This is a genomic window from Sphingobium sp. TB-6, from assembly GCF_012927365.1.
Taxonomy (GTDB): Bacteria; Pseudomonadota; Alphaproteobacteria; order Sphingomonadales; family Sphingomonadaceae; genus Sphingobium.
Window position 1 is genome coordinate 113,845 of the sequence record NZ_JABBGL010000010.1, and the last position, 57,267, is coordinate 171,111.

General features: G+C 59.2%; 55 protein-coding genes and 1 pseudogene (2 of these 56 cut by a window edge). 13 read left to right on the top strand and 43 right to left on the bottom strand.

Going from position 1 to position 57,267, the window contains the following annotated elements; translation table 11 throughout:
- Positions 1-504 carry the final stretch of a chaperonin GroEL gene (gene groL / locus HHL26_RS15150; RefSeq protein ID WP_066561921.1) on the top strand. 1,122 nt of this gene lie to the left of the window's left edge, so 504 of the gene's 1,626 nt are visible here — the last part of the coding sequence; its start codon lies beyond the left edge, outside the window; its stop codon occupies positions 502-504.
- Positions 505-850: 346 nt separating this feature from the next.
- Here the strand turns inward: groL and HHL26_RS15155 are convergent, their stop codons facing one another.
- Positions 851-1,066 carry a hypothetical protein gene (locus HHL26_RS15155; protein WP_145907359.1) on the bottom strand — a complete coding sequence of 72 codons (216 nt, stop codon included), beginning with the start codon at positions 1,064-1,066 and terminating at the stop codon, positions 851-853.
- Positions 1,067-1,196: 130 nt separating this feature from the next.
- Between HHL26_RS15155 and HHL26_RS15160 the strand changes: the two genes are divergently transcribed.
- The 3 genes from HHL26_RS15160 (at position 1,197) to HHL26_RS15165 (ending at position 2,846) form a co-directional block, all read left to right on the top strand.
- Complete coding sequence (locus tag HHL26_RS15160) at positions 1,197-1,496, top strand: hypothetical protein (protein ID WP_197672723.1); 300 nt, start codon at positions 1,197-1,199, stop codon at positions 1,494-1,496.
- A 270-nt stretch (positions 1,497-1,766) separates the two neighbouring features.
- Complete coding sequence (locus HHL26_RS24515) at positions 1,767-1,895, top strand: hypothetical protein (RefSeq protein WP_257721798.1); 129 nt, start codon at positions 1,767-1,769, stop codon at positions 1,893-1,895.
- Positions 1,896-2,096: 201 nt separating this feature from the next.
- The gene (locus HHL26_RS15165; protein ID WP_066559533.1) at positions 2,097-2,846 is read left to right on the top strand and encodes a spermidine synthase; all 750 of its coding nucleotides are present in this window, start codon (positions 2,097-2,099) and stop codon (positions 2,844-2,846) included.
- Here the strand turns inward: HHL26_RS15165 and HHL26_RS15170 are convergent.
- Genes HHL26_RS15170 through HHL26_RS15180 form a run of 3 tightly spaced genes read right to left on the bottom strand, consistent with a single transcriptional unit; the run spans position 2,829 to position 3,450 of the window.
- Positions 2,829-2,993: a hypothetical protein gene (locus tag HHL26_RS15170; protein WP_162492912.1), complete on the bottom strand. Its 165-nt coding sequence runs from the start codon at positions 2,991-2,993 to the stop codon at positions 2,829-2,831. The genes HHL26_RS15165 and HHL26_RS15170 overlap by 18 nt on opposite strands.
- 2 nt (positions 2,994-2,995) lie before the next feature.
- Complete coding sequence (locus HHL26_RS15175; RefSeq protein ID WP_066559540.1) at positions 2,996-3,238, bottom strand: hypothetical protein; 243 nt, start codon at positions 3,236-3,238, stop codon at positions 2,996-2,998.
- A complete protein-coding gene (locus HHL26_RS15180) occupies positions 3,235-3,450 on the bottom strand; it encodes a hypothetical protein (RefSeq protein ID WP_066559543.1) in 216 nt (71 codons plus the stop codon). Before HHL26_RS15180 ends, HHL26_RS15175 begins: the two co-directional genes overlap by 4 nt.
- A 401-nt stretch (positions 3,451-3,851) precedes the next feature.
- On the opposite strand from HHL26_RS15180, the gene HHL26_RS15185 reads away from it, so the two are divergent.
- Positions 3,852-4,544 carry a CDP-alcohol phosphatidyltransferase family protein gene (locus HHL26_RS15185; protein ID WP_066559550.1) on the top strand — a complete coding sequence of 231 codons (693 nt, stop codon included), beginning with the start codon at positions 3,852-3,854 and terminating at the stop codon, positions 4,542-4,544.
- A gap of 73 nt (positions 4,545-4,617) precedes the next feature.
- Here HHL26_RS15185 and HHL26_RS15190 read toward each other — a convergent pair whose 3' ends face one another.
- The 6 genes from HHL26_RS15190 to HHL26_RS15215 form a co-directional block, all read right to left on the bottom strand.
- On the bottom strand, positions 4,618-4,851 hold the full coding sequence (locus HHL26_RS15190; RefSeq protein WP_206377484.1) for a hypothetical protein: 234 nt from the start codon (positions 4,849-4,851) through the stop codon (positions 4,618-4,620).
- Positions 4,844-5,050, bottom strand: coding sequence for a hypothetical protein (locus HHL26_RS15195; RefSeq protein ID WP_066559551.1), 207 nt, complete (start codon positions 5,048-5,050; stop codon positions 4,844-4,846). Before HHL26_RS15195 ends, HHL26_RS15190 begins: the two co-directional genes overlap by 8 nt.
- Before the next feature lie 491 nt (positions 5,051-5,541).
- Positions 5,542-5,748 (bottom strand): cold-shock protein, encoded by a 207-nt coding sequence (locus HHL26_RS15200; RefSeq protein ID WP_066559552.1) that lies wholly within the window; start codon positions 5,746-5,748, stop codon positions 5,542-5,544.
- Positions 5,749-6,235: 487 nt separating this feature from the next.
- Positions 6,236-6,721 (bottom strand): hypothetical protein, encoded by a 486-nt coding sequence (locus tag HHL26_RS15205; protein ID WP_145907362.1) that lies wholly within the window; start codon positions 6,719-6,721, stop codon positions 6,236-6,238.
- A gap of 78 nt (positions 6,722-6,799) precedes the next feature.
- A complete protein-coding gene (locus HHL26_RS15210; RefSeq protein ID WP_082748654.1) occupies positions 6,800-7,549 on the bottom strand; it encodes an SDR family NAD(P)-dependent oxidoreductase in 750 nt (249 codons plus the stop codon).
- A gap of 177 nt (positions 7,550-7,726) precedes the next feature.
- Positions 7,727-8,230 (bottom strand): Lrp/AsnC family transcriptional regulator, encoded by a 504-nt coding sequence (locus HHL26_RS15215; RefSeq protein ID WP_066559560.1) that lies wholly within the window; start codon positions 8,228-8,230, stop codon positions 7,727-7,729.
- Positions 8,231-8,514: 284 nt separating this feature from the next.
- Between HHL26_RS15215 and HHL26_RS15220 the strand changes: the two genes are divergently transcribed.
- Complete coding sequence (locus HHL26_RS15220; protein ID WP_066559562.1) at positions 8,515-9,345, top strand: helix-turn-helix transcriptional regulator; 831 nt, start codon at positions 8,515-8,517, stop codon at positions 9,343-9,345.
- 105 nt (positions 9,346-9,450) lie between these two features.
- On the opposite strand, the gene HHL26_RS15225 is transcribed toward HHL26_RS15220, so the two are convergent.
- The 12 genes and pseudogenes from HHL26_RS15225 to HHL26_RS15275 all read right to left on the bottom strand — a co-directional run bounded on the left by HHL26_RS15225 (position 9,451) and on the right by HHL26_RS15275 (position 22,573).
- A complete protein-coding gene (locus HHL26_RS15225; RefSeq protein ID WP_237229823.1) occupies positions 9,451-9,861 on the bottom strand; it encodes an MFS transporter in 411 nt (136 codons plus the stop codon).
- A complete protein-coding gene (locus HHL26_RS24270) occupies positions 9,834-10,193 on the bottom strand; it encodes a hypothetical protein (RefSeq protein ID WP_237229824.1) in 360 nt (119 codons plus the stop codon). The genes HHL26_RS15225 and HHL26_RS24270 overlap by 28 nt, the downstream gene beginning before the upstream one ends.
- Positions 10,194-10,274: 81 nt before the next feature.
- A complete protein-coding gene (locus HHL26_RS15230; protein WP_082748658.1) occupies positions 10,275-12,398 on the bottom strand; it encodes a TonB-dependent receptor in 2,124 nt (707 codons plus the stop codon).
- A 296-nt stretch (positions 12,399-12,694) separates the two neighbouring features.
- Entirely contained in the window at positions 12,695-13,030 is a 336-nt protein-coding gene (locus HHL26_RS15235; RefSeq protein ID WP_066559571.1) for a flavin reductase, read from the bottom strand.
- Between the two features lie 371 nt (positions 13,031-13,401).
- Positions 13,402-14,514, bottom strand: a complete 1,113-nt coding sequence (ribB, locus tag HHL26_RS15240; protein WP_066559573.1) for a 3,4-dihydroxy-2-butanone-4-phosphate synthase — start codon at positions 14,512-14,514, stop codon at positions 13,402-13,404.
- Between the two features lie 187 nt (positions 14,515-14,701).
- Positions 14,702-16,558: an AMP-binding protein gene (locus HHL26_RS15245; RefSeq protein ID WP_346765588.1), complete on the bottom strand. Its 1,857-nt coding sequence runs from the start codon at positions 16,556-16,558 to the stop codon at positions 14,702-14,704.
- Position 16,559: 1 nt separating this feature from the next.
- Positions 16,560-17,348 carry an enoyl-CoA hydratase-related protein gene (locus HHL26_RS15250; RefSeq protein WP_066559580.1) on the bottom strand — a complete coding sequence of 263 codons (789 nt, stop codon included), beginning with the start codon at positions 17,346-17,348 and terminating at the stop codon, positions 16,560-16,562.
- 24 nt (positions 17,349-17,372) lie between these two features.
- Complete coding sequence (locus HHL26_RS15255; protein ID WP_066559586.1) at positions 17,373-18,512, bottom strand: LLM class flavin-dependent oxidoreductase; 1,140 nt, start codon at positions 18,510-18,512, stop codon at positions 17,373-17,375.
- Positions 18,513-18,743: 231 nt separating this feature from the next.
- Positions 18,744-19,145, bottom strand: a pseudogene (locus tag HHL26_RS15260) (adenylate kinase); the annotation flags it as partial.
- A 53-nt stretch (positions 19,146-19,198) separates the two neighbouring features.
- Complete coding sequence (locus HHL26_RS15265) at positions 19,199-19,990, bottom strand: creatininase family protein (protein ID WP_066559588.1); 792 nt, start codon at positions 19,988-19,990, stop codon at positions 19,199-19,201.
- Position 19,991: 1 nt separating this feature from the next.
- Positions 19,992-20,744 (bottom strand): enoyl-CoA hydratase/isomerase family protein, encoded by a 753-nt coding sequence (locus HHL26_RS15270; protein WP_066559589.1) that lies wholly within the window; start codon positions 20,742-20,744, stop codon positions 19,992-19,994.
- Between the two features lie 128 nt (positions 20,745-20,872).
- On the bottom strand, positions 20,873-22,573 hold the full coding sequence (locus HHL26_RS15275) for a long-chain-fatty-acid--CoA ligase (RefSeq protein WP_066561924.1): 1,701 nt from the start codon (positions 22,571-22,573) through the stop codon (positions 20,873-20,875).
- Positions 22,574-23,656: 1,083 nt separating this feature from the next.
- Here HHL26_RS15275 and HHL26_RS15280 point away from each other — a divergent pair.
- Positions 23,657-25,852, top strand: coding sequence for a TonB-dependent receptor (locus tag HHL26_RS15280; protein WP_066559593.1), 2,196 nt, complete (start codon positions 23,657-23,659; stop codon positions 25,850-25,852).
- A gap of 136 nt (positions 25,853-25,988) precedes the next feature.
- Here HHL26_RS15280 and HHL26_RS15285 read toward each other — a convergent pair whose 3' ends face one another.
- Positions 25,989-27,641 (bottom strand): acyl-CoA synthetase, encoded by a 1,653-nt coding sequence (locus HHL26_RS15285; protein ID WP_066559595.1) that lies wholly within the window; start codon positions 27,639-27,641, stop codon positions 25,989-25,991.
- A 258-nt stretch (positions 27,642-27,899) separates the two neighbouring features.
- Between HHL26_RS15285 and HHL26_RS15290 the strand changes: the two genes are divergently transcribed.
- Positions 27,900-28,679 carry a glucose 1-dehydrogenase gene (locus tag HHL26_RS15290; RefSeq protein WP_066559597.1) on the top strand — a complete coding sequence of 260 codons (780 nt, stop codon included), beginning with the start codon at positions 27,900-27,902 and terminating at the stop codon, positions 28,677-28,679.
- A 46-nt stretch (positions 28,680-28,725) separates the two neighbouring features.
- Here HHL26_RS15290 and HHL26_RS15295 read toward each other — a convergent pair whose 3' ends face one another.
- The 17 genes from HHL26_RS15295 to HHL26_RS24600 form a co-directional block, all read right to left on the bottom strand.
- The gene (locus tag HHL26_RS15295) at positions 28,726-29,784 is read right to left on the bottom strand and encodes a LacI family DNA-binding transcriptional regulator (protein ID WP_066559599.1); all 1,059 of its coding nucleotides are present in this window, start codon (positions 29,782-29,784) and stop codon (positions 28,726-28,728) included.
- 37 nt (positions 29,785-29,821) lie between these two features.
- Entirely contained in the window at positions 29,822-30,787 is a 966-nt protein-coding gene (locus HHL26_RS15300; RefSeq protein WP_197672724.1) for an MBL fold metallo-hydrolase, read from the bottom strand.
- A 71-nt stretch (positions 30,788-30,858) separates the two neighbouring features.
- The gene (locus HHL26_RS15305; protein WP_066559601.1) at positions 30,859-31,776 is read right to left on the bottom strand and encodes a hydroxymethylglutaryl-CoA lyase; all 918 of its coding nucleotides are present in this window, start codon (positions 31,774-31,776) and stop codon (positions 30,859-30,861) included.
- 15 nt (positions 31,777-31,791) lie between these two features.
- Entirely contained in the window at positions 31,792-32,583 is a 792-nt protein-coding gene (locus HHL26_RS15310) for an enoyl-CoA hydratase-related protein (protein WP_066559605.1), read from the bottom strand.
- Positions 32,580-33,734 (bottom strand): CoA transferase, encoded by a 1,155-nt coding sequence (locus tag HHL26_RS15315; protein ID WP_066559609.1) that lies wholly within the window; start codon positions 33,732-33,734, stop codon positions 32,580-32,582. Before HHL26_RS15315 ends, HHL26_RS15310 begins: the two co-directional genes overlap by 4 nt.
- A 293-nt stretch (positions 33,735-34,027) precedes the next feature.
- The gene (locus tag HHL26_RS15320) at positions 34,028-34,885 is read right to left on the bottom strand and encodes a fumarylacetoacetate hydrolase family protein (RefSeq protein ID WP_066559612.1); all 858 of its coding nucleotides are present in this window, start codon (positions 34,883-34,885) and stop codon (positions 34,028-34,030) included.
- A 30-nt stretch (positions 34,886-34,915) separates the two neighbouring features.
- Positions 34,916-35,341: a hypothetical protein gene (locus HHL26_RS15325; protein WP_066559615.1), complete on the bottom strand. Its 426-nt coding sequence runs from the start codon at positions 35,339-35,341 to the stop codon at positions 34,916-34,918.
- A 107-nt stretch (positions 35,342-35,448) separates the two neighbouring features.
- A complete protein-coding gene (locus HHL26_RS15330; RefSeq protein ID WP_066559618.1) occupies positions 35,449-36,075 on the bottom strand; it encodes a VOC family protein in 627 nt (208 codons plus the stop codon).
- Between the two features lie 5 nt (positions 36,076-36,080).
- Positions 36,081-37,616, bottom strand: a complete 1,536-nt coding sequence (locus tag HHL26_RS15335) for a class I adenylate-forming enzyme family protein (RefSeq protein WP_066559620.1) — start codon at positions 37,614-37,616, stop codon at positions 36,081-36,083.
- Entirely contained in the window at positions 37,613-39,238 is a 1,626-nt protein-coding gene (locus HHL26_RS15340; RefSeq protein WP_082748662.1) for an MFS transporter, read from the bottom strand. The genes HHL26_RS15335 and HHL26_RS15340 overlap by 4 nt, the downstream gene beginning before the upstream one ends.
- Before the next feature lie 145 nt (positions 39,239-39,383).
- The gene (locus tag HHL26_RS15345) at positions 39,384-41,726 is read right to left on the bottom strand and encodes a TonB-dependent receptor (protein ID WP_145907368.1); all 2,343 of its coding nucleotides are present in this window, start codon (positions 41,724-41,726) and stop codon (positions 39,384-39,386) included.
- Positions 41,727-41,890: 164 nt separating this feature from the next.
- Entirely contained in the window at positions 41,891-42,340 is a 450-nt protein-coding gene (locus HHL26_RS15350) for a hypothetical protein (RefSeq protein ID WP_066559625.1), read from the bottom strand.
- Positions 42,341-42,413: 73 nt separating this feature from the next.
- Complete coding sequence (locus tag HHL26_RS15355) at positions 42,414-42,845, bottom strand: hypothetical protein (RefSeq protein ID WP_066559627.1); 432 nt, start codon at positions 42,843-42,845, stop codon at positions 42,414-42,416.
- A 40-nt stretch (positions 42,846-42,885) separates the two neighbouring features.
- Positions 42,886-43,476 (bottom strand): hypothetical protein, encoded by a 591-nt coding sequence (locus tag HHL26_RS15360; RefSeq protein ID WP_066559631.1) that lies wholly within the window; start codon positions 43,474-43,476, stop codon positions 42,886-42,888.
- 80 nt (positions 43,477-43,556) lie between these two features.
- Complete coding sequence (locus tag HHL26_RS15365; RefSeq protein WP_066561929.1) at positions 43,557-44,249, bottom strand: nitroreductase; 693 nt, start codon at positions 44,247-44,249, stop codon at positions 43,557-43,559.
- A 138-nt stretch (positions 44,250-44,387) separates the two neighbouring features.
- Positions 44,388-44,762, bottom strand: a complete 375-nt coding sequence (locus tag HHL26_RS15370) for a DUF1330 domain-containing protein (RefSeq protein ID WP_066559633.1) — start codon at positions 44,760-44,762, stop codon at positions 44,388-44,390.
- 657 nt (positions 44,763-45,419) lie between these two features.
- Positions 45,420-45,812 (bottom strand): nitronate monooxygenase, encoded by a 393-nt coding sequence (locus HHL26_RS24600; RefSeq protein WP_066559641.1) that lies wholly within the window; start codon positions 45,810-45,812, stop codon positions 45,420-45,422.
- Positions 45,813-46,758: 946 nt separating this feature from the next.
- On the opposite strand from HHL26_RS24600, the gene HHL26_RS15380 reads away from it, so the two are divergent.
- The 4 genes from HHL26_RS15380 to HHL26_RS15395 are packed head-to-tail and all read left to right on the top strand — an operon-like array spanning position 46,759 to position 53,778.
- A complete protein-coding gene (locus HHL26_RS15380) occupies positions 46,759-48,300 on the top strand; it encodes a class I SAM-dependent DNA methyltransferase (protein ID WP_169576149.1) in 1,542 nt (513 codons plus the stop codon).
- Positions 48,297-49,433 carry a restriction endonuclease subunit S gene (locus tag HHL26_RS15385; RefSeq protein WP_169576150.1) on the top strand — a complete coding sequence of 379 codons (1,137 nt, stop codon included), beginning with the start codon at positions 48,297-48,299 and terminating at the stop codon, positions 49,431-49,433. Before HHL26_RS15380 ends, HHL26_RS15385 begins: the two co-directional genes overlap by 4 nt.
- Positions 49,434-49,435: 2 nt before the next feature.
- Positions 49,436-50,377 carry a hypothetical protein gene (locus tag HHL26_RS15390; RefSeq protein ID WP_169576151.1) on the top strand — a complete coding sequence of 314 codons (942 nt, stop codon included), beginning with the start codon at positions 49,436-49,438 and terminating at the stop codon, positions 50,375-50,377.
- Positions 50,374-53,778, top strand: a complete 3,405-nt coding sequence (locus HHL26_RS15395) for a DEAD/DEAH box helicase family protein (protein ID WP_169576152.1) — start codon at positions 50,374-50,376, stop codon at positions 53,776-53,778. The genes HHL26_RS15390 and HHL26_RS15395 overlap by 4 nt, the downstream gene beginning before the upstream one ends.
- Before the next feature lie 232 nt (positions 53,779-54,010).
- On the opposite strand, the gene HHL26_RS15400 is transcribed toward HHL26_RS15395, so the two are convergent.
- Genes HHL26_RS15400 through HHL26_RS15410 form a run of 3 tightly spaced genes read right to left on the bottom strand, consistent with a single transcriptional unit; the run spans position 54,011 to position 56,559 of the window.
- The gene (locus HHL26_RS15400; protein ID WP_346765589.1) at positions 54,011-54,259 is read right to left on the bottom strand and encodes a helix-turn-helix domain-containing protein; all 249 of its coding nucleotides are present in this window, start codon (positions 54,257-54,259) and stop codon (positions 54,011-54,013) included.
- Positions 54,260-54,292: 33 nt separating this feature from the next.
- Positions 54,293-56,215, bottom strand: a complete 1,923-nt coding sequence (locus HHL26_RS15405; protein WP_169576153.1) for a type IV secretion system DNA-binding domain-containing protein — start codon at positions 56,213-56,215, stop codon at positions 54,293-54,295.
- Positions 56,212-56,559 (bottom strand): CopG family transcriptional regulator, encoded by a 348-nt coding sequence (locus HHL26_RS15410; protein ID WP_169576154.1) that lies wholly within the window; start codon positions 56,557-56,559, stop codon positions 56,212-56,214. Before HHL26_RS15410 ends, HHL26_RS15405 begins: the two co-directional genes overlap by 4 nt.
- A 524-nt stretch (positions 56,560-57,083) precedes the next feature.
- Between HHL26_RS15410 and HHL26_RS15415 the strand changes: the two genes are divergently transcribed.
- A protein-coding gene (locus tag HHL26_RS15415) for a polyketide cyclase (RefSeq protein ID WP_169576155.1) crosses the window boundary here: on the top strand, positions 57,084-57,267 show its start. 212 nt of this gene lie beyond the right edge of the window; 184 of the gene's 396 nt are visible here — the first part of the coding sequence; its start codon is at positions 57,084-57,086; its stop codon lies beyond the right edge, outside the window.

A 57,267-nucleotide genomic window follows, 5' to 3' on the forward strand; every position in this document is an offset into this window, starting at 1 on the left:
GGCGTCGCCGTCATCAAGGTCGGCGGGTCATCCGAACTGGAGGTCAAGGAACGCAAGGATCGAGTGGAGGACGCTCTGCACGCGACCCGCGCAGCGGTGGAGGAAGGCATATTGCCCGGCGGCGGCACCGCGCTCCTTTATGCGTCGAAAGCGCTGGACGGCCTTGTCCCCGTCAATGACGACCAGCGGCGCGGCATCGACATCATCCGCAGGGCACTGCAGGCGCCGCTCCGCCAGATCGCGGAGAATGCCGGACATGATGGCGGCGTGGTTGTAGGTCGATTGCTGGACGGGAAAGACGAAAATCTGGGCTTCAACGCGCAGAGCGAGCAATATGAGAATCTCTTCCAGTCCGGCGTCATCGATCCCACCAAGGTTGTCCGCACCGCCTTGCAGGATGCGGCCTCCATTGCCGGGTTGCTGATCACCACCGAAGCGGCGGTTGCCGAACTGGGAACCGACAGCCGCGGCCCGCAAGCCATGGCTTCCGGCGCGGGATTCTAGAGCATCGTGTGCAAAAGTGGGAACCGGTTTTGCGCGAAAAACGATGCGACAACAAAGAACTAGAGCGCGTGCCCTGCGTCCAATTTAACGCAGCGCGCTCTAGCGGCTTCGATCCCGTGGGCTGCATCGATCCGGCACCCTGACGAATAGATGCACGCCGACCGGAAGTTTCGTGTTAGAATTCGTCATCACGCCGATCATGCCGCAGGCATGTTGTGACAGAGAGACCATCGCGCTCCCGCCTGCAAACGGGAGATAGAGCAATGTCTGATGATCCGACCCCTAGCCGCCCTGCCGATGCGACGGCGTCATGACGATCCGCACGACACGCAAAGCGATGACATTTTCAGCGCCCTTTCGCCTGCCGGAATTCGAAGCGCTTTTGCCCGCCGGCACTTATGTCGTGGAAACCGATGAAGAACCATTTGAGGGCAATGTCCACACAGGCTTTCGCCGGGTCGCGACCACCCTGCGTATCCGGAAAGGCGCGACCATCGAACATCACCAGGTCGCCCCTCAGGATCTGGAGGCAGCGTTGCAAAAAGATCGCGATACCGCGCATGGCGGGTTGGTTCCAGCCGGTCCGCCGACAGAGCAGACCCGGCCTTCTGATGGCCCGCCGCCGGCAAACTGGCGCTGGGTTCCTTTGTGGGTCCGAAACACGCCCTCCGATGGCGGACGGTAGGCCAGTCATGTTCAACAGTTCAGCGATGTGCAGGCAGCAGGCAGCGCATCATCGGCAGGTTGCCGCCGCCACGCTGCTTGAGAAGGTACGGACGATCGCGCTGGCGGCCGCAAGCGCCTGGGACATCCAGGCCGGGGAGGCTGAGGCACGCGAAGCCGGAAAGCAGGATATGCTCAGCGCGGAAGATGCGGCGATCGCTCTGGAATTTCAGCGGGAGGATGAAGAAGAGGCGGCGATCCGCGCCAACGACAAGCTGGACGAAGCGATTTCAATCCCCTGCGACAGCCATGATAGGACCAGCATGTGAACGTTCAGATCGAGCAATTCGGTACCTGGTTGATAGGACAGCACAGCCGTCCTGGTTGGATAGGAGACCTGGCACGGGCGGCGGCGGGCGACCGGACATTTCCTCGGTCGGGAGACCCCGATACGATACGCGGTCATCTTAATCGAACGCACGCGGACGCGGACATGTTCGAGGCGCTCGACGATGCTGAAGCGCTCTGGTTCGGATTCGGACGGCACTGATCGCAGCTCCCCGCAACAATCCAAAAACACTTTTTGAAGGAATGCCCAAATGGCCAAAAGTCAGAAAAAATCAAATCGCGAGGTTCGCAAACCCAAGGCCGAAAAGCCCAAGAAGCACAATGCATCCAACCCGTCGCAAAAGCCGGGCGGATTGAATATTATAACCTTGAAAAGCTGAAACCCTTCCGCTGGTCAAATAAGCAACCCCTAAAGGGTATGCCGCGAACCTATGAACCGGCCTTGCAAAGGGGGTGCAAGCCGGGCATTGGACGGCGTCACCGCGCAATGGACGCCATGCTGGTTTACGTCGCGATTGATCTGAGAATGCGACAGGAACAGCATGAATCGTAACGACGCTTCATCAAAGCGGTCTTCTGACATGCGGGCCTACATCGCCGATGAACGGCAAGCCAAGACCGCCAAGGCAAGCCACCCGCCCATAGAGACGGTGGATGTCGCGGACATTCCGGGCGGTGGCCAATTGCATTTGCTCAAATGCGGCAGGGAATTTTCCATCCAGTTCGGCAGCGACGAGTTGATGGGAAGTCAGGACCATGTTTCGGAAATGGCGCTGGCCACGATGACGAGCCAACGCCTGACCAGGAAAGACGGGCATGTCCTTGTAGGCGGGCTTGGCATGGGCTTCACTCTGGACGCGGTCCTTGCGGCCTGGACTGCCGAGGCCTTTGTGACCGTCGCGGAACTGGTTCCTCAGATCGTCGTCTGGGCCAAGGGGCCGCTGGCGCATCTGTTCAAGAATAATCTCGCGGACCCCCGCGTCAGCCTCCGCCTGCACGACGTCTACGATGTCATCGCGGAAACGTCGGAGCATTTCGACGCCATCCTGCTGGATGTCGATAACGGGCCGGACGGCTTCATCACCCCCGGCAACGACCGGCTATATTCGCATGCCGGTCTTGCCGCTGCCTACGCCGCATTGCGGCCGGGGGGGCTCTTGTCCATCTGGTCGTCCTATACGGACGATTGCTTTGCCGGGAGGCTGGAAGAGTCGGGTTTCGAAGTCGATGAAATCATCTTGCCAGCCTATATCGGCAGTTCGGAGCGTTGGCATAATATCTGGTTCGCGGCCAAGCCGGGCAACCCCGCCAACCTATCTCCCCCGCAGTGATGCCCCCTTCCGGAGCAGAACGGAAATGATCTTGGAATAGGCCCGCGCCTGTTCCTCATGCTTCCTCCTCTCGACAGGGCAGATGGCGAGATCGGCATGGTTCAGTTCCGCCTGTCTGCGGCGATCGAGATAATCGAAGCGGTCCATGGTTATTTCCGATGGAGCGAGGGGGACCATTGCCGGGCCATGTGCGATGCCGAGCGGGTTACGGCGCCCTCGATCAGCTTGTCCTTCATCAATATGCGAAAGGCGTCGGCATCCCTGGGATCGAGCATCACGACCCTTGCGCCACCGGAAACCAACGCTTCCACGGCGGATATCCGGAATGCGTGCTTCGTGCATGCCGCCTCGATGACATCGGTCGTGGCCCACACGTTGACGACCCTGCTCATGCCGCACCGCCTTCCACGTTGAACGGAAAGGGGTTGAAGGAAGCCGAACCATCCGATCGCTGGGTGCGGTAAGGATGGGGATGGTGGCGGATGCGGGTCGCATATCCCTGTGCGAGCCGTTGATGAACGCGGCGCGCCACGGAGCTATGCGCGATCCGTGCGCGCAGCAGCTCCTCCTGCTCGCGTTTCAACAGGTAATTCAGGTCTTCCATGACTGGGCTCCTCTGCTGGCAAGCGGGAGCACGATGGTCTCTCTGTCACGGCGAATGCTTGCAGCAAATTTCGCGCAATAATGACTTGATAGCATGGAAGGCCATTCCCGTCCCCCGGGAAAGGCGCGCGGATGTAAAAAATTCTGTTCCGGTCGCCTGGGGGCTGCTACGGAAGATCATCGGGTCTTTCTTCCGCACGATCCGACAGAGAGACTTGGGTGCTCCCGCGCATAGGGAAGCATGTGATGCAGGAAGATCATCTCTCTTTCCAAGTGGCACTGATCGCATCGGTCATCGTGCTGATCTTTCTTGGCTGGCGCATTTTCGGACGCGGCGGCTGATACTTGCCTTATAACGGCGCCGCAGGTGCCCCGGTTGTTCCAGACTATTATCGAAGGCCTATGACGATCCAGCCCCAATCCCCCCCATCGCTTTCCAGGATTCAACAGAACTGGCTTGCCGCCAATGAGCGGCGGCTGCTCAACTGGCTGTGCCACCGGATGCCGTCCTGGATAACGCCGGATCGCCTGACGGCGACCGGCATGGCAGGCGCGGTCATGATTTTTGCGGGATATGCCGCCAGCAACCTCGCTTCATCCTGGCTGCTGCTCGCCATTGCGGGCTATGCCGTGCAATGGTTTGGCGATTCCATGGATGGCAGCCTGGCGCGATACCGGCGTATCGAGCGTCCATCCTACGGATATTTCATCGATCATAGCTGCGATGGGCTGGCGACGCTGCTCATCCTTGCTGGGATCGGCCTCAGTCCATTCGTCACCATGGATGTCGCCCTGATCGCGCTGGCGGGCTATCTGCTGCTGTCGATCCATGCCTTTCTGTCGGCGCGGGTGTTGGGCGAATTGAAGCTTTCCTATCTTTCCGCCGGACCGACCGAACTGCGGCTGATGCTCATCGGGCTGACCATCATGATGATGGTGCTGGGAACGGAGCCTGGTCTCTTCGGGCGCTGGTCGGGCTTCGATATATTCGTGGGAGCGGCGGGATCGATCCTGATCGTCCTCTTCATCGCCCAGACGCTGATCACGGGGAAAAGGCTCGCCCTGGCGGAAACGGAACGCCGGATTTCGAGGTGAGGGACAGACCGCCGCCTGGACGGCGATCAGGATTTTCCGCCGCCCGAATTCTGAAAAGCGCGCCTGAAGGAATTCAGGCGTCCGCCCGTTCTTCCAGCCGCTGCTCCGCAGCGCGCAGGCCTTCGGCGCTCTCTATCGCCAGATCGAGCGGCCTTCCGCCCAATTGCTCGTCATTGCCGTTGAGAAAAGCGATGGCGTCCTGCGCGCCCAGTCGGGCGATGGCCAATTGGGAAATGCGGCCTTGCCGCGCCGCCTGTTCCGGAGAAAGACGGGGGCCATTGAAATGTCTGCCTGAATGTCTAGCCAAAGAGCCGCTCCTGATGGGCCGCCTTGTCGGCGGCCTGTTTTTTTCGGTCAGCCTCACCCATCAGGACACGGTCGGCCATCGCCTGCCACGCCGCCTTCGCGCGCAGGCAGCGATCGCGGACATTGGCCAGATCGGTTTCGCCCGCCTCGCGAGCGCATTGGGCAACCCGCGCCAGGTAGAAATCACTGGTGACGGACATGGGCAATCTCCCGAATGGAATCGAGCCGCGGCGTTTCAGCCGAGCATTTCAGCCACGACACGGCGCAGATCCGGGGCCGACAATACGCCCGCGGACGCGGGCCGATGGTCCGGACGGCGCATCTTGCGCAAAGCGGAAGGCCCATTGGAAAGGCCGGAGATGTTCGGAAATTTGAAATTCATGATATTCCTGATGAGCGCCTATGGGCGCACAATGATTGTAAAGTGGCGCGCAAACTCGGCGCTGCCTATGCCGCCGCGATATGGGCGGTCCGGCTGTGTGCGGACGACTTGCATCGTCCGACGCTTGGAAGTCGCCGGACCGGAATCCGGCCGGGCGGCAGGAGACCGACTACAGCCTCCCATGTCCTTGAACATTTCCTGCACTCCCGCCAGCCGAACAAACGGAAAGGCGGGGAATGCCGCCCCGGCACCGCCAAAGGCCGTGCCGGGAAAGCTTGCTTCAAAGCGGATTGTCCGCTTGACCGTCTGTCAGGCGGCTTCGAGATTGATGGCGGACTGCTTGCCGCGACGGTCGATCTCGATCTCGTAGCTCAGCCGCTGGTCCTTGTTCAGCGTGGCCATGCCTGCGCGTTCGACGGCGGAAATATGTACGAAGCTGTCGTTGCCGCCATCCTCGGGCGCAATGAAGCCATAGCCTTTGTCAGCGTTGAAGAATTTGACGGTGCCGATGGGCATGGGATGTTTCCTTTCACGAAAACAGGATACCCGCCCGCAAAAGCACGAGCGGAGCCGATAGCGCGAGAAGGGAAGGAGCACCCATTGGGGCAAATTCCGTCGCAGGCGACGTTTAGCGCCTTCCATATGGCGGGCGACGGGGCAAAAGTCAATCTGCCTTCCTCAGACGCTTACGGAATAGTTTAAATCTCGGCTTGAGCCACGACAGGATTATCGTGGGACAACATAAAATGACGCCCTTCCTGATCGAAAGACAGAAGCGAAATAGGCTCAGTGAATTTGCCGCCAGCCTCGTTATTGTGTCAGCTTATCCAATGCTTCGTTAAGTCGGCGAGCTTCCTCTGCTGAAAGATCAAAATCACGTTCCACTTTTTCTTTCGCGATGCTCAAAAGATGGGCCAGATGGTCGAATTTTATGAGTGAGCCAAAATCGTCTGGCTCCGACCCCGACTACCGGGTCGCCCCAACCAGCATAATGGCCATCGTTTCAACCGTCGGTTATTTGCCTGACCCGCGCGCGCCCGGCAGTGCGGCGCAGGGCATCGATGGCATCCCGACAGTCCTTCGCATTGGTGAAGCTGCCGCCGGAGGCCCGAACATGACCATCGGCCGTGCAGAAGCGCCACCGCCAATCCTCAGGCCCAGCGCGCTTGGCCAGCATATGCGCGGGCATGACCCGATAGATTTCGAAATAGGGTTCAGCATGATCATTGGAAACCCATAAGGGCACTGAGCGCCAAGGAGCCAATCCCAACGGGCCAGCCTCATTTTGAGCATTTGAAGCGTCGCCAGACTGCAACTGCTGGTTGGCCGAATATTGTTCAACATGCTTCTCAGCACCAATCTCAAGCGCATCGAAAAACGGATGGTCCAGAGAACCGGACATCGTCATCCTCCTGCTGTGCAAGCGGGAGTGCATGAGTCTCTCTGTCACAGGAAGCTTGCGGCGGAAAATCGCGTGATCATGCTCCATAGCATATCCTGCCATGAACCCTGCATCGATTCTCAATGTGCCCGGTCGACCGCTGGCTTCATGCCTTCCGGTCCTGTATCATTCGTCGATCGTTCGCGCGTTTCTGCAAGATGCGACCGGCTGAGAGACCAGATTGTGCTCCCACTTGCTGACGGGAGAATGAAAATCGACGAACTTCTTTCCCATCGGAATATCATAAGAAGCTGGCATGAGTGGGAGATTGATGGACGAGAACGGCATCTCATCCTGGTGATTGAAACCGATGTCGAGATGCAACCAGAAGCCGAGAATTATGACGCCGCCTTGATGGAGGAGGTGCGAACGGCAGCAGTTGCGCTGTTGCGCGCCACACCCAGCGCGATCGACCGCATTCGGATCGTTCCCGCGCGCTATTGATTGCTCTCCACTGCACCATGGCTTGTGCCCTGGCCGATCAAGCGGCCAAAGTCGGGCAAATATCTTGACGCTGCCCACCGCACGCAACGCGCAAGCATCCTTGAGGGCGCCTGCGACTTCTTCCAGCATGACCCTCCCAGCCTCAAACTTCCTCTCCTTATGCGTGTCGGTCGTATCGAATTGCGATACGGCGCCAGTTTCAAGATGGCCCAACAGCCGTTCAATGACATTGCTGCGTCGATAGATCCGCCGTTCAAAAGCGGCTTTCTCTGAAATGCTGGCGGCGACTTCTTCGCACGCGGGCCGTTTACGACTGGAGATCACCACCCGCGTGCCCGCCTCTGCGAGGGCTTTTACGATGGCGCAGCCGATGCCGCGTGACGAGCCGGTGATAAGCGCGACTTTCCGGTCAAGTCGGACTGTTTCATAGATCCTCTCCGGTCCGAAGTAACCTCATGGTTGATTGGCTGGAGGCATCGACGCAGAGCTTTCCTGCACCTGCAAGCACGGCAGCCGCAAAGTCCGCGTCTACATCCCGCACGCTGAGCCCCCTCTCCGCGTCCACGTCACCACGGGGGTGCCGGCGCGCTGTTCAGGGCGTCATGAAGTTCAAGCATCGAGCCGCAGGTTCAACGTCCGCGAGGCGTCTATCGGAAGCGCTGTCTTGTAGGTGACCTGTTTCAACACGAGGTTTGACCGGATACTCGCCACCCCTTCGATCTTGGACAACTTCTTGGCGATCAGCCATTCAAGCTCTTCGACGTCCCGAACGATGACGCGAAGGAGAAAGTCACACTCGCCCGTCATCCAGTTGCATTCCATTACTTCAGGCAACCGTTCGACGGCCGCCTGAAACGCGTCCAACGCGGCGCGCGGCTGCTTGTCGAGAGTGACCTGGATGTAGGCATTGATCTCCAGCCCCATGACCTTCGGGTTCAGAAGCGTGACGCGCCGGTCGATGATGCCGGTCTGCTCCAGCTTCCTCACTCGGGTGAGACAGGGCGAAGGCGAAAGGTTGACCCGGTCGGCAAGCTCCACATTGGTCAGATTTGCGTCTCTTTGCAGTTCATTCAGGATCTTGATGTCCGTCCTATCGAGCGTGAGCATGTTCATTTTGCTATCCTACCCGCTTTGAAAAAGCAGCCTGAAGTGCAAATGCGGCGGATACCGGCACAAAATTCCGTGGACCGTTACAACCGGATCTCCAGGCATCTATCCTCGTCGATTTTTACCAAAACCACGGCAGACTATATTCCGGCGGATCGACCGACAGGATTCACATAATTGCCAATTTATGTCGCAAAACGGTCAAAATCGGGTATAAACTTGGCTGAAAAGGAGAGTGCGGCATGTCAGAGATGGCACGAAGCATCGCGAATCGGTCAACTGACATTATAATGGATGAGGCCGCCAGACGCTGCTGGGATCTGGAGGGTCTGCGCGTCAGTTTTTCATCACTCGATCCTGACGAATATCCCCGCCCAGTGACCTCCTTCCTGGTTCAGCGCAAAGAGAATGACGACGAGCTGCCGATCCACCAGCACAGGAAGGGGCAACTGGTCGTCAGCGCGCAGGGTTCGATTGTCTGCCGCACACTTGACGGCATCCGCATTGTTCCGTCCAACGGCGCCGTGTGGGTGCCGGGCGGTGTGCCCCATCGTATCGCTATCTCTGACAATGGCAGATCCTATTGCGTGTTCATTGACCCGGATGTCGGCGCGCTTCCGCATTCCTGCGCAACCTTCTCTATCAATCCCATGCTGCGGGAGATGATCTTCCACCTCGCCAAGCTGCCGCCGCTCTACCCGCTGGAAGGGCCGACCAGCCGCCTCGCACGGGTTCTTCTGGACGAATTGGCCCAGATGAAGGCGGAACCTCTTCACTTTCCTGTCACCAGCCATCCGAAGATACAACAGATCGCCGCGGAATTGCTTGATTCGCCCGACGATCGAAGAACCGTGCGGGAGTGGGCCAGGACAGTGGCCATGAGCGAGCGGACGCTGGCAAGGCTGATTCTCAAGCATACCGGCATGACGTTCGGCCGCTGGCGCCAACAGCTCCACATCGTCATCGCGGTGCAGAAACTTGGCTTTGGAACGACGGTCCAGGTCATATCTCAGGAGCTGGGATATGATTCCCCAAGCGCCTTCACCGCTATGTTCAAGAAATATATGGGCCAGCCTCCGCGGCGGTATCTGCAGGATCGGGTGGAGGGAGAGGCGACCTGATCGGTGGGCGGCTTCAGAGAACGGACCGCCCCTTACGCTGGGAAGCGCCGCCTCCACCTCCGCGGCTTCAACTGACGATGTCGTTGCGCATCGTCCGGCGGGCCATCAGAAATGCGATCGTCGCCGCAAAATATCCGAAAACTGATGACGATCAGCGACCATCGAATTCCCCCGCCAGCGCCCAGACGAGCGGCAAACACGTCGCTCAACGTACCCACGCTCAGGGGCAACCGAGCAGGTTACCGAAGACTCCCGGAGGCTGGGTGATGAGGCGGGCGCCATAGCGTTGACGGCCATGCGCCGTGGCTCGGGCAGGCTCCACAGGGAAATAAGGCCAAGAACGATTCCGGGTAATCCGACGATCAACGAGCCAACGGGAATGCCGAGCGAAAAAACGGCCATTGCCGAAGCCCGCTGTTCGCGGGGAACATAGTCGCTGATCAAGGAGTGGGACGCCGGCGTACACCCCGCCTCCCCAACGCCGACTTCTACCCGCGCCAGGAAAAGCTGCGCCAAGCTCTGGGCGAGGCCGCATAGCGTCGTGAAGAAGCTCCATACGATCGCGGAAATGCAATGACATTCACCCGGTCGCCGCGCTCGCCCACGCGGGCGATCGGCAGAGCAAGCGTCGCGTAGAAGAGTGCGAAAGACAGTCCCGCCAGGGAACCAAGCTGCCAGTCGGCCAACTGCAGATCTCGTTTGATCGGCTCGGCAAGAATGTTGACGACCTGGCGATCAAGTAAATTGAATGCGTAAAGCAGAAACAGGACCGCAAGCGCATAGCGGGGATATCGCCGCGACAGTTGCATGATCCTGTTGTCTGCTTCCAACGCGTTGCCATCGCTCATTTGGCCGCTCCCCCTCATCGCGGCCGCATGGGACACGCTGCCCAACATCGGGGGATGCCGCTCGACGTCCCCCGACTACCATTAGAATTTATAGGAGAAGGAGCCTTTGATCACCCGGGGCTGCCCTATCCTTGCGTCGCTGCACCTATCGCAGGCGCCGTTGACCCGGTCGCTCAGAATCTGATCCTGATACTCGGTGTTATACACCTTGTTGAAGGCATTATCGATGCGCAGGGCAAATTCCCATTTATCGTCGATATCAGCCAAGGAGATCCGGAAGCCGGCAATATCATAGGCCCGCTGCTTTGTGAGATTGGGGACATCCCAGTAGAAGCTGCTGGTGTGGGTAAGTTCGCCGCGCAACCCGACCTTCAGCTTGTCCGTGACGGGATGGGTATAGTCGGCATTGATGTTACCCGAGAAGCGCGGCGCGTTGGTCGCGGTGTTCCCAGTCACATCTTGCTCGAAGAAAACACCTTTCTTCCACTTGGAATGGAGGAAGCCGCCGCTGGCCGATATGGACAGGTCCCGTGTCGGCCGCAATGTTCCGGAGAACTCTGCGCCATACGATTCGGACGTACCGATATTGGTGATGAACTCAGTGATAATGCCGTCGACGTTGATGCGGGTCTCGAACTGGCGATCCTTATATTTTATGTAGAAGCCGGCCACGTCATATTGCAAAAGACCGCCAAACAACTCACCTTTGGCGCCAACTTCGAAATTGTTCGCCGTTTCCCGTTTGAACGGGATCAACACCGCATCCGCGGCGATGTTGAGCCGCCCTGGCTCATAACCCTTCGAAGCAGATGCGTAGAGCAGCAGATCGCGAGAGGCATGGTAGGCTAGCGAAAGCTTGGGCAGAACGATCGTGTCGGACGTATCGTTCTTTCCGCCGGTATTGAGATCGATCCCCTTCACCTTGTTATGGTCCAGGCGAGCGCCGAAATTTACCTCAAAACCACCGGATTTCCAGCCGATGTTGGCAAAGCCAGCATATTGCCGCGCCAGCGTGGTAACATTGTAATAGTTGGCGACGGTCGGATCGCCGGCCGCAGGCGCGCCAAGGTAAAGATCAACATGGCTCAGCAGATCAAGGTCGCGGATCGAACTGTAATATACGCCTGCCAGCCAATTGAGAGATCCGCTATTGTCGGACGCGAGCCGAAGCTCCTGGGTAAACACCTTCGTGACGACCGGAGCGTCCTGCGAGGCGGTAACATCGTCCGCAGGCGTATAGTCGATATCCCAAAGGATGCGGTTCTTACGTCGCGTATAAGAACTCAATGATGTCAACGTCGCGAAGTCGAGATCGCGTGTGACGGACAAGATCCCGCCCAGGATCTGCTTATGGTTGTAATTTCGCTCGCTGAGCGGCGTTTCGAACGAATATTCCTGCGGGCCACTTGTCACATAATAGTCGTTCCCGGCATTCTCCGTCCGGCTGTACCGGAAGCTGGCGAGCACTTCAGTTGCGTCGTCCGGGTTCAGGCGCAGCACCGTACGGAAGCCATATTCCGTCGATTTGTCGGAATTGACATGCAGATTGGGGTTGTACTTGTAGCCGCCGTCGTGATCGGCATAACCCGAGATGCGCAGTGCGGCGACTCCGTCGACGATCGGGACGTTGACCGAACCCAGGACATTCAAAATGTTCTGCTCGCCGCCCTCGACAGTGAAATGGCCTTCCTGTTCATAGCTCGGCTTCCTGGTCACGAACTTTATCGCGCCGCCGATGGAACTGCCGCCGTAAAGAGTTCCCTGCGGTCCCTTCAGCACCTCCAGACGCTCAAGGTCGACGAGCCGTGCCGATTGATCGGTGATGTTGCGCACATCGTCCACATAGAAACCGACACCCTGGGTGTTACCGAACGCACCAATGCCACGGATGACGACATTGGGTTCATTGTCGCCGCGACGGTTCAGTATGACGTTAGGCAGTTGCCGGCCGAGGTCATCGACATTGGCGATGCCGCCTTTCGTCAACATATCGGCGGAGAAAGCGGTAATCGTCTCCGGCACGTCTTGCAGACGCTCGCTCCGCTTACGGGCAGTGACGACGATGTCACCAGCCGAGCGGCCTTCCTCCTGCGCGTCCTGGCTGAACGGCTGGCCTTGAGCCGATGCGGGCGTCACTGCCAAGCCAAGGATCGACACCGATGCCACAGTCGAAAGGCAAATAGATAGAATAGGTCTGTGCTTCATTTTACTCCCCTTTTTGTCTGGATCGCGCAGATGCGCTGACCTTTTGCCGCATTGCTTGACAGAGCTTGAAGGTGCGTCGCCAATACAGCGCCGCCTTAAACCAGCTGCATTCCGCTCTCGAAGGTGAGTGGGTCACGATCACCTTACGCACTCTATCAAAAGTGCACTCAATCATGCGGCACCTGCTGCGGATGACTGAGCCGCCTTCATTCTTCCTGCGAACTTTTTATTGGATGGTCTAAAGTTGACCGCCTTGGTATTTCCGGAAAATTTCTCCCCTATTCATTATGAACAATTCAACCGAAGTTACCCGAAGAATAGATGAGTGGCGCCCTGCTGCCGTCCATCGCCGCAAACCCCTGCGCGAGGGCGATGTCGTCAATCGACAGGACGTTCCAGGAGAATGTCCCCGTTTTCAGGATGATGTCGTGCGCCTCGGCGCTTCGATTGATGCATGCCAGGACCATTGGCGGCTCGACACAGAGGGAGGACGCGGCCGTAACGGTGAGCCCGCGCCTGTCGGCGCCCCGCCCCGCCGCCACGATCGACCCGGACCCTACGATCGCGCGCAGAACCTCCTTGAAAGATGCCGGGCCGACACATTCCTGAAGCAGATTGTCCTGGTTGGTCACACGCCCTCACTGGTGTAAGCGTCGTCGTTCAGAGACGCTTTTGAAGTTTCCATTCCGCAAACTCTCACAAGATAACCGGCATGAGATGCCGATCTCGCACCGCCCGAACGGCACATGCGGAATGATCTGCCGCTGAGGATAAGAGGGGCAAGAATCCCGCTCGCCGCCGAACATGGACTTGCACATTCCCTGAATCGGCACCCATCGGCCTTCGCAGACGACCATCAGCAGAGATGAGGGAGCCCGCCGAAGGTTGCGGAATGAAGTCAGTTCATTGGCATCGATCAAGGGCGCGATGATGTTGCCGCGGATTGATGGCGTCGGGACCAACTATCCGCGATAGTAATTCAACGGCCGCGATCAGTGTGCATTCAAATTTGGCGATGTTCCACGATGTTCAGCCCATACCCCTTCAGCGCGACCGGCGTATGCGGCGAATTGGTCAGAACGATCATGTCGTGGATGCCCAGTTCAGCGAGGATCTGGGCGCCGACGCCATAGTCGCGAAGCTCTTTCACGTCACCGAGCGGTTCGCCGGCCTTGACGCGCAGCAAGCGCGAAAGCGGCGTATCGCGACTGAAGAGAACGACAGCCCCGTTTCCATCAGAAGCTATCAGTTCCATGGAGCGCGAGAGAAGATCGCTGCGGTTGTCGGCCTGGCCGAGAACGTCCGAGAAAATGTCCATGGCATGCATTCTGACGATCGTCGGCTTGTCCGGATCAATCTGTCCCTTGACCAATGCGAGCGCTTCGTTCTCCGCCCCTTTGACGCGAAAGGTGATCGCCATCCATTCACCGCCCCACTTGCTCGCGAACCTGGCACTCGCCAGCCTTTCGACACCGTGATCATGGCGGCGCCTGTACGCGATCAGATCCCGGATGGTGCCGATTTTCAGCTCATGGAGCCTTGCGAATTCCATGAGGTCGTCGAGCCGGGCCATCGTCCCGTCGTCTTTCATGATTTCGCAGATCACGCCGGACGGGTTGAGGCCGGCAAGGCGAGCGACGTCAACGGCCGCCTCGGTGTGGCCGGCGCGAACCAGCACTCCGCCCGACCTCGCGACAAGAGGAAAGACATGCCCTGGCGTCACGATATGCTCTGGTCCCTTGGACCCGTCGATCGCCACGGCTATCGTCCGGGCACGATCGGCGGCAGAGATGCCTGTGGAAACGCCGTCCCTTGCCTCGATGGAAACAGTGAACGCCGTCTCGTGCCGCGTCTCGTTCTTGGGACTCATCAAGCCCAGGCGCAACTGGTCCACCCGATTTTTGTCGAGGGCCAGGCAAATCAGACCCTTGCCGTGCATTGCCATGAAATTGATCGCGGTCGGCGTCGCCATCTGCGCCGGGATCACGAGGTCGCCTTCATTTTCCCGATCCGCATCATCAACCAGAATGAACATCCGGCCGTTGCGCGCATCTTCGATGATCTCCTCCGTGGACGAGAGAAATCGATCATTGGCATTGGATGGTGCGCCTGTCATTGTTCAACTTTCAACAAGAAATCCATTCCAGCGATGGTCGGCGTTTGCCAGGCCGCTTTCGGCCTAGAGCAGATTCCGATCCGATTGCATCGGCTCGACTGCTCTAGTCTTTTGATTTAACGCGTTTTCCGAGCCAGCAGGTGATTGGTTTCGCCGAACTGGCGTTTCCATCTGCTTCGAAAACGCTCTAGGAAAATGCCTGGCGGATAAGAATATCCTCAGATTCATCGTACAGGGAGTCGATCAAGTCCTTGTATCGATTATTGAGGTTCTTCCGTCGCTTCTTGCGAGTTGCCGTCATCACGCCATTTTCCACCGACAGTTCCTCGGGCAATATGCAAAATGCCTTGATCTGCTCCACTTGGGCAAGCCTCTGATTGGCTTTCGCCACCTCCGCTTCGATAAGGTGGATCACTGCCTCGGACGTGCACAGATCGGAATAGTTCTGGATCGTGTCCGACCGGCCCTTGATCCAGTCCATCATCGCGACGCGGTCCACTTCGATCAGCGCGACGAGATATTTTCTGCCGTCGCCGCAGACTGCCGCTTCGGAAATATACGGGCTTTGGCGCAGTTCATTTTCAATCTGCGCCGGACTGATCGACTTCCCGCCGGAAGTGTTAATGATTTCCTTTTTCCGGTCGATGAGCGCGAGCAAGCCGTCAGGTCTGAATTCGACAATATCGCCGGTGTGAAGCCAGCCGTCCCGCAGCGCATCCAGCGTCTCGTCGGGCTTGTTGAGATAGCCCACGAACAGCCCCGGCCCCTTGACGAGCATCTCGCCGTCGCCCGCTACCCTGGTTTTCCAGCGTGGATCGGCAATCGGCTCTCCTATCGTGCCCGGCTTTGACCAGTCACTCATCTGCGCTGCGTTGGCGCCGACCAACTCGGTCTGGCCGTAGCACTCCTTTAGGTTCACCCCCCATGTCTGCCACAGCTTCATGACGTCCGGAGGCATGGGCGCGGATGCAGTATATGGGTAGGTCAGTTGATCGAGACCGATCTCGGCCAGGATCGGCAGAAATATCTCGCGGCGGCAAGTCTCGAACAGGGCCTGGAGGAAACTATCCTTTGGACCGGCACTTTGACGATTTGCGAGCGCCTTCTGCGCGATCGACATCGCGAAGCGGTAAGACTTTCTTTTTGCCGGGTCCGAGGCGTTAACCTTACTGGCGAGTTCCGCCGCGTAGCGCTGGTAGAAACGCGGCGGGGCCATCCAGTAGGTTGGCCTGACATCTCGCATAGTAGCACCGAAATCCGCTCCCGAATCGCCAAAATAAGGGACCACCTCGCTTATGAGCGGCAGGACGATGCCCTGGCCAAGACCGACGACATGGGACAGAGGAAGATGGACTACGACGCGCTGCGGCTCCGAGAAGAGTGCCGGGCAGAAATAGCGCGTCGTGGCGACACCCTCTATCACCGCCCGATGGCTCAACATCGCGCCCTTGGGATTTCCGGTAGTGCCGGAGGTATAGATGATCGTGGCGATATCGTCGGGCTGCACCTGCGCTGCCTGCTCGTCGAGCAGTGAGGAGCTGTCCCCAACGTCGCGTAAGAAGGTAGGCAGCGGCACCACGTTGTTTGACGATGCCGTGTCCGGATCAAAGGTAATGATCTTCCTGAGAGACGCAGCCTGCGCCGCGCCGAGGATGACGCCAAGCTCCTTCTCGCCGGCGACGAACATGAACTTGCTTTTGGAATCTTCCAGATAATATTCCACTTCCTCTGTCGAAGAAGTGAAATAGATTCCGACCGCGACGCCGCCCGCACAAACCGTCGCCATATAGGCGGTGACCCAGTCTTGCGAGACATCGCCCATGATCGCGACATAGTCGCCCTTCTGAAGTCCGTTATCGAGAAGAGCGCGGGAGAGGCGCGCTATGTTCGCCGCATACTCCCCCCAGGTCGTCGTGCGCCATTCCCCGGCTCGCTTCTGTGAAAAAACGATTTTCTCGCTTAACATGTCACGTCGGTTACGCAACAACGACGCAAGTGTGTCGTCGTCATAGGCGACCAACTGGGGAGAGTATTGGGTGCTCACCTCAATTATCACCCTCAGCAAAGCGCTTGCGCTTCTCGCGAAACGCTGCGACGGCCTCCGTCCGCTCCGGGCTGCGGAATGTGATAACCTCGAGCGCTGCGGCCGTGTCAAGGTTGAGGGCGACCTGGTCCTTGATCAGCTTGTTCACGGCATATTTGGTCCAGACAAGCGCGTCGCGGGGGCCGCTTGCCAGCAATTCGGCATATTGGATCGCATGGTCAAGAAGCTTCCCGTCCGGAATGACCTTATTAATCATGCCCGCGGCAGCGGCATCTTCCGCGGAGATGAAGTCACCCGTCAGGAGATAGTGCTTTGCCCGCGCCGGGCCGAGCAGCAACGGCCACATCACAGCCCCGCCGTCGCCCGCAACGACACCGGCGTTGACATGCGTATCCGCGAAACGGGCGCTCGGGTCAGCGAAAATGATATCGCAGTACAGGGCGAGCGTAGCGCCCAGACCCACCGCGACACCGTTCACCGCGGCGATCAACGGTGACTCGAGTTCCAGGATGTTCCGGATCAGATGGCGACCCGAGCGCGTCGGTGAAATGGCATCGAGACCCTCATCGAGCGAGCCCTGGTCGCCGCCCGAGCAGAAGCCACGGCCGGCGCCGGTGAGCACGATCGCTTTCACCCGCGGGTCATTATCGAGATCGACGAAGACCTCCTCCAACGCGGAATGCATCTTCCAGCTGATGGCGTTCAATATTTCCGGGCGGTTCAAAGTGACGATCGCAACGCCGCTGTCGCGGACCTCGATCAGCAGATCCTCGTAGTTGTTCTTAAGCATTTCTATCTCCAGGCGTCCCAGGCTTCAGGCGGAAAGGCTGTCTTCGCGCATGGCACGAATTTGTCCGAGAACATCTTCATAGGGCCGGACGACATTGTTACGGTTCTTGAAGTACGGAATGACGTGCCGTCCAATCAGATCGATCGCCTTCATGATTTCGTGATGTGTAACGGAATCGAGGTGGAATAATATTTCGTCGATGCCAAGATCGACATATCTTTCCAGCTGGCGAATAACTGTCTCCGGACTTCCGCAAACTACGCTGGCGGACTCTTCGATCAAATAGTCCCAATCCGTTGCCGCACGGAGAAGCGCATCCTGGCTTTCCGCCATATATGCGTAATCCTTCGAGAACTTCGCAAGCTTTGGATAGCCGGTGGTAGAAATCTGGGCGTAATGCTTGAGCGGTTCGGCATATATGTCGATTGCCTCCTGGTCGGTTCTCCCGATGCCGATGAACAGCGGCATCCCAATGCGGGGCGCGGCCAGCGGACCGTCTGGATCCCTTTTCCAGTTCGACTTATAGGCATTGATGAGCGCGGCCTGCGCTTCCCACCCCTTGTAAAGGCTATGGCTTAGTACGGCGAGACCCTGCTCGCCGGCCCACACATGGCTCCGCTCGCTTGTCGCCGCGATGCCAATCAGTGGATACGGCTTCTGAAGGGGCTTCGGGACGAGCATGCGCGGAGGCACCTGGTAGTGCTTGCCATCGAATGTGAACACGTCGTTCTTAAAGGCTTCGCGGACAAGGGCCATGCCCTCCTCCATCTGCTCCAGCGTCTCGTTGGGATCCACATTGAAGCCGCGCATGGCTATCGTGGTGTTGGCGCGACCGCAATACAGCTCGTACCGGCCGTTGGAGAGGACGTCAGTCACCGCTGCGCGTTCCGCGGTGCGGAGAGCATGGTTGAAATTCTTCGGCATCAGAACCACCGAGGGCCTAAGCGCTATACGGCTGGTCTTCGCGGCGAGATGGCCATACACGACCTCCGGCGCCGAACTCGATATTCCGCCTAGAGCGAGGTGCTGTTCCGAAAGGGAAATGATGTCAAAACCCATCTTTTCGGCAAAGATCGCCTCATCGACCAGATCATGCAGCCGCCGCGCGTAACTTTCGCCGACCTGGGTTTCCTGCTCCGACCAGAAACCAAATTTGATAGACATTCAATTCTCCTTTCGGCACTCGACGAGCCCCTTTGATGTCGCGATCTTCCCATCAAGGTACCGGCAGAAGCTGCCGAAGATGCGGGGATCCAGACCGAATTACGGAATAATGTAGCTTGCAGCTGATGCTCGACGGTATCGAGTATGCACGACGGTTGGCGCTCGCTTTTTTGCCCGGTAACAGTGGGTGGCCGCGTCCTACCCAACGCAATCGGCAGTTCGGTTGAGCCCCTATTGGGCCGCGGCATCCAGAACCTTATCGATCGCCGCACCCACATCCGCGATCGCGGCCATGCCGTTGATCCTCCCTACAAGACCTTTGGCCTCGAAATGAGGCAGTATCGGCTGGGTCTTCGCGTGATATTCAGCCATGCGGGTGCGCGGTCCCCGCTTGAACATGTGGCCGCCGCAGACGTCGCATGTGCGCGCTGTTTTCGGCTGCTTATAACTGTCGTGATGGCCAGTTCCGCAAGCGGCGCATGTAAAGCGGCCGACGATCCGTTCGACCAGCCTGTCCTCATCCACCGCAAGCGCCAAGGAGTTCATCCAGGGCCACGACTTGAGCATGGGTATGCGGATAGCCTTCAAAGATCGTGCCTTCACCCTCCGGCATCGCATCCAGCACTCGCCGATGATGATCCAACCGGCAGCAGGAAGAGGGGCAGCCCGCGCGTTGCTAAGCGCGATCAACTGCTGCGGGCCTGGTAGGCGGCCTCCTGTTCGGCGAAGCCCTCAAGCAGAAGCGCAGCGATCCGCTCGATACAGCGCCGTCCGATCGAGACCGTCGAACCGTTGGGATCGCCCAAGATCCCGTTGGCGCTGACGGCGCGGAGCCCTTCCCGCCACATCAGCTCCAGGTCCGACTGGGACAGCAGCCCCAGCCTGCCTGCCTCATAGGCCTCCACGCGTACCCGTTCCGGATGGATATCGAGCATGACGGATGTTTCAGCGAGATCAGCATGGCCGCCGACCCTGATCGGCTCCCCGCCTGCCTCTGCGACCGCGTCGCGCCATGTCTCCAGCCAAGCACGAGAGTTGGTGTAGGCGATCACACGGCAAGGCTCCGGCACCGCCAATCGCAAGCGGGGGAGCATCGCCGCCAGTGGCGGACAGTTGCCCACATGGGCGGTAAAAATGAAGATGCGCTCAAAACCGTGCCTGGCAAGGCTGGTACAATAGTCTTGCACGATCATCTCGAACGTCTCGTCTCGGAGCGAGATCGTTCCCGGAAACACCATATGATGCGTTGAACAACCGACCCGGATCGTGGGCGCTACTAGCGTCTTTTCCAATCTTTGGGCGAGCAGGATGCCGAGATAGTCTGCATGGTCCGCATCTACGCTGAGCGGGAGATGCGCCCCGTGCTGCTCGACCGCGCCGCACGGCAAGATGATCGATCGAACGCCCGCATCAATCGCTTTTGCGATTTCGGCGGAGGTCAGGAGTTCAAGCCGAAGCGCATCATTCCCGCTGGTCATGTCACTTCGCCTTGCGCTGCAAGAACTGCTGGCGGGCGGCGGCGGCTTCGCCGCGGGAAATATAGTCGACGAGATCAGTGATCGTTCGTTCTTCCAGCGCTTCATCCGTCATGCGAGGGGCATCTCTGAGGGTCTTTTTGATGGCGGCGAACAGGTTCATATCCTTGCTGCGAAGCAGCTCAGCTTGCGCGACCGCCCGGTCCTGCAGCACATCGAAGGCGACCACCTCGTTGACCAGACCAATCGCCAGAGCTTTTTCAGCGGATACCAGTTGGCCGGTGTACAGCATCTGCTCGGCCGCACGGCGCCCGATGCGATTGACCGCCTGACGGATGCCCTTCGCAGCCGGCAGCAGACCATGATTGATTTCAGGAAAGCCGAACTGCGCCTTCTCGCTCGCCACGACATAGTCTGAGTGGAGGACCATCTCCATGCCCGCGCCGACGGCATATCCATTGACCGCGCTGACGATTGGCCGTCCGTAGTTCTCCTGTTCGATGAGGAACTGGTGGAAGGCGCGCATGCGGGGGACGGCGACTTCGGGATTGGCCGTAACCTCTCCGATATCGCCACCGGCACAGAAGAAGCGCGGCCCCGCACCCGTCAGGATGATGGCCGGGGCATCGGCGTCGTCACGGAGATGGACGAACCGGTCGACCAGCTGCTGAAACAGATCATGCGTCAATGCATTGGCGGGGGGCCGGTCTATCGTCAGCCGTTCGAGCGTCAGAGAGACGCGATCGATCCTCAGCATTCCATATCCTTTTCGTAGTCCAGAATTTAAGGGCGGATCCGCGACATTCCGGCCACCCAATCATCGTCACAGGGAACGGACCGCGCGAAATAATATACGCCGCATTCCCTCGGCAGGTTGAACCGCCCCTAGCTGACCGGGCTTGACGCCCGTTCACCCTGCACGCTGGACGCGCCGATCGCACTGTCCGAAGCGGCTGCACCATATTGGGCGCGAAGCCGCTTCTTGTCGATTTTGCCGACGCTGGTCTTGGGCAATGCATCAACGATCACAAAGCGGTCCAGCTTCGCATAGCGCGTGATGGCGCTCTTCGCGATGGCCTGTTCGATGGGGGCGTTGATTGCCGCCAGCGTAACCTCGGCCATGAAAGCAGGCACGATGACCGCGAGCGGACGCTCGCCCCAGTGATCATCCGGTACGGCGACTACCGCCACTTCAGCGACACCTTGGGCATTCGCCACGATCCCTTCCAAAAGAATGGAATCGATCCACTCGCCGCCGCTCTTGATGACATCCTTCAGACGGTCGCAAATTGTGATGTTTCCATGCGCATCGATCGAGGCCACGTCCTGCGTGTGAAGCCAACCGCCACGCCACAGCGCGGCGGATCCCGCTTCATCGCCGACATAGCAGGGCGTGAGCCAGGGCGCGCGAACAACAAGTTCTCCCCGCGTCCGGCCGTCATTGGGCAGCGTGTTCATGTTCTCATCGACGATCCGCGCGGAAACGAGCGGGATCGGCACCCCTGCCCTGGTCAGCAGACGCCCCTCGTCTGCGCTGCCGGCCTCGGTTCCGGGAAGCCGGCGGGTGATGGTCAGGATCGGTCCGCTCTCCGACATGCCATAAGCACAGACCAATTCCATACCGCGGCGGCGCCCTTCCTCAAACAGCGCGGGTGTCAGCGCGGATCCGCCAATCACCATCATCCAGCCCGAGAGGTCAGTGCCGGTTCGGTCCGCTGCCGAAATCAGCAACTGGAGGATGGTGGGGACGCCGTGCGAATAGGTCACGCCGTGCTCCGTCCGCAGCTTACAGATCAAGTCGGCGTCATATCGACCGGGATAAACCTGCTTCAGGCCCAGCATGATCGCAACATAGGGCATGCCCCAGGCGTGGACGTGAAACATCGGCGTGAGCGGCATATAGACATCGTCGATGCCGAAACCGCGATGGCGGGTGTCTCCGGAATGTCCGCATAGAGCAAGCGCATGCAGAACCAGTTGCCTGTGGCTGAAGCAAACGCCCTTCGGATTTCCCGTCGTGCCGGACGTGAAGAATGTAGTGGCGATGGCGTTCTCGTCGAAATCCTTGAACTCGAACGCAGGATCGGCGGCCTGGCTCAAGGCTTCATATTCGCCAACCGCCCAATCGGGCAGAGGATCGTCCGTCCCGTCCATGATCGCAATGATCGCCTTTAGCCCAGGCACGGCGCGCCGAATGTCTTCCACGAACGGGAAGAAGTCATGGTGGATAAGGATGACACCGGGGCTCGTGTGGACGAGCGTGTAGAGGATCTGCTCGATCGGAAGGCGCACGTTCACCGATTGCAAAACCGCACCCATCATGGGGACGGCAAAATAGGCCTCCAAATAGCGGTGGCTGTCCCAGTCCAGGACGGAGATCGTCATCCCTTCCTCCCCGCCAAGTGACGAGAGGACAGAAGCCAGCCTGCGGATGCGGTCGGCGAACTCACGATAGGTGAAGCGAGCCTGGTCGCGATATATGATCTCCTGATCGCCCGAGGTGATCAGTGCCCGGTCCAGCAAATGCTTGATTGTGAGAGGGTATCGGTAGGCTTCATCGGCTACTTCAGCAAAACGCAGGGGCATTTCCCTCTCCATTCGTTTATCCACTTGACCCTGCCGCCAGTTCCGATCGGATCGCGCTGATGATAACCATCCCGCGTTCGTAGCCGTCACCCTCCGACGGACCGACGTGAAACCTCCCGAAGATACGGAGCCAACAGCTGTCATCATCAAAGTAGCGCACATGCCACGGGCATTCGTTCCGAAGAACACCGCCCAGGGCCACTGCCCGAGCATTATCTAACGTGATTAGAGGGTTTGGCGGAAAGCAATGCCGCAAACCGCGTCCGCGCGTCGGCGTCTGCCGCTCATCGCTCGCTCCTGGTGCCCAGCGGATTTATCTCAAGATATTCGCGCGCGCGGAACCGGGGAGCTGGCTCCGTCCTCCTCGCATGGGAGCTGCGAAGCTCAGGTTTTGCGACTTTGGATCAGGCCGCGCGCGGCACACTAACACCCGCGCAGCCCCTTTCGGCGCGTGTTCGAGTCACCATTCACCTTAAAATCTGGGATCACTGACGCATTGATTCGCTGGAAACTTGTCCAAAGGAGGGACGGAGTGACAGGCGCTCAGTGACTTCAACTGGCCGATTCCGGCCTGTCAGGTTCAGAGAGGCAAAAGCGATAGCTGCCCTTCATTGGCACGCGTTTTGCCGAAAGTGGGCAACATAGCGCTACGCACGCAAGCAGATTTCCCGCCATCCCGACGGACAATCCCTTTAGTTCGCTTCCGCCGCCAGCGGTGGATCAGGCTCGGATGCATGTCCGCCGGTGCTCCCGCCCAGAAATAAACGTCATCCGATCCGTCGCGTCCTCGCTAACTCCAGTGCAAACCACGACGCTTGCACTCACGCTAACTCCGACGCCGGTCACATCAGAACAAGGCGGCACCTAGCGGCGGCATATGCCTCTAGAGACTCACACAAAGCAGCCGCTGTGTGTAGATGCCCCGCGTCCATCCACCACCATGATAGGGCTTTACACCATCAGCGCTCGCTGGCATTAGAAATGAAACGTTTCATTCTTAGCGGATAAAAAGATGGAGAACCGTAAGAAGAGATTGCTTCGACAAATCACCAATGCTCCAGCAACAAAAAGGGGAGAGGCATAATGACCATGGACGACCCGGCCGACCGGAATAATTGGTTCGCGCCGCCGCTAACCGAGCCACGTCACCGATACCAGCCGATCATCGCGTGCGCCTCCGCAGCCGCGCTTGCCGTCACGATGATGAGCGGGTCCACTCTGGCACAAACCTTGCCATCCGCTACCGGCGGAAGCGGTGTCCAGACGTCCGACGCACAGCTTGAGGAGATCGTCGTCACCGCACAGCACCGCAGCCAGCGGTTGCAGGACGTTCCTGTGGCGGTCACCTCCCTGTCCGCGACCGCTCTGGAACAGCAGGGCGTATCGGGCACATCCGACCTCGCCCAGGCGGTACCCAGCCTGATCTTCACCAGCCAACTCAGCGCGGCGAACCCCTATATTCGCGGCGTCGGTTCGCAATTGTTCGACCCGGTGTCGGAATCTCCCGTCGCGGTTTATGTCGACGACGTCTACATAGCCAATCCGCAGGGCAATGTCTTTTCACTGGCCGGAACAAGGCAGATCGACGTTCTCAACGGCCCGCAAGGGACATTGTTCGGCCGCAACGCGACCGGCGGCGTCATCCAGATCCAGACACTCGATCCCGAACAGACGATGCGGCTGGATCTGTCGGGCACCTATGGCAATTACGATATGACGGGCGCGTCAGCCTATCTGAGCGGCGGCCTCACCGATGGAGTCGCCGCGTCGATTTCGGTTCTCTACGAAAATCAGGCCAAGGGGTTCGGGCGCAACCTGCTGTCGGGCGACTATGTCAACCAGCAGGCGCGGCACAATATTTCGCTGCGCAGCAAGTGGCTGTTCGAACCGTCCGACAGCACCACCATCCGCCTGTCGGCCGACTATGCGCGGCTGGGCAACACTAACAGCTACCAGCGGCCACGCGGATCGGTTTCGCTGCTGCCTGACGCCATTCCGCCGATCGGCTATCCCGGCGAATATAACAGCAATGGTGGCCTGCCCAACTTCACCCGGCTGAAAACCGGCGGCGGATCGATGAAGATCGATCAGGACATCGGATCGCTGGCACTCACCAGCATCACCGCCTATCGCGAGTTGCGGAACAGCAATTCGCTCGACCAGGATCAAACCTCGGTCGTGGCACTCGACCTCACCTGGCGCACGAAGTTCCATAGTTTCTCGCAGGAAGTGCGCCTGCAAAACGCCTCGGCGGGCAAGTTCAACTGGATTCTTGGCGCCTTCTATTACAATGCGCTGGGCGCCTATGTGGATCTGCGCGCCGACGGCATGAGCTTCATCGATTATGAGCAGCAGCGCAGCGAATCCTTCGCCGTCTTCGGTCAGGCGACGCTGGAACTGTTCCGCAACCTCAATCTGACGGGCGGCATTCGCTACACGACCGACAAACAGACACTGAGCTTTCCGACCTTCGCCATAGCCGCCAGTCAGAATGTGAAGAAACTGACCTATCGCGTGGCGCTGGACTATCGCTTCTCGTCCGACATCATGGGCTATATTTCCTATAATACGGGCTTCAAGAGCGGCGGCTATAATCTGCTGGCGCCCGGCAACGCCTTCCAGCCGGAGGAACTGGACGCGCTGGAGTTCGGGCTGAAGACCGAATTGTTCGATCGCTCTGTCCGCCTGAACCTGGGCGCCTTTTTCTACTGGTATCATGACCAGCAGGTTTCGCTGCCCGACATTGGCGGCAATCTCATCAAGAATGCGGCTGGGTCACGGATCAAGGGGCTTGAGGCCAGCCTCGACTATCGCGCCAGCAGCCGGCTGAAGATCAGCGGCGGACTGTCGCTGATGGATGGCCATTATACCGACTATCCGGGCTTCCAGGCCTATGATCCCAACGGCCTGCCGCTTGGCCCGCCGGCCAATATGAAGGGGCGAACGACGGTGCAGACACCCGATTTCGTGGGGAATATTTCCGGCCAATACACCTTGCCGACGCAGGTCGGGGATTTTGCCGCCACTCTGGGCGTCCAGCATAATGGCGGCTTCTTCGCGACGCCCGACAACCGGCTGGAGCAGCCGTCCTACACGCTCGTCAACGCCAGCCTGTCGTGGCTGTCCAACGACAAGCGGATAGGGGTAAAATTGTGGGGCAAGAATCTGTTCGACGACACTTATTATGTGATCCAGTCGGCCAGCCCACAGCCGGTCGCCGATACCCAGATTCAGGCGCCGCCCCGGACGGTCGGGGTCACGCTGTCCTATCATCTTTAGGGCAGCGTGGACCCATCCAGCTGTAGAATGGCTGCATTGGGTGGAGAGCGGACCTTTCCAAATCCTCCCCATCGTTAGATGGGGAGGATTTTATTTCCGCAATGCTCCAACGTCAGACCTCCCAACTTCGCCTTGTTCAGAGCCTTTCGGCCGCTTCACGCAGGGAAAATTTCTGCACCTTCCCCGTCGACGTCTTGGGGATAGCGCAGACGATGAAATGTTTCGGTATCTTGTATCCGGCCAGATGCTGACGGCAAAAAACCTTCAGCGCATCGGCGTCCGTTTCGGCGCCTTCCCGCAATTCCAGGAAGGCACAGGGCACCTCGCCCCACCGCTCGTCCGGCTTTGCGACCACCGCCGCCAGGCTGACGGCCGGATGCCGGTGCAGCACCTCCTCCACTTCGAGCGAGGAGATATTTTCGCCTCCCGAAATGATCACATCTTTCGCCCTGTCGGTGATCCGGACATAGCCGTCGGGTTCGACCACCGCGAGATCGCCGGTGTGGAACCAGCCTCCGGAAAATGCCGCCTCGGTCGCGGCGCGATTCTTCAAATATCCGCTCATCATGATGTTGCCGCGGAACATGATTTCGCCGACGCTCCGCCCGTCGGCAGGAACCGGCTCCATGGTTTCGGGGTCGAGCACGCACATCGCCTCCTGCAACATGCTGGCGACGCCCTGGCGCGCGTTCAACCTTGCACGTCCTTCCAGCGGCAGTGCCCCCCATTCCTCCTGCTTCACGCAAATGGATGCGGGTCCGTAGACTTCTGTGAGGCCATAGACATGGGTGATTTCAAATCCTGCCCGCTCTGCCCCCTCAATCATCGTCGTTGGCGGAGCGGCGCCCGCAACCAGGCCGCTCACCGGATGATCGAGCCGTTTCCCTTGCCGTTCCGCCTCGTCGATCACCATCGAATAGACGATGGGCGCGCCGCACATATGAGTGACCCCATGCGCCTCGATCAGGTCGAGTATCAGCGGCGGATCGACTTTCCGCAGGCAGATGTTGACACCGGCATGGGCGGCGATCGCCCAAGGAAAGCACCAGCCGTTGCAATGGAACATCGGCAATGTCCAAAGATAGACCGGATGGGCGGCCATGCTCCAGCTGACGATCTGCGACAGGGAATTGAGATAGGCTCCGCGATGATGGGTGACGACGCCCTTGGGATCCCCGGTCGTGCCGGACGTATAGCTCAGCGAGATAGGATCGCACTCGTCGGCGGGCAGTGACCAGACAAAGCCGGCGTCGCCGCCGCGCAGGAAATCTTCATATTCGATCTCGCCGATCCGTTCGTTGCGGCCGTCGTAGAGCGGATCCTCTATGTCGATGACCAGCGGCCTTTCATGAACCAGTTCCAATGCGCGTGCGATGGTCCCGCTGAATTCGCGATCGGTCAGCACTATGCGCGCGCCGCCATGATTGAGCTGGAAGGCGATCGCTTCCGCGTCCAGGCGGGTGTTGAGCGTGTTGAGCACGGCTCCAGCCATGGGCACGGCGAAATGCGCCTCATACATTGCTGGGATGTTCGGCGCGATGATGGCCACCGTGTCGCCACGGCCGATCCCCTGCTTCTGAAGCGCGGAGGCGAAGCGGCGGCAGCGCGCATAGGTTTCCTCCCAGCTTTGGCGGAGGCTTCCATGGACGATGGCCGTGCGGCGGGGATGGACGGCGGCGGCCTTGGGCAGGAAGCTCAGCGGCGAGAGGGGGACATGGTTCGCCGCGCATGGCTGAAGACCGGAATGAAACGGAGAATTCGCTTCAGACGATTTGGGCGCGCTGGTCATGTTAGGCTCCTTTCCGCCAATATTGCATATATTTTGGGCCCCGCCCCAGAGGGCTTCCGCCGGCGCCGGACCACTTCATTGTCCGCCAGCGTGGCAATCGCCGCAACTATACAATGAAACGTTTCATTGCAACATCAAAGAAGGACTGATAGATAGTCCGCGGCAGGCGCGATGCCGCCTGTATTGCACACCGGGCGCGGCTCTGGCGCCAGTCCGCCCGGATCGCCTATAACCCGGACGCCAAGGAGGGATATTCCAATGTATCTTGAGAGATTTCGGCTCGATGGCCGCAAAGCGGTGGTGACGGGCGGCGGCCGGGGAATTGGCGCGGAAATCTCGCGGGCGCTGGCGGAAGCGGGGGCGGAAGTCGTGATCGTCGACATCGACGCCGAAACCGCGGAACGCAGCGCCTCGGCACTGAATGCGGCCGGTCTTGCCGCGCATCATCGCCAGGCGGACCTATCGGACGCGGATCGCGTCGAGGCGCTGGCCGAAGACATTGCCGGGGCCATCGGCGTCGTCGACATATTGGTGAACAATGCCGGCATCGTCCTCGTCTCCGACCCGCTCGAAACATCGGTGGAAGACTGGAAGCGCACGATGGAGGTCAACACCGACGCGGTCTATTATTGTTCGAAGGCATTTGGCCGCCGCATGAAGGACAAGGGCGCCGGGGCCATCGTCAACATCGGATCGCTCGCCGGATTCGTGGCGACGCGTCCGCAAAATCCGGTCGCCTATGCCACCAGCAAGGGCGCGGTCCATATGCTGACCAAATCGCTCGCCGTTGCGTTTGCGCCCCATGGGATACGCGTCAATGCGGTCGCGCCCAGCTACGTCGCGTCCGACATGATCGACCCGGAAAAGGCGAGCGGCGAATTCGCTGAATGGTACAGGATCTGGATGGACATGACCCCGATGGCACGCCTTGGCCAGCCCCATGAGATTGCGTCGGCTGTGCTTTTCCTCGCCAGCGAAGCGGCCAGCTTCTGCACCGGAGTGGTGCTTCCGGTCGACGGCGGATATGGGTCGATCTGACCTTTCCGCATACAGCCGCCGCCTGAACTGGCCGATCCCGACCAGTTCAGGCGCGGCGTTTTGCACCCTTGCTTATCGCCGGAGCCGGTGAAGGCGGGCCGATGGATGCCCTCTCGATGAACTGTGTCGGCACGATGACATGGCGCGCCTCGTCCCCGCCGCCCCGGATGCGGTCGAGCAGCAAATTGGCGGCGATCTTGCCGACATTCGCATAATCCCAGTCGATCATCGCGATCGGCGGCGAATACAGTTCCGCCAATTCCGAATCGCCCGCGCCGATCACCGAAAGATCGCGGGGAATCTCCAGCCCGCGTGCGCGAACGGCGCGCAACACGCCGGACAGCATGTCCATGCCCCCGGCCACGATCGCCGTCGGCGGCTCCGGCCGCTGCACCATCTCCGTCACCACGCCGAAAGCCGCATCGGACAGGAAGCTTTTGGCGCTGATCATGCCTTCGTCCGGTGCCAGCCCCAGCGCGGCAAAGGCGTCATGATAGCCCTGCACACGCTGGCTTGCCGGATAGAACCGCTGTTCGCCGGTGATAAGCGCGATGCGCCGATGGCCCAGCTCCAGCAGCCGCTTGACCGCGCGATACATCCCGTCGCGATGGTCGATCATGACCGAATCCAGCCAGGCAGCATCGTTACGGTCGAGTAGCACGATGGGCACTTTAAGTTCCGACAGAAAGTCCCGGAACTCGCCCGCGATGCGCGTATAGGGGGCGATGATGATGCCGTCGACCCGGCGCTGCGCAAGATTGACCAGAAGCGTACGCTCGCGCTCCTCCCGCCCCTCCGTATTGGAAATCAGCAGCGAAAAGCCCGCGCCGTGGAAAGTGTCGTGCGCAGCCCTGACAAAGTCCGTGAGCAGCGGAATCGTCAGGTCGCGCAGAATGCATCCGATAGTGTGGGTCGAACCGACGCGCATGCTCTGCGCGATGGCATTGGGCGCGTAGCCGAGCTGCTCAATCGCCTGGCGGACCTTTTCGCGGATGGCGGGCTTGACCGATGCGTGGTTGTTGACGACGCGGGAAGCGGTGCCCAGAGACACATTCGCCAGAATAGCGACATCCCGGATCGTCGGCCTGGAATCTCGTTTCGGCACCCTGTCATCGCCCCTTATTCCGCCGAACCGATCTGCCTCACATATCGAGAAGCTCCGGTTTCTGGACAAGCCTATATCCCGCCCCGTTCCGGGCAATATTGCCAAAGCCGGGGAAATGCAAATGGGCGCCCGCGACGGTCAGCCCCTCCGTCACGACCTTCTCGATAAGCTTGCGCCGCGACGCCCTGGCGTCTTCCGGGGTCCAGTCGAAAATGACCGTCACATCGGGAAAGGGAAGCTGCACCTCCTGCACATGCACGGTGTCGCCCCACACCAGAATGGCGCCGGGGCCGAAGCCGATCTGATAGGCGGTATGGCCGGGGGTATGGCCCGGACAGGGGACCGCCGCGATGCCGGGAAGTATCTCGCCCTCGGTGAAGGTGCGAACCCGGCCAGCATCTATATAGGGCTGCAACTGCCTGCGGCCCATTTCGAAATAGCGCACCCTCGCCCGCTCATCAGCGCGCGCCATCTCCCCATCGTCGAACCAGTGGGCGAGTTCCTTCTCATGCAGCAGAATGTCCGCATTGGGGAACATCCGCACGCCGGTCTGGAGATCGATGAGGCCGTTGCTGTGATCGGGATGAACATGAGTCAGCATGATCATTTCGACCTCGGCAGGATTCATACCGGCGGCCTTCATGCTTTCGAACAGGCGGCCGCAGGTCGGACCCATCGTATCGCCCGAGCCGGTATCGATCAGGTAGATTTTCCCTTCCACCCGGATCGCATAGGCATTGACCGACGCTCTGGGCGGGCCGTCCCGATGGCCCATTTTCAGGAGCAGCTGGATATTTTCATCCGGAATGTCGCGCAGAAACTTGAAACCGGGATCAAGATAGCCGTCGGTCAGCGGAATGACCGTCATATTGCCGGCCTGCCGGTCGAAGCAGACCTTCAACGGCTCCATGGGAACGGTTTCCGGAACGCCGGAATGGCCATCGACCTCCGGTCCCTTCATCTGAAGGCCGAAACCAGGCTTGGGGGCTTCTGTCGGGTTCATGTTACGCGCCTCCTCTTCCCTGCGCCGCAGCTTAGCATATTTTCCGCCGGCGGCCGCACCATCCTCCCCCATTATCCAGCCTGCCTCCTCGGCAGGCCCGCGACCCCCACTCCCCGTGCGAATTGTTCGCCCGGCAGCCATTTTTCGATATCCTGCCGCAGCGCCATCAGCGCCTCCAGGTCGACGCCGGTGCTGAGCCCCAGCCGTTCCAGCAGGAATATGGCGCCTTCCATATCGACATTGCCGGAAGCGGATGGCGCGAACGGGCATCCGCCAATGCCCGCCAGCGATGCGTCGAAGGAGCGGACACCGATATCGGCCGCCGCCAGAATATTGGCGAGACCCAGACCGCGCGTGTCGTGAAAATGGCAGGCCACTGGAAGCGGCGCCACTTCGTCCATCACCGCCTTCACCAGGCGCCTTACCTGCGCCGGGTCGCCATAGCCCACCGTATCGGCGACATTAATGCCATCCGCCCCCGCCTCAGCAAGCCGTGCCGCGATTTCCAGTACCCTCGCTTCGGGCACCTCGCCCTGAATGGTACAGCCGAACGCGGTGGCGATGCCCGATCCGATCCACGCTTTCTCGCCGGGCAGCGAATTGCGATAGGCGATGATCCGCCCGAATTCCTCGATCGACTCCTCAGCCGTGCGGCGGACATTGGCGCGGTTATGCGCATCGCTCGCCGACATCACGAAATAGAGCGACCTGATACCGGCATCGAGGGCAAGCTGGGCGCCCTTGAGATTGGGAACGAGGGCCGCCGGACGGCAACCTTCAATCTCCAGCGCTCCCCTCGCCACCTCGGCCGCATCCGCGAACTGAGGCGCTATCCTGGGCGAGACGAAGGAAGTGACTTCGATATCGGCAAGGCCGGCCGCGACCTCCCTCCGGCACCATTCCAGCTTCCGCTCGGTGGGAAGGATCGTCTTCGTCATCTGCAGGCCGTCCCGTGGGCCGACCTCGCGCACCTGCACAGTTTCGGTCATGCCGATGTCCTCAACTCAGAGCCCTCTGAAGACCGGGCGCCGCTTCTCGTTGAAAGCGAGCACGCCTTCGCGCCTGTCCTCGGTCGGAACGCACCGATTATACGCCTCTATCTCGAAGGCGAGCCCGTCCCAGATCGACATCTGACCTCCACGCGCGATCGACTGTTTCGCCTGACGCACCGCGATGGGGCCGTTGCCGGCGATCCGCCGCGCCGTCGCGACCGCCGCCTCCATCAGCTCGCCTGGCTCACAAATGCGATTGATGAACCCCCAGGCCAGGGCTTCCTCCGCAGAGAAGGGAAGCCCCGTAAGGATCACTTCCTTCGCCCGGCGGTCCCCGATTGCGCGCGGAAGAGTCTGCGTGCCGCCCGCGCCCGGTATGATACCCAGCGTCACCTCGGTAAGCGCAAAGCGCGCATGGCTGGCCGCGTAGATGAAATCTGCCGCCGCCGCGATCTCGCACCCGCCGGCATAGGCGGCGCCGTTCACCGCCGCGATGATCGGCACCGGACAGCCCAGCATGGCGCGTATGAGCCGCTCAAAGACGAGATGCTGGGCCTGCCATTGGGCGTCGGTCATCCCCTTGCGTTCCTTGAGGTCACCGCCCGCGCAGAATGCCTTCTCGCCGCGAGCGGTCAGGACGATGCAACGCGCCGCGTCAGGCTCCACCGAAAATTTCTCGAACAGCGCGACCAGTTCACGGCCCATTACCGTATTGGTGGCATTGGCCGCTTCGGGACGATCCAGCGTGACGACGAGCACACCGTCATCTGTTTCTTCCAGCGCAATCGCTTCGAAAATGCTCATCCTGCCGCCTCCTGCCGCCTGGCGTCCGACAGAATGGCATTATGCTGGCCAAGGGCGGGCGCCGGCATTGCCGAACGAGGGCGTGCGCCATCCAGGCTGATCGGAATGCCGGCCAGATCAAGTTCGTCCCCGTCGCATTTTTCCAGCATTTCCAGGGCCAGAGTCTGGGGATGAACGGCGACCTGATCCACGGTCAGCAAGGGTGCGTTCGGAACCCCCGCCTCGTCGAGCAAGCTCCCAAGCTCGTCCATGGTGTAGCGTTTCACCGCCTCGGCGATCACGGGTATCAGCAAGTCCCGGTTGACGACTCTCCCCGGATTGGTCGCAAAAATCGGATTTTGCGCCTCGGCCTTCAGGTCCAGGGCATGCATGAATTTGCGGAACAGATTGTCATTGCCCGCCGCGATCATGATCCAGCTGTCGGACGTCTCATAGGCCTGATAGGGCACGATTTCGGCCGTACCCGATCCATAGGGACGCCGCACCTCACCGGAGGCCGCAAAGCCGGCGAGCGGCACCGTCATCCAGGACAGCCCCGTTTCATAGAGTGATGTCGACACGCGATGCCCCTCCCCCGACTGGCGGCGATCGAGCAGGGCTGCCAGCGCCCCTATGACGGTCCACATGCCCGATCCCATATCGACGATCGACACCCCGACGCGCACGGGCGGACGATCATGTTCGCCCGTCACGCTCATGATGCCGGTGCTGGCCTGGACCAGCGGATCATAGCCCGGCTTGTTGCGCAACGGCCCGTTCGCGCCGAACGCACCGATATCGCACCAGATCAGCGACGGCTTTTCCTCGCGCAGCCGCTCATAGGTCAGCTCGAACCGTTCGAGGATACCGGGACGCAGATTCTGGATGACGACATCCGCCTCGGCCAGGATGAACGCCCTCAGCCGCTCTACGTCCTGCTCCTTCGTGAAGTCGGCCGCCACGCCCTCCTTGCCGCGATTGAGCGAATGGAAGGAACTGGAGGTATCGCCCCAGAAGGGCGGCCCCCAGCCGCGCGCATAGTCTCCGCCCTCGGGGTTTTCGACCTTGACGACCCGCGCGCCGAGATCAGCGAAAATTAGGCCCGCATAGGGCGCGGCAACGCTGTGGCCAAGCTCGACGACCACGATCCCTGCAAGAGGCTTGCTCGTCATGCCTGTACCCACGCACCGGAACGGCCGTGCACCCCGTCAAATCCAAATGGGATCGGCACAAAATAATGTGGCGCCTCGATCATGACTAATTTCCCAAATTATGTTTCTCGGTGAACCTGAATTGCGGCAAGAGACGGGCGCGTGGCGGCGAACGGACGCCTGCCGCATCAGGCACTGACCGCACCGGCTTTTGAACGGCGCCAGTCCCTCCAGAACCTTCTCTAACCTTATGGAACAATTCGCCTCGGCTTGTCAATGAAACGTTTCACATTGGTCGATCTATTCGGAAATCTTCAGCTTTCCGCCCGCACCGGGTTGCGCAGGGTTCCGATGGCTTCGATTTCTACCTCGCATATGTCGCCCGCTTTCATCCAGAGCTGGGGCGTCCGTGCAAAGCCCACGCCCGAAGGCGTGCCGGTGGCGATCACATCGCCGGGCAGGAGCGTGAATGCCTCGCTCAGAAGGGAGATCAGCTTGGCCACGCCGAAAATCAGTTCCCCGATCGAGGAGGATTGGACGGTCTGGCCGTTCAGCCTTGTCCGGATCGCCAGGCCGGCGGCGCCCGCGGGCAGGGAATCCGCCGTCACAAGCGCGGGGCCGAGCGAGCCGGAACGATCGAAATTCTTTCCGACGGTCCATTGCGATCCGTGGAACTGGTAATCGCGAATGCTCCCGTCGTTGAAGCAGCTGTAACCGGCGACGTGATCCAGCGCCTCGGCAGGGCAGATATAGCGACCCGCCTTGCCGATGATGACGGCAAGCTCCCCTTCATAGTCCAGATCGCCGGAGACCTTGGGCAGCATGATCGGCGCCTCCGGTCCGACGATGGACGACGGAAAGCGGGCAAACACGGTCGGTTTTTCCGGGATCGGCAACCCCGATTCCCTTGCGTGGTCCGCATAGTTGAGCCCTATGCAGATGATCTTGGACGGGTTCACCGGCGGCAGCAATTCGACATCCATGAGACTGATGCCCGTGCCGTGCCGGCGCAATATTCCCGCCGCGTCTGCCAGCGCCGTTCCGCCCCTCGCAAGAAGATCGTCGATGATGCCGGGAAAACAAGGCTGACTCTCGTCCAGCCCCTTATACGTCCCGCCCAGGTCCAGGGCGGTGCCCAAGCCATTTACGGATCGATAGGAAATGAATTTCATGCTTTCCCCCGCCTGTTCAATCCCATGAAATCATTCATATTCGGGCAGGCGGGTCATCTTGGTCCCGAACAGCGCGACCTCCAGCTGAACGGTGTCCAGATATTCGATGATCTCCGCATAGCCGTCGCCTTCGACCCGGAAATAATAGCCGTAATAGGGTTGCTCATAGACGCCATAAATGCCTTCGCCCTTTCCGGACGCGCGTAGAAAGGCCTGGTCGCCGTCCACAAGCACATGGGAAAAGGCGATCGCCGGGCGGTTCTTGTAATTCGCCAGCAACGGCGCAAGGCGGTTGAACACATCTTCGCGGTTGAAGAAAATGCCTGACGCCGGCGTCTTGCCGATCATGATGAAACGGCCATCCGGATTGAGCTTGGCATAGACATTTTCATATGTCTGCGCTTCGACATTATCGATAAAATACTGGACCAGCTCGCGGGTCTTTTCTTCAGGCATTTTTCTCTCCCTTGGCGACTGCCCTGTCTGTGATTCCCATTTGTGTCCGCCAGCCTATCGATGGACGCCCAAATCGTCAATGAAACGTTTCATTTCATGTGCGCATTTTAGCCCTCCAGCCCCAGAACCTCGCCCATCCGGGCCATGTCCAGGATTTCGATGACCGCTGGCGTGGTGCCGTCCCACTGCGCGTTCAACAGCTGGATCTTGTCGAAAACGGGTACCAGCGCCGGATGCCGGACCTCGCTGATCTCAAACTGCGGAAATCCGCCATTGGGGTGCGAAAAATAGGCAAAGCGGAACGGCGTGCCCTGCATCCGACCCTCATGAACCAGTTCCAACCCGTTTCCGATCAGCTTCGCAAAGGCGGCGTCATAATCCTCAGGCGAAGAAAATTGGGGCGAGACATGCTGCATGCCTTCCATGCCGGCGTCGATATAGTCGCGAAATCCGCTCGGCGCGTCATTGAGCTGCTGGATCAGCTCGAACTGAATGTCCCCGGAATAGCCCAGGGCCAGGTCGACGACCGGCGGCTTCGCCGGTTTGCCGCGGTAGCGATAATCGTCCTCCAGCTCGACGTTGCGGAAGACCACGAAGGGTCCCACGCCCGTCAACTCGCTCCAATAGCGCATGGCCGCGTCGATATCGCGCACGATCACACCGATCTGCCGGATCGGATTCGGCAGCTTGTTCAGCCTTCTCACTCCCTGGGGCCATTGCGCTGTGTTGGTCATGATTTTCAGCCTTTCTTCGCTTCCTGCATGCTGGACAGCATCGGGATTACCTCCCGTCGCAGGACTTTGCCCGATGGATTGTGGGGCAGTTCCTTCACGATGCGGATGATGCCAGGAATCTTGGCCTCCGCCAGCCGCGCGGCACAATGCGCCCGCATCGCCGCTTCGTCCGCCGTTGCGCCCCCGCGCAACACGACCGCCGCCGCGACCGATTGTCCATGATCCGGGTCGGGCAAGCCCACCACGGCGACCTGTGCCACAGCGTCCAGCTCGCTCAGAACCTGCTCGACCTCAGCGGGGAAGACCTGCGTCCCGTTCCTGACGATGGCGTCGCTCGCCCGGCCGAGAATATAGACATAGCCGTCCCGGTCCACACGGGCGCAATCACCGATGCGATACCAGCCATCCGACGTCATCGCCTGGGCGGTCAGTTCCGGCTCTTTCCAATATTCCATCAACATGCAGGGCGCGAGACCCTGGGCCTCCCCCACCTCACCGGGCGCGACCTCCTGCCCCTCTGGCCCGACCAAGCGCAGCCTGGCGCCTTCCACCAGCTTCCCGGCGGAGCCTGGGGGCGGAAGGGTGGCGATGCCCGGATCATGGGTCACGAAAGGCCAGCATTCACTCGCCCCGTAGGAATCCAGCACCGGAATACCGGTCAAGTCCCGCCACTCACCGAATATGGCCTCATTGCGGGCCTCGCCGCCGGAAATGCAGCAGCGCAGCCGGAACTCGCCCGTCGCCCCCCTTTGATGCCATGCATTGAGCATCTTCACATAGCTGGACGTCGGCCCGAAGAAGAAGGTGACGCCGTGGCCGGTCAGCGCGTCGAGCGCATCCTCGGCCGTCAACCGGCGCAGCAGGTGGATTTTCGCGCCGCAGCTGGTGGCCGTGGTCGAAAGGATGATCAGCCCCGCGAGCCAGGAAAGCGGCATCGACACCAGAATCGTGTCGGCGGAATCGATCCGCCAGATTTTCGCGCAGGCCTGGGTGCCGTGTCCGATCGTGCCATGGGACAGGGCGACGGGCTTGGGCATGCCGGTGGTGCCCGACGTATATCCGATGACGCCGGCGGCGGCTGGGTCCGCCTTCGGCAATTCTCCGTCGAACGCCGCCATGCCGCCCATCGGTTCGACGCACATCTCCAGGTCGATGATGCGCGCCGGCGTGCCGGTTCGTTCGAGGGCCGCTTGCGCCGCCGCCCGATATTCCACTTCGGCAAACAGGAAATGCGGCTCGGCATTCCTCACCGCATAGTCCAGTTGCTCCGGCGCGAAGGATGCATGGACGACCGCCATCGTGCCCGCGGCTCGCCACACGGCGAAGCAGCTGATAAGGAATTCGGGTGAATTTTCGCTCAGGATCATGACGCTCTGGCCTGGCGCAAGCCCGGCGGCGACCAACCGCCGCGCGAGACGCTCCACTGCCTCGTCAAACTCGGACCAGCTCAGGGCGCGGCCGTCATTTTCGATCGCGATCTGCCGTGGATAGGATAGCGCCGCTTTCCTCAGATGATCGCTCGCCAAATCCGTCAAACTCATGCTCCCTTACCTTCGGCCATCCTGTCACCGGCGGCCCTTGCCCGCTCGACCTTGGAAGTCTCAGCCGACTGGACCCGGGAGCCCGCCAGCCACAACGATATCAGCGCCACGGGCACGGCCAGCAGGCCCGCCAACACGCCGGTCGCCAGATCGCCTTGCGAGGAGGACACCTTGCCCACCAGATAGGGGCCGAGCGCCGACCCCAGCAGCGTGCTCACCAGAAAATAAGTGACCGATGCCGTGCCGCGCATGCGGGGCATCACCAGTTCCTGAATGGTCGCGGCGCCTGCGGCCATCCACATGATGCCGATGAAGACCACCGGAATGTTGAGCAGGAAGAAAATCCATGGATTGTGCGTCAGGCACATGCCTATGACGAACGGCACCGGGATCGATGCTGAGGCCAGCCCGACATGGATGCGCCCGGCGGGGTGGCGGCGCAGCATCATGTCCGACAGCTTCCCGCCCAGAAAAACCCCGGCCATGCCGCAAACCGCCGCTGTGATGCCCAGCACCAGCCCGACGGTCGCCTTATCCACGGGAAGGGAACGGAGCGCCAGCGGCGCGGTCCAGAATCCCATGTTGAGATTGAGCATCGATGCGAAGCCGAAACCCACCATCGTGAAGAGGAAGGCAGGTGTCCTCCATGTCAGGGCGAAGGTTGCTGGATCCCGGTGGTACAGCATCTGGGCCGACGAAAAGGCCGCATAGCCGCCAACGCCCAGCGCCATCCATTGCAACGGATCGCCGCTCAGCCGGACAAGCCCCAAGGCGAGCAGCGCCACCGCCACCGCAACGGCGAGATTGAGGGCGAGCGTCTTCCTGCCGCAGCGCGCGGCCTGATAGACCGTGAACGGCGGGATGACGCTCCCCATATCGTCGAAGAAGCGCGGCCAGATATTCTTCTCTTCGGGCGGATAGCTCTGGTCGGACAGCCCCCGCCGAGGCTCGCGAAGCCTGCTCACCAGCGCCGCCATGATGACGCCGGGCATGCCCACGATGAGGAAGGCCGCCTGCCACCCCTGCAATCCGAACGGGCCGGAATCCCCGAAGGACGCGGCCCATTGGGCGAGCGCCAGCCCGCCGATCGCGAAGGCCAGCCCCTGCCCCAGATAGAAGCCGCCGCTGTAGATACCCAGCGCCGTGCCGCGCCGTTCGCGGGAAAACCAATCGGACAGCAGCGAATAGGCGGAAGGATTGGCCGACGCCTCCCCAATCCCGACGCCGATGCGGGCCGCGATCAACTGGCCGACATTGGCCGCCAGGCCGCAGGATACCGTCATTGCCGACCACAGGGTGATGCAGATGGACAGCAGGCGTACACGGTTCCAGCGGTCCGCCAGGCGACCGAGCGGATAACCGAACAGGGCATAGAATACGCCGAATGCCGTCCCGTGCAGGAAGCCGAGCTGCGCGTCCGTCAGGCCGAAATGCGCCTTCAGATCTTCGGCGAGGATGGACAGTATGGTGCGATCCATCCAGCTAAACGTGTAGACGCCCATCAGGACGACAAGGACATACCAGCTATAGCGGCTGTCGGCTGCGTTCGGATCCGTCACTACCGCCGCCCTGCCGCTTCTGTCGGCTGCCGCTGTCGATCCGGTCGCTTCCAATCCTGTCATATCACTCTCTTTCGGTCCCGGCGGCCGGAGTCGGGCAAAAGCTGGCGGCCGGACCATCATCCGGCCGCTGCACCGGAATGAGGGAGGGAAATCCACTTGTGCAGAGTGCATCCCCGTCCATCATCGGCAACCTCCCACGCGTTCACTACATATTGAAGCCCAGCTTCACGCCAATCTGCCGGCCGCGCGAATAGGAACCGACGGTGGAGGTGCTGCTGCCCGGCACGACCGACGAATATTCGACGATCCGCTGATCGGTTAGATTGCGGCCGAAAAGCGAAAGTTTCCAGCGGCCATTTGCCGGGCCATAGTCGATATGCGCGCCAAGCTGCGCATAGCCTTTCTGGACCATGCGGGGGTCATTATAGAGGCTTGAGTCGTATTTGCTGCGCGCGAAGACCGACAGGCCGACGCCCAGTTCATTATCCCCCGATCCGATCGGCGTCACATAGTCGACATAGAGCGAGCCGGTCCATTTGGATGTGAACTGGGTCGGCACCCCCGCGAAATTCTGTGCCCGGCTGACGCAGCCGGGGGCAAGCCCGGCATTCTGGGCGGAATTGCACGGTCCCTTGTCGAAATCGATATATTTGGCGTCGAGATAGGCTCCGTTGAAGCCGACATGCCAATGGTCGTCCGGACGGAGATGAAGCTCCAGCTCCACCCCCTGAGAACGGGCCTTGCCCACATTGGTCACGATGAACTGGAGGTTGGACTGGGCCGATGTCTGCAAGTCAGCGAAGGTCTCGCGGAAGACGGCGATCGAATATTCCAGCATATTGTCCAGCAACAGCCCCTTCGCGCCGAGTTCCACCATCCAGGCGGATTCCGGCTTGAAACCGATGCCGGACACGCCGACCTTCAAGGGGTCCGTATAGGCATAGTCGAACCCGCCGACCTTGTAGCCCTTCACATATTTGGCATAGATCATGTTCCGGGGCGCGACTTCATATTGCGCGATGAACTGCGGTTGCCAGTGATTTTCCGACAGGCTCATGGCGCCGAACGGATATACATGCCTCTCGCCACCCAGCACCGGGTTGTAAACGACGTTCACCGCAGTGCTATCGGCCGCCAGCAGGTCGGCGCGGGTCGTATCGAACGAGGTGTGCGGGACGATATTGCCGCCCCACACCGAATGCGCCCCGCGCTTTTTCAGGTCCGTATAGCGCACGCCGGCGGAGAGGCTGAACCGGTCCGTCACATGATAGCTGAGGTCGACAAAGCCCGACCAAGTCCTGCTCTTCTGATCGAAGGTGAAGAAACGCGCAAAGGGCGTGGCGAAGGCTCCGGTGAATCCCAGCCCTGCCAGCGTAAATTCCTGCGCCACGTCGAGGTTTAGCGTATTGCGTTCATAATATCCGCCGACCTGAACATCCAGCTTGCCGAACGTACCGTTGTAGCGGAGTTCCTGGCTGAACTGCTTGTAATGCGTCCATTGCGGATTGAAGTAGAATTGCGTGTGATTGAGGCCGTCGAGGCCCCATTGGACGAGGCCGTCCGACTTTCGCCACGCGGTGGTCGAAGACAGCGTCCCGCCAGCCACGTCGTAATTGACGTCGATCTGGTAGAGTTCGGCTTCCAGTTCGCTGATCTCGTCCGAATAATAGGGGGCCACATCATAATTGGCGTAGCGGTGATCGTCGTCGCGGATCACCGGATAGAGCGAGGTGTTGCCGACGAGCGGCTGGTTGGTCGGCACCAATGTGCCGCCCCTGTCCTTGAGCCGGTCGATCTCCGCACGCAGCATGATTTCCAGACCATCGACGGGCTCCAGGCGCAGTGTCGGGCGGATGGCGAAGTTGCGCGTGGTCGGCTCATGCTCGCCCTTGATCGGGTTGTAATAGCGGCCCTTGTTGAGATCCTGGAACAGGGCGGCCAGGCGGAAGCTGATGCCATCCGTCAGCGGAACGGTGACGCCCATCTGCGCCTGAAGCTCTTGCCCTTCAAATTCATAGCCAATCGATCCGTCCGCCGAAAATTCCTTTCCGGGCTTCCGGGTGGTGATGTTGATCGCCCCCGCGGTCGCGCTGTTGCCGAACGCGATCACCTGCGGCCCCTTCAGAACCTCGACGCGTTCGACATCGAAGATCGGAATGCGGGCTTCCTGGTCGCGGCCATAGGAGACATTGTCGACAAACTTGCCGACGGACTGCTCGAAGCCGGCGTTGCTGCCCGAACCGAAGCCCCGGATATAGGCATAAGCATTAGCGGCACCATAGCTGTAGGTGAAATTGGGCGTGGTCTTGGACAGGTCGATCATCTGGGTGATGTTCTGCTGAACCAGCATATCACCGCTGATCGCCGTGATGGCGACTGGAACATCCCGAAGGCTTTCCGCACGCTTACGCGCAGTGACGATGATGTCGCCGACACCAGCCCCCTCTTCGGCCGCCGTCACCCGGGGTGTGGCGGAGTCCTGCCCATAGGCGCCGGTGCTCAGAGCCGTAGCCGAAAGAATAAGGGCTTTTACCAATAACCTGTTCACTTTCCCCTCCTTAATGACGTTATATTTGCTGCTGTATGATCAATTATTTCCGCCCCAGGCCGCGTGGAAAACATTCCCTCGGCGGGGCGGGCGGAAGTCAATCCGCCCATCGCAGGATCAATCATATCCAACCGTTCACAGGCTGTCAATGAAACGTTTCATTTTTATGTTGCGCGAAGAGACGCCTTGCCGGCTTTCGCGTCGACCAGTTCCTTCCCGAACAGCGAAATTTCGAGTTGAAGGGGATCAAGATATTCGATCATCTCGGCAAAGCCTCCGTTTTCCACGCGGAAATAGAAGCCGTAAAAGGGCTGCTCATAGCGCCCGTACAGACCGCATCCCTCGCCAGAAGCGCGAAGAAACGCCTGGTTGCCATCCACAAGAATGTGGGAAAACTGCATGCGCGGACGCTCAGTGAAGTTCGACAGCAACGGCGCCAGCCGTGCGAAGACATCGTCCGGACCGATATAGGTACCGGACGCCCTGGTCTTGCCAATAAGGGTATAGCGCGCATCCGGGTTGAGCATGCGATAACATTCCTCAAAACGACCGGCCTGGTTATGCTCGATGAATTTCTCGATCAACGCGCGTGTCTTCTCGCCTGACGCGGACATTGCCTCGCCCTCCTCATGTCAGTGAAACGCCCGGCCCGGTCCGATCGCAAACCGACCTGCGCCTGGGAGCCAGTCACGCTTTCCCGGGTGTCTCCGCAGGCACCAGCTTCTTGCCGTAAAGCGCGATCTCAAGCTGAACGGTGTCAAGATATTCAACGATTTCGGCCAACCCTTCCCCCTCGACACGCAGGAAATAGCCATAATAGGGCTGGTGATAGGGGCCATAGGCGCCCGCTCCAGCGCCCACCGCGCGTATAAAGGCTCTGTCTCCGTCGATCAGGATGTCGGAGACTTTTATCATCGGCAATTGTGTGAATCCCGCCAGCTTGGGCGCGAGCCGGGCGAAGATATCCTCCAGCCCCTCATATACCCCCGAAGCGGGCGTATCCCCGATCATTACGAACCGTCCGTCGCGGTTCAAAAGGCGATAGGCCTGTTCGAAACGCTGGGCTTCGAGATGGTCGACAAATTGCCGAACCAGCGCGCGCGTTTTTTCCTCTGCCATCCATTCTGTCCCCGTCGATGCGCTCGGTCACTGACCGCCGTCAGGACATCCCCGGTTCCGGAACCTTGTCGAGCAGCGGCATCAGCTTTTCAATGCACTCTTCCCTGGAGATCACCTCCTCCGGGGGACATTTGCGGAAGGTGCCGCCGCCGACCCAGATATTCTCGCCGATCAGGCGGCTGTCCTCCGCATAATCCCACACCATGATACGGTCGCTCGTCTGAATGAAGATCTCATCCATGTCATCAACACCAACCGAAGCACCGAAATGCAGCGCCACCTTGCCCGGCATGAATATCTGGAAGGTCGCTCGGCTCGAAAAGCCGTTGTCATCGACACGTAGCACCTCATTTTCGAAGTGCATGACGCTGGCGTTGATCTCGACCATCGATTTGTAGAGTGCCTTGACCCGATCCATGCCATGATATTCGATCGGGAAACCACCCACATACATGAGATATTTGGGATCTTCGACCATCGAATCGGGCGCGCATATTTCCTCATACATACCGCATACTTCCCACATCGCGTGACGGCGGTAATTGATGAGGATCTTGCGATGGCGCGGATTGGTGACCGTCCGGAGCAGATCGTCGGCGGCCTTCGTCAACAAACGGATATCATATTTCATTTCGATCTCCCTCCCAGCCTAAATGCTGCATCCGAACAGAATTAATTGCCCCAATTTTTGGCGTTTGGATGCGCCGGGCATTAATTATGGAAAACGACATTTTCCCCAATCGGTGCTCTACCTATGCGGTATTTACTGCCGTTCGAATTCAGATCGGGATAACCGAACGAAATTCCAAACAACATCTTCATCTTGGGATCGATGTCGAGTACCTTGCGGACGGTACCGGCGAAAAAGCCGAGCAGGGTCTGTGGGCATCCTTGGAGACCGTGCGCGGTCAGCGAAAGCAAAAATGTCTGGCCATACATGCCGACATCTCCCGCGATGCGGACGCTATCATAAAATGGCGGCATGAATAGGAGACAGACGTGCGGAGCCCCGAAAAAGTCCAGATTGCGGAGAAATTCCACACGGCGCAGGTCTTTCGCTTCGCGCGGAACCCCAATTGACTGGTAATATTCCGATGCCTGCTTGATCTGACGCTCACTATAGGCGCCGTAAAGCTCATCATAACCAAAGGGATAGTCTGGCGACAGCTTTCCTTCCAGTTCATCGGCGAGCATCGCACTGCTTAACTCGTCACGCGCCTTCCCCGAGACGATGTGTGTTTCCCAGGGCTGGATATTGGCATTGGACGGCGCGGTTTGCGCATCCTCGAGCACCGCCCGGATCGTTTCCTGTGGGACGGGATCGGGAAGATAGGTTCGAGCAGAATAACGTTCGCGGACCACATCCTGAAAAAATTTGGCCTCGGGCACGTGAAGAATCTCCATTTTCTGTTCCGTCGAAGGTTCCGAAACCATCCTTCAACGAGTCTGGACGCCGGGATATCTAGTGCGTTGGACAAGGGCGTGCAAGCATTTATTGAAACGTTTCATTTTTTAAATTTAGCCTTGGCGCAGTCCTCGAAGTCATTCTCTTCGCGACGCCGGGCCGCTCAGGTGCACAGCATTGTTGATATCACCATCTGGCCCAACGGCATAATCCCCGCCAATAGCGTCAACGAACATAATCTGTGATTGCGCCGCTTCCATCCGCAGCTTTTTCAGCGGCGCATATTCCTCGCTATCGTAAAAACGATCTGCCGCCTCTCGCGAGTCAAATTCGATCAGGATAACCCGCTTGATGCCAAGGTCGCCCTCAAGCGGATGCACCGCACCGCCACGAACAACATATCGCCCGCCATATTGGGCGATGATCCGGGGAACCTGCGCGAGATATTCGCTAAAGCGTTCCGGCTCGGTTACCACGACATTCCCCAGCAAATAGCACTTCATCTTCCACATCTTCCACCTTCTTTGAGCGGGTGTGACATCGGACGAATCCTATGCCATGGGCTACTCCGCACGCCATAGTTCATCGATTAGGTTTGCCTTTCTTGCAACCTTACTCGGGCAATCCATCAAACGCAATGAAACGTTTCATATAATCAATGTTCCGTCACCGAATACAAATTGCCTCCATTCCTCGCGCATTCGGTGCGCGTAATGAACAGATTAATGATAAAGCAAGGGGGTAGTTCTTCTCACAACGAAATGGAGTTCGGCAGGCAATCTCGTCGGGCGAGACACGGTCCCATCTTGTCCTGTCCGGGGACATGCAATCATCCATGATGACCAAGCGTGAGAGAAGCGCTGGACGATATCATATGCCTTGGAAAGCGACGTGCCGCCCTTGAAGGTCTATGGCCCGCAAGGTCCAGCGCACGAACCCAGCGCTGCAAGGTCCAGCAGACTCCGCAAAAAATTCCATAATATCCTTATTTTCCAAACAATTATGGCGGATAATAATGAGCATGACGCCAAACCTATTGCCTATCGGAAGTAGCAACCTGAATAAAAGTTGATCTTGTTCGGTTCATCGCAAAATTTCGCCATAGGATTCGCGCTACCCGGAGGTTCTGGCTTGCAGGGTGGCAGTCGTCGTCACTTCATCGATGATGCCTAGACCTGGCCGCATCCCCCGATGTTGCGCCACGCTTTGGCTTCCATGTTCCCGCCGCTCTGGAAGTTCATATCCCTGGGGTTGCCCACCGGCATGCTTTCCGGATCGAAGCCAGCCCGAATGAGCGAAGGGATCAGGTAATTGCCGTGGACCCCAGTGATCGCGTTCGTGTACAAGATATCTGCCGCCGAGCTATCGACGATCATCTGCTTGTAATCGGGGGTGGCCGTAGCCTTGTCGGTCGCGATGAATGTCGATCCCACATATGCCAGGTCTGCCCCGGAGGCTTGGGCCGCAAGGATCGACGCTCCGTGCGTAATCGCTCCCGACAGCACCAGCGGTCCATCGAACCAGGTTCGTATTTCGCGCAGGAGCGCGAACGGTGACAGCATGGCCCGCCCGCGCCAGCCGCGACCCCTATGAGGCCGGTCGCTCCACGCTTTATCTATCGCCTTGCGCGCGAAACGTCGTTAATGACGTCGTGGAGGGCGATCCCGCCATATCCCGTGATCGCCTCGTTGACGTCAAGTCACGATCCCAGCGACGTGATGACGATGGGATCTTGCACTTCACACAGAGCTCGACGTCGTGTTCAAGGCGATCGTTGCTCTTGTGGACGATCTGGTTGACCGCGAACGGGCGTCGTCCCTCCGGGATAGAGACTCCTTCGCAGATTTCTGCGTCGGGGATTTTCTATGATGTCGGGAACGACCGATTGCCGGTTGTGATCGTGTCACACCGGGAAGAAGTCGGAAGACTGATAGGTTTCAAATGAGGACTGATGGTGCGCTTACGGGACTCATAAAGTTGTCCTAATACTCTCAATATAAAGAATAATTTTCGCATGTGGGCGACAAAAGCCCCCGGATAAGCCCCCAAAAAAATTTGGAGCCAAATCGGCACAAATTCGAGTCCTGCCGGCTCATTTTAGCAACGGTTCTTCTACCAACCGTGCCCACCTCTCCTTGAAAAGTTGGCGCTGCTGACCTCGGTAGAGTCGGGAGGTGGCCGGCGTCATGCGGCGCGCCTGTGGGCTTGCCGTCAAAACGTGTGGCCTCGTAATTTGATACTCGCCGCCGCCTCTCCTGCGCGGACTGGATTCTTAAAATACCAATCCCAAATAGGCCTTTCAGTTTGTGTATCCATTGGCTACACTCACGGCCATGTCGGGGAAAGATTCCGGGCTTCGCATTCGCGTTGAAAAAGCCCTTCGCGATGAATTCTTGGAAACCTGTCACGGGCAGGACCGTCCTGCCGCGCAGGTCATCCGGGAATTCATGCGGGAATATGTCGCCAAGGCAAAGTTGGATAGCGGATCAAAGGGATTGAAAAAGTAAGATGCTCACCGGGGAAATCCGCAATCAGGTCGATCAAATCTGGAACGCCTTCTGGTCTGGCGGCGTGTCCAATCCGCTCTCGGTGATTGAGCAGATCACGTACCTCTTGTTCATCAAGCGGTTGGATGACCTCCACACGCTTGAGGAGAACAAGGCGGCGGCGCTCGGCATCGCCATTGAGCGTAGGATTTTCCCAGAAGGACAGGACGAGAAGGGCCGCGCCTACGCCGATCTTCGCTGGTCGCGCTTCAAGAATTTCGAAGCCCGCGAGATGATGGACGTGGTGGCGGAACACGTTTTCCCCTTTCTGCGTCAGCTTGGCGAGGAAGGCTCCAGCTACGGCCAGCACATGAAGGATGCGCGGCTTGGTTTCAGCAACGCCGCGCTTCTGGCCAAGACCGTCGATATGCTCGACAAAATTCCAATGGAGGATCGCGACACGAAGGGCGACCTCTACGAATATATGCTCGGCAAGATCGCGAGCGCGGGCACGAACGGCCAGTTCCGTACCCCACGCCACATCATCCAACTAATGGTCGAAATGACCCGCCCGACGCCCGACGATGTGATTTGCGATCCCGCCGCTGGCACTTGCGGCTTCTTGGTCGCGGCTGGGGAATATCTCCGCGATAATCACCCACAGCTCTTTCGTGATGAAAAGCTCCGCAAGCACTTCCACGGCAACATGTTCCACGGGTTCGATTTCGACCCGACCATGCTTCGTATCGGAAACATGAACATGACGCTGCACGGCGTCGATAACCCGGATATCAGCTATCGCGACAGCTTAGCGCAGGAGCATGACAGTGATGCCGGACGCTACTCGCTGATCCTGGCAAACCCGCCGTTCGCGGGATCGCTGGATTATGAGGTCACAGCCAAAGACCTCCAGCAGATCGTCAAGACTAAGAAAACCGAGCTTCTGTTCCTCGCGCTCTTCATTCGTCTGCTCAAGACCGGCGGACGGGCGGCCGTGATCGTGCCCGACGGTGTGCTGTTCGGCTCGTCCAAAGCGCACCAGTCATTGCGCGAAATGCTGGTCGAAAAGCACAAGCTTGAGGGCGTGGTGAAACTACCTTCCGGCGTGTTCCGCCCATATGCGGGCGTGTCCACTGCCATCCTGTTCTTCACCAAGACCGGCGTGGGCGGGACGGAGAATGTGTGGTTCTATGATCTCCAGGCCGATGGCTTCTCGCTCGATGACAAGCGCACGGCGCTGCTCGATGAGGCCAAGCTGGGCGTGTTGCCCGCATCGCCGATGAATGATGCAGATCACGCCAAGAACAATCTGCCTGATGCTCTGGCGCGCTGGCTGCGCCGGGAAGAGGGTGAACTGGAAAATCCGCGCACGGCGCAAAGCTTCTGCGTGCCGAAGGCCGATATCGCCGCCACCGGCACCTATGATCTCTCGCTCAACCGCTACAAAGAAGTCGAGCATGCGGAAGTCACACACGACAGTCCTTCCGACATCATCAAGGAGCTGCGCCAGCTCGAAGTGGAAATCAGTGATGGCCTAACCAAGCTGGAGGCAATGCTGGGATGAGCGCGTGGCCAGAAATTGATTTTAGAGACTTGGTGTCAGACGAGACAGGCGGCAACACCAAAACGCTTCAAAGCGACTATCTCCCAGCGGGAAAATTCCCAATCGTCGATCAAGGGCAAAGCCTGATCGGTGGATATACCAATGATGCAGCTCGTGTGTGCAGAGCCGAGCTACCCGTCATAATCTTTGGTGACCACACTAAATGTTTCAAATTTATCGATTTCCCGTTTTGCTTAGGGGCAGATGGAACGAAGGTCTTGCGGCCTAAACAGGCTGTTGATGAGCGCTATCTCTACTACGCATTGCAGCGCATCCATATTCCCGATGCAGGGTACAGCCGCCACTTCAAGTATCTAAAAGAAGGAAAAATTCCTCTCCCGGCGATTGAAGAGCAGAAACGGATTGCAGCGATCTTGGATCAGGCGGATGAGCTATTTCGCAAGCGCCAGCGCTCCATCGCCCGCCTTAATCAACTCAGCCAAGCCATCTTTCAAGAGATGTTTGAGGCTGAACTCAGCTCCCTAGACAGAACTGCACTCGGAGAACTTGTCGAAGAATTCCGATATGGAACCTCTAACAAGGCAAGTGAGGGAGGCGGTCATCCGACACTGCGCATTCCAAATGTCGTTGGAGGCTGCATAGATGCAACGGACTTGAAATTCGTACCATTAAGTGACGCTGAATTTAATCGCCTCAGACTTGTTGATGGTGACGTTCTTTTTGTCAGAACAAATGGAAATCCTGATTATGTTGGCCGCAGTGCCGTGTTTACGCTTGCTAAGGCTAACGCCTTTGGAGCGGAGGAGAGTGGATGGGCGTATGCGTCATATCTAATTCGCGCTCGTCCAAATCCTAAACTCCTAAACTCATGGTTTCTTCAAGCTTATCTCAGTCATCCGCAAGGAAAAAGGGCTTTGAAGGAGCGGTCGAAGACGTCTGCAGGTCAATTCAATATCAACACCGAAGGCCTGGGGTCGATTCCAATGCCCAAGGTTCATATTGAGAGGCAGATGGAATTTGAAAAGGCGATTACAAGTTTGGACCCGGTGATATCGTCACTTTCGGTAGCAGATCGGTGTTTTGAAACTCTTTTTCGTTCTCTCCAACATCGTGCTTTTCGAGGGGAGCTGTAGCGATGCGCGGCGACCTCAAGACAGCATGGCCGTATGTGTGGAGCGACATTTGGGTTCGCTTGGCCGAAACCAAAAACGCGCCTGTCGAGCTGTTTGCTGAGCTGTATCAGGCGTTGATGCCAAAGCCGCGTCCGCCCGCAGCTCCGGCAGAACCGACAGTGTTTGATGCTGACGGTAAGATGGGCGATCCGGCTGAGATTGCCGTCGCCGAGGAATATCAACTAGCGTTAGAATCGTACAATCGCGAACGCCTTGCCTATGAAAAAGCGATAACCGCTGAGTCGGAAGATGTTCGGAGATGGTTGCGCGAAGGATTGCAAGCCACACTCCAGACGGAAGCCGAGGCTGTAAAGGCGTTAGAAAAAGCTTTTGAGCGGATTGACGACATTGGCGGCGACACGCTTTCAAATCGCTACGTCAATCTAGTCGAATCTTTCATAGAAAAGTACAATCTTCGCTACGATCTTCGTCGTCCTTTTTCGCTTCATCCCACGATTTCGGGGGTCTTCACCCAACTGATAAGTCAGTTGAGAACCACCACCAGCGCCGACGCTCATTTGCATGGGATCATGGGAGATTTTGAGGAAGCGTTTCGCGATTTGAAGGCTGGTGCGACGCCTGCGCGCATCAAAGCCTGCATTTCCCGCCAAGCAAATTTACTGGAAGCTATCGGCCAGATCGCACCTAATGTTACGAGTAACACGCTCGGTCAGATTTGCGAGCAGGTAGGAACATGGCCTCACGTTCAGCTCAAAGAGGCCGCGAAGAGCGTCTATAAATTTTCCAACCAGTTTCCCGGCATCCGCCACGCCGGAACGCCAGCAACGCAAATTAGAGAAATGGAACTGCGCGACCTGATCGCTGTGTCAGTCATTCTTACAGGTTTCGCGCCATACCTTACGGACCGGCTCAGCGCCGATAACATCTACGGGGTCGGTCAATGAGTCAGTTCGCCTTCCTGAAATCTGAATTTTCTCCAGTCTATGAGCTGGCTCGGAAGGCAGAAGTGGCGGCTCTCGCCGATCCGCGCGGCGCGTGTTTCTATGCGCGTCTCGCCCTCGAAAGCGCGGTCAAGTGGATGTACGAAAACGACCGCAATTTGCGATCGCCCTATGACACGGCGCTTTCGGCGCTGATCCATGAAGGGACGTTCCGCGCGCTGGTCGGCAATGCACTCGTCACCAAGGCGCGCATTATCAAGGATTTCGGCAACAAGGCGGTGCATGAAGTGCGCGCCGTGCCGGTGCAGCACGCCGTTACGGCGGTGCGCGAGCTGTTTCATTTCTCCTATTGGCTGGTGCGCACCTATGGGCGCGGGGCAAAGCCGGACGCGGCGATTGCCTTCAATGCCGAGGCGCTGCCGAAAGCCGTGCAGGTCGAGGCTTCGACGCTCGCCAAATTGCAGGCTTTGGCCAAGGAGAGCGAGGATTCCACCAAGGCTTTGGCCGAGGCACAGGCCGCGCGGATCAAGAGCGAGGAAGATCGCCTTGCGCTCGATGCCGAGCTGAAAATCCTTCAAGCTGAAATCGCCGCGATCAAGGCCGCGAACCAGAAGGCCGAGGACAAGCACGATTATAACGAAGAGAAAACCCGCGATGCCTTCATCGACTTGTTGCTGGCGGAGGCCGGTTGGCTTCTCGATCAGGAACGTGACCGCGAATATCCGGTCAAGGGTATGCCCAACCAAGCCGAGCAGGGCTTCGTCGATTATGTGCTTTGGGGCGATGACGGGAAACCGCTGGCGCTAGTTGAAGCCAAGCGTACCAAGCGTGACCCGCGTGTGGGTCAGCAACAGGCAAAGCTTTATGCCGATTGCCTTGAGGCAGAATTCGGCGTGCGCCCGCTGATCTTCTATTCAAACGGGTACGAACATTGGCAGTGGGACGATACGCGCTATCCGCCCCGACAGGTGCATGGCTTTCTGAAAAAGGATGAGCTGCAACTGTGGCGGCAGCGCAAATCAACGCGTCGCGCGCTTTCCAGCGTAAGCATCGATCCAAACATCGTCGAGCGCTATTACCAGACACGGGCAATACGCCGCGTCGGAGAGGTGCTCGAAAAAGATTATCAGCGAAAGGCGCTGCTGGTCATGGCTACAGGTTCCGGCAAGACCCGCACCGTCATCGCCCTGATCGACCAACTCATGCGCGCAAATTGGTGCAAGCGCGTGCTGTTCCTGGCCGATCGCGTGGCGCTGGTCAAACAGGCGCACAACAATTTCAAGGCGCACCTGTCATCCGCGCCGAGCGCGAACCTGATCGAAAAACACGATCCGAAAAAGAACGATCACAACGGCGCGCGCGTATGCGTGGCCACATATCCTACGATGATGAATCTCATCGACGAGATGCAAAACGGCCAACGCAAGTATGGACCGGGGCATTTCGACCTGATCGTGATCGACGAGGCACACCGCTCGATCTACCGGAAATATGGCGCGATCTTCGAATATTTCGACAGCCTGCTCGTCGGCCTCACCGCCACGCCGCGCGATGAGAGCGACCGCGATACCTATAAACTCTTCGAGCTTGAAACGGGTGTCCCGACGGATGCCTATGAGCTGGATGAAGCTGTGGCCGACGGATTCCTCGTTCCGCCCAGCGTCGTTTCCGTGCCGCTCAAATTCGTGCGCGAGGGCATCAAGTACGAAGAGCTGTCCGAAGAGGACAAAGAGAAATGGGACATGCTGGAGTGGGAGGACAAACTCCCCTCAGGTGACATCGAGCCCGGCGCGGTCAACCAATGGCTCTTCAACGAGGACACGGTTGATAAGGTGCTCAAGCACCTGATGACGCACGGCCTCAAGGTTGCCGAAGGCGACCGGCTGGGCAAGTCCATCATCTTCGCCAAAAACCACGATCATGCTCAGTTCATCGCGAAGCGGTTCGATGCCAACTATCCGCATTTGGCCGGTCAGTTCGCCCGCGTGATCGATTTCAAGACCGAGTATGCCCAATCGCTGATCGATGATTTCTCCGACCCTGAAAAATCGCCGCACATCGCGATCTCGGTCGATATGCTGGATACTGGCATCGACGTGCCGGAAGTGCTGAATCTCGTCTTTTTCAAGATTGTGCGCTCTCGGACGAAGTTCTGGCAGATGATCGGGCGCGGAACGCGCTTGCGTCACGAACTGTTCGGTCCGGGGCGGCACAAAGAAACCTTCAACATTTTCGATTTCTGTCAGAACTTCGAGTTCTTCAACCAGAATCCCAAAGTCGTCGATAGCCCAGTGGGCGAGTCGCTCAGCCAGCGTCTTTTCGCCGCGCGCGTGGCGATTGCCTCGCATCTCCAGGAATTGCCGGAGGCGGAGCAGGAGGGCGGACTAGCTCAGCTCAATTCCGATATTCGGGGGCGGCTATTCGATGAAGTCAGCGGCATGAGTCTCAATAATTTTCTCGTACGCGCCAAACGCCGCGCCGTTGAGCAGTTCCAGCAGCGCGAAGCGTGGGATCGTTTCAGCGGCGAGGACCAGAACACCCTGATCCACGAGGTCGCGGGGCTTCCCACGGCGCTGGTCGATAACGACATCGCTGCGAAGCAGTTCGATTATATTGTTCTGAGCGGCCAGCTTTCTCTCCTGCAAAACGATGCGAACTTCTCCCGGTGCAAGGAAAAGGTCGTGGCGCTCGCCGGGAAGCTCGAAGAGCTGGGCAATGTGCCCATGGTCGCCGCCGAGATGCAGCTCATCCTGGAAGTGCAGACCGACGAATACTGGCAGGACATCGATGCCTGGACGCTGGAGCAGATGCGCCGCCGTTTGCGCTCGCTCGTCAAGCTGATCGAAGGCGACGAACGACAGATTGTTTACACTGACTTTGAGGACGAGATTGGCGAAGGCGCGGCCATAGCGTTGCCGGACGTGAGTGTGGGCACCGATAAGGCGCGCTTTCAGATGAAGGTGCGCCATTTCCTGAGATCCCACGCCGATCACATTACGATCCAAAAACTCCGGCGTAACGAGCAGCTTACCCCGAAAGACTTGGCCGAGCTGGAGCGGATTTTGCGCGATGAGGCGGACGCGTCAGACGACGATTTTGCCTTGTTGCAGGAGCAGGGCGGGCTTGGCCTGTTTGTCCGTTCGTTGGTTGGCCTTGACCGTGAAGCGGCGAAGTCCGCCTTCGGCGATTTCCTGGCGGCGCAAAACCACAGCGCCAATCAGATCGAGTTCATCAATCTGATCATCGACTATCTGACCGAGCGCGGCGCGATGGACCCGCGCCGCCTCTATGAAAGCCCGTTTACGGACTTTGATGATCAAGGCGTCAGCGGCCTGTTCCCGCAGGCAGATGTCACCCGGATCGTGCAAGTCTTGAACGCTGTGCGCGAGAGGGCCGCTGCATAACGCTCCAGCGTGCTACAACGGCTATGTGAATCACCCAGAGTTTGCCGGAGGCCCCAACTCCTGAGGGGAAAGTGTAATGAGCAAACAACGCACCGATCTTGCCTCGCGAACGCCAGCATTGTCGGCACTGTGATCGATAAGTTTGCTACTACGCGGTGCCTGGAATCGGCGCAGTCGCGGTCTGAAGTCGACCGTCACAATTGTCCCAACTGTCGCCATTCCCACACGAATATCATTGCCGGTTCCGCTCGAGCAGTCGATGCAGGCTGGCGACCGGGATTAGAGTGGCCGACCCGATCTTCACGATTTCGATCGACCCGTCCTGGATCAGCTCATACAGCTTCGATCGCCCGATGCCGGTCATCCTCACGGCCGTTGCAATACGAACGCTGATGGGTGCGATCATCTCGCTTTCGGACGGAGGCAACGGTTCCTTGGCGGCATTTGGAGCGGCAATGAGATTCCGTGTGATGCGACGCATGAGAAATTCCTTTTGATAGCGATAGGGTGAAAATCAGGCGGGATTGGCAGGCCCAAATGGCCCGTTCGGCCTGCTTTGCTGCTGGATGGATCCCCCATCTGCGCCGCTTCTCTGCCCGATCAGGCGTATGTCCGTGGGACGATGACGGCCGTTGTTTGCATCTGGACTTTCGGCATCGCCTGGGGCGTCAGCAGCGCTAGGATCGATGGTGTCCGACACTATCGGATCAAGCCGGACCACTTGTTCTACGCGATCGACATATGCGGGCTGATCCGCCTTTGCGGGGTGATAGCGATCAGTGAAACGAATCACTGGAAGGTCGCGCCCGAACCGCAGATAGCCGGTAAGATTGGGCAGGTTCACGATCTCGGTGGGAAGCACCAGCGGCCGCGTAACCTGGGTCCGGGAGAGGCTGACCCCGTCGCGCATGTCGTTGACGCCATAAGACATGCCCTCATTGGCTTCCACCTGCTCTACCTGTCCCAGATTGCTGGAAATATGCCGTGCGGTGGGCTCGTCATTGGCCCGCAGCGCGACCCAGGTGGAGCAATAGCCGGTCAGCGCCGCCGCCTCCTGCCGACCATAGGTCGCCTCGAGCTGCGGATAGGACTGGAATCCCAGGATGCCGCAGCCACCATATTTCCGGGCACGAGCGAGGAAGTCCGATAGCGACGGCAGGCGTTGCAGCGAAGGCAGCTCGTCGATGACGCAGTAGAGCCGTCGCTGCTGGTCGGGCGTCATACTCATGATCGCGTTGATGGCGATGTCGAGCCACATGGTGATGAGGGGACGCAGGGTCGGAAGCTGATCGGCTTTGACGGTGATGAACAGCCAGCCATCATCCTCCTCATTGGTCACCCACCGGCGGATGGAGAGACCAGCCCTCGTGTCGTCAAGATAACGAAAGCCGCGCAGGACGGACGCGAGTTCGGCCTGGATACCAGCCGATGTCCTCTCCCCTTCCTGGGAAATGAAAGCCGCGCCGTCGGAACCCTCCACAAATTCGGCCAGGCTCTTGAGCCCCGAACGGGTGATGACGTCGAGCATCACCGAAATCAGCATCCGGTTCTGCTCCTTCAGGCCGCGCATGACCGCAACCAGCGTGCCGCGCGCCGACTTCGCCCAGAAAGGATCCTTGCCGCTGTCGGGCACGACCGATTCCGCGATCTGGTCGTAATGATAGTCGATAGGGGCATCCATCCAGGGCGCCCACTGCGACGATCGACTATCGAAGGGGTTGAGGATGATGTCCTTTCCCGGACGGTAGAAGCGTTCGACGAAGCTGCCCGCCGTGTCATAAACGATCGCGCGCTTGCCCTCCTTGCGGATGCCCTCGAGCATGACGTGGAGGATGTTGGTCTTCCCCGTCCCGGGGGCGCCGCTCAGTAGCAGATGCTCCGGCTCGTAGGCGGCCGGAATCTGGATGCCGCCGACCTTGAGGCAGCCCTTGGGCAGTTGCCGCAAGCGCCGCCGCAACTCTCGCGCCTTGGCGAAGCTCGCCCCGCGCAGGAACTGGTTGGAGCCGATATGCCGACCGGACTTGGTAAAATAATACCAGACGGACAGCATGATTCCGAACGCGATGAACGCCGCGCCGCTGCCGTAGAAGAGGAGATATTCCTGTCCCTCAGCTAGTGCCTTGCGGGCGGCGTTGGACTGGAGGATCGCGTCGGCCCGGGTCCAGTAGCGAAAGCCGCCCGGCGTCACGAACTGGATCGCGCTCGATGGGCTGCCCACCACATAGACCTGAAACCAGGCCTCCCCGATCCGCTTCAGCAGATATTGAGTATAGGCCGGCACCCACTCCAGAAGCGCCCAGCCGGTGAGCATGACCCAGACGATGAGGCAGGCAATGCCGGTCTGACGAATGACCTGCATCGTCATTCGCAGATTGTGAACGATGGCCTGACCGCCGCGTGTCATGGAGCCCAATGTGTCGTTGCGGAAGATGCTCATTGTCCATCCTCCTCACGACGGAAACCGTCGCGCCCGACATCAGCCAGCGGGTCTTCGGAGGGATCGAGCAGCCCCCGGTCGCGCATCAGCAGGCGGGCGTTGGCCGTGCCCCGCGCGAGCAATTGCGGTGACTGATCGGCTGCCATTTCCGCGACGAGCGCATAGGTCTGGATCGCGATGCCCATCAGTTCATCCTGGCCGGTGAAGATGTAGCCGCCGCGACCGATGGCGACATCCTCGATCAGGGGACGGACGAGAGCGGAGATGGAGAGATTGGCGGTAGCGGCACGGCGCTTGAGGCGGCGGTGCAGCTCTCCTTCAAGTTGGATAGTAATTACAGGCATAGCAAATCCTTAAATGGATCTGCCCGCCATGGCTGGACTGCCATAGCAGCATCCCGCCACGCATGAACAGGGGATGGGCAATGAAGTGCCCATTGCGCACTTTACTGCGCATTGCGCATATGAATGCGCAACTTGGCAACGGCCGGCCCACGCTCATCTAAGCCAGCTGGGAACAGCCCGCTTTCTGTCCCGGCCAATAGCCTTATTCACCAGATTTTATCTTTTATTAACAACGATCTATGCCGATCTGCTATGAGACGATCGAATAAGATTATTCGGATTTTGTGATCAGCCGAATAAGCTTATTCGGCAATATCTAATTGAAATATAGCGACAAATTGGCGCAGCACCCGTGCGTAAGGTGCATTACACTCGGCCTTGGCCGTGCGTCGGATACTTCGCAGCGCCCCGCCGCTGCGTCCGCTTTGAATTTCCGATGGGCGACACTTCCGGCCAGTCGGTGACAGGGCCACCCAACGGCGCTACCCGCCAACGATATTCGAATCAGAAAGAGGACCGGCGCCATGCTGCCAGCGCGCACCTACAGCATTTCCATCAACCGCGACTGGCAGGCTCTTTATGAAGCGATCTGGCGACCGGAAGTCTTCCCCAAATGGGCATCGGGCCTCGCCGAATCCGATCTGCGGCAGGAGGGCGACAAGTGGCTCGCCGATGGTCCAGAGGGGCCGATCACGATTCGCTTCACGC

Bases quoted from the DNA above. Each gene is read 5' to 3' on its own strand.
- HHL26_RS15385 (WP_169576150.1), top strand. From the start codon at position 48,297: ATGAGCGCGTGGCCAGAAATTGATTTTAGAGACTTGGTGTCAGACGAG.
- HHL26_RS15180 (WP_066559543.1), bottom strand. From the start codon at position 3,450: ATGGAAGACCTGAATTACCTGTTGAAACGCGAGCAGGAGGAGCTGCTG.
- HHL26_RS15355 (WP_066559627.1), bottom strand. From the start codon at position 42,845: ATGGCAGAGGAAAAAACGCGCGCGCTGGTTCGGCAATTTGTCGACCAT.
- HHL26_RS15360 (WP_066559631.1), bottom strand. From the start codon at position 43,476: ATGAAATATGATATCCGTTTGTTGACGAAGGCCGCCGACGATCTGCTC.
- HHL26_RS15155 (WP_145907359.1), bottom strand. From the start codon at position 1,066: ATGCGCGGTATCGCGATCTTTTTGCAACGCTGCCTCCAGATCCTGAGG.
- HHL26_RS15390 (WP_169576151.1), top strand. From the start codon at position 49,436: ATGCGCGGCGACCTCAAGACAGCATGGCCGTATGTGTGGAGCGACATT.
- HHL26_RS15410 (WP_169576154.1), bottom strand. From the start codon at position 56,559: ATGCCTGTAATTACTATCCAACTTGAAGGAGAGCTGCACCGCCGCCTC.
- HHL26_RS15380 (WP_169576149.1), top strand. From the start codon at position 46,759: ATGCTCACCGGGGAAATCCGCAATCAGGTCGATCAAATCTGGAACGCC.
- HHL26_RS24600 (WP_066559641.1), bottom strand. From the start codon at position 45,812: ATGCTGTCACCGTTCGCGCTCCTGCGCGAAATACGAACCTGGTTCGAT.
- HHL26_RS15300 (WP_197672724.1), bottom strand. From the start codon at position 30,787: ATGAACCCGACAGAAGCCCCCAAGCCTGGTTTCGGCCTTCAGATGAAG.
- HHL26_RS15255 (WP_066559586.1), bottom strand. From the start codon at position 18,512: ATGTCTATCAAATTTGGTTTCTGGTCGGAGCAGGAAACCCAGGTCGGC.
- HHL26_RS15160 (WP_197672723.1), top strand. From the start codon at position 1,197: ATGTTCAACAGTTCAGCGATGTGCAGGCAGCAGGCAGCGCATCATCGG.
- HHL26_RS15175 (WP_066559540.1), bottom strand. From the start codon at position 3,238: ATGAGCAGGGTCGTCAACGTGTGGGCCACGACCGATGTCATCGAGGCG.
- HHL26_RS15205 (WP_145907362.1), bottom strand. From the start codon at position 6,721: ATGGAGCATGATCACGCGATTTTCCGCCGCAAGCTTCCTGTGACAGAG.
- HHL26_RS15170 (WP_162492912.1), bottom strand. From the start codon at position 2,993: ATGGACCGCTTCGATTATCTCGATCGCCGCAGACAGGCGGAACTGAAC.
- HHL26_RS15290 (WP_066559597.1), top strand. From the start codon at position 27,900: ATGTATCTTGAGAGATTTCGGCTCGATGGCCGCAAAGCGGTGGTGACG.
- HHL26_RS15405 (WP_169576153.1), bottom strand. From the start codon at position 56,215: ATGAGCATCTTCCGCAACGACACATTGGGCTCCATGACACGCGGCGGT.
- HHL26_RS15230 (WP_082748658.1), bottom strand. From the start codon at position 12,398: ATGAAGCACAGACCTATTCTATCTATTTGCCTTTCGACTGTGGCATCG.
- HHL26_RS24515 (WP_257721798.1), top strand. From the start codon at position 1,767: ATGGCCAAAAGTCAGAAAAAATCAAATCGCGAGGTTCGCAAACCCAAG.
- HHL26_RS15185 (WP_066559550.1), top strand. From the start codon at position 3,852: ATGACGATCCAGCCCCAATCCCCCCCATCGCTTTCCAGGATTCAACAG.
- HHL26_RS15395 (WP_169576152.1), top strand. From the start codon at position 50,374: ATGAGTCAGTTCGCCTTCCTGAAATCTGAATTTTCTCCAGTCTATGAG.
- HHL26_RS15320 (WP_066559612.1), bottom strand. From the start codon at position 34,885: ATGAAATTCATTTCCTATCGATCCGTAAATGGCTTGGGCACCGCCCTG.
- HHL26_RS15265 (WP_066559588.1), bottom strand. From the start codon at position 19,990: ATGACCAGCGGGAATGATGCGCTTCGGCTTGAACTCCTGACCTCCGCC.
- HHL26_RS15400 (WP_346765589.1), bottom strand. From the start codon at position 54,259: ATGCGTCGCATCACACGGAATCTCATTGCCGCTCCAAATGCCGCCAAG.
- ribB (WP_066559573.1), bottom strand. From the start codon at position 14,514: ATGACAGGCGCACCATCCAATGCCAATGATCGATTTCTCTCGTCCACG.
- HHL26_RS15200 (WP_066559552.1), bottom strand. From the start codon at position 5,748: ATGCCCATCGGCACCGTCAAATTCTTCAACGCTGACAAAGGCTATGGC.
- HHL26_RS15365 (WP_066561929.1), bottom strand. From the start codon at position 44,249: ATGGAGATTCTTCACGTGCCCGAGGCCAAATTTTTTCAGGATGTGGTC.
- HHL26_RS15370 (WP_066559633.1), bottom strand. From the start codon at position 44,762: ATGTGGAAGATGAAGTGCTATTTGCTGGGGAATGTCGTGGTAACCGAG.
- HHL26_RS15250 (WP_066559580.1), bottom strand. From the start codon at position 17,348: ATGCTTAAGAACAACTACGAGGATCTGCTGATCGAGGTCCGCGACAGC.
- HHL26_RS15165 (WP_066559533.1), top strand. From the start codon at position 2,097: ATGCGGGCCTACATCGCCGATGAACGGCAAGCCAAGACCGCCAAGGCA.
- HHL26_RS15285 (WP_066559595.1), bottom strand. From the start codon at position 27,641: ATGACCAGCGCGCCCAAATCGTCTGAAGCGAATTCTCCGTTTCATTCC.
- HHL26_RS15275 (WP_066561924.1), bottom strand. From the start codon at position 22,573: ATGCCCCTGCGTTTTGCTGAAGTAGCCGATGAAGCCTACCGATACCCT.
- HHL26_RS24270 (WP_237229824.1), bottom strand. From the start codon at position 10,193: ATGAGCGATGGCAACGCGTTGGAAGCAGACAACAGGATCATGCAACTG.
- HHL26_RS15325 (WP_066559615.1), bottom strand. From the start codon at position 35,341: ATGCCTGAAGAAAAGACCCGCGAGCTGGTCCAGTATTTTATCGATAAT.
- HHL26_RS15310 (WP_066559605.1), bottom strand. From the start codon at position 32,583: ATGAGCATTTTCGAAGCGATTGCGCTGGAAGAAACAGATGACGGTGTG.
- HHL26_RS15340 (WP_082748662.1), bottom strand. From the start codon at position 39,238: ATGACAGGATTGGAAGCGACCGGATCGACAGCGGCAGCCGACAGAAGC.
- HHL26_RS15215 (WP_066559560.1), bottom strand. From the start codon at position 8,230: ATGAACATGCTCACGCTCGATAGGACGGACATCAAGATCCTGAATGAA.
- HHL26_RS15315 (WP_066559609.1), bottom strand. From the start codon at position 33,734: ATGACGAGCAAGCCTCTTGCAGGGATCGTGGTCGTCGAGCTTGGCCAC.
- HHL26_RS15335 (WP_066559620.1), bottom strand. From the start codon at position 37,616: ATGAGTTTGACGGATTTGGCGAGCGATCATCTGAGGAAAGCGGCGCTA.
- HHL26_RS15330 (WP_066559618.1), bottom strand. From the start codon at position 36,075: ATGACCAACACAGCGCAATGGCCCCAGGGAGTGAGAAGGCTGAACAAG.
- HHL26_RS15305 (WP_066559601.1), bottom strand. From the start codon at position 31,776: ATGACCGAAACTGTGCAGGTGCGCGAGGTCGGCCCACGGGACGGCCTG.
- HHL26_RS15195 (WP_066559551.1), bottom strand. From the start codon at position 5,050: ATGTCCGTCACCAGTGATTTCTACCTGGCGCGGGTTGCCCAATGCGCT.
- HHL26_RS15270 (WP_066559589.1), bottom strand. From the start codon at position 20,744: ATGCTGAGGATCGATCGCGTCTCTCTGACGCTCGAACGGCTGACGATA.
- HHL26_RS15280 (WP_066559593.1), top strand. From the start codon at position 23,657: ATGACCATGGACGACCCGGCCGACCGGAATAATTGGTTCGCGCCGCCG.
- HHL26_RS15220 (WP_066559562.1), top strand. From the start codon at position 8,515: ATGGATGAGGCCGCCAGACGCTGCTGGGATCTGGAGGGTCTGCGCGTC.
- HHL26_RS15350 (WP_066559625.1), bottom strand. From the start codon at position 42,340: ATGTCCGCGTCAGGCGAGAAGACACGCGCGTTGATCGAGAAATTCATC.